The sequence below is a fragment of the Shinella sp. BE166 genome (genome assembly GCF_051201095.1).
Classification (GTDB): domain Bacteria; phylum Pseudomonadota; class Alphaproteobacteria; order Rhizobiales; family Rhizobiaceae; genus Shinella; species Shinella lacus.
The window spans coordinates 1-57494 of record NZ_JBPEHL010000023.1; the positions used below are offsets into that span (position 1 = coordinate 1).

46 protein-coding genes and 6 pseudogenes (1 of these 52 running past the window's edge) are annotated in these 57494 nt (G+C 61.2%); 20 read left to right on the top strand and 32 right to left on the bottom strand.

Annotation, left to right across the window (positions count from 1 at the left end):
• From J2Y63_RS31770 to J2Y63_RS31780, 3 genes are all read left to right on the top strand, one after another.
• On the top strand, positions 1-435 hold a 435-nt coding region (locus J2Y63_RS31770; protein WP_435269293.1), incomplete at its 5' end, for a YcxB family protein.
• Positions 436-591: 156 nt separating this feature from the next.
• The gene (locus J2Y63_RS31775) at positions 592-996 is read left to right on the top strand and encodes a VOC family protein (RefSeq protein WP_020808255.1); all 405 of its coding nucleotides are present in this window, start codon (positions 592-594) and stop codon (positions 994-996) included.
• A gap of 122 nt (positions 997-1118) precedes the next feature.
• Positions 1119-1532, top strand: a complete 414-nt coding sequence (locus J2Y63_RS31780) for an OsmC family protein (RefSeq protein WP_020808256.1) — start codon at positions 1119-1121, stop codon at positions 1530-1532.
• A gap of 989 nt (positions 1533-2521) precedes the next feature.
• Here J2Y63_RS31780 and J2Y63_RS31785 read toward each other — a convergent pair.
• The 5 genes from J2Y63_RS31785 to J2Y63_RS31805 form a co-directional block, all read right to left on the bottom strand.
• On the bottom strand, positions 2522-2968 hold the full coding sequence (locus J2Y63_RS31785; protein WP_020808257.1) for a carboxymuconolactone decarboxylase family protein: 447 nt from the start codon (positions 2966-2968) through the stop codon (positions 2522-2524).
• Positions 2969-3059: 91 nt separating this feature from the next.
• Positions 3060-3497 (bottom strand): cupin domain-containing protein, encoded by a 438-nt coding sequence (locus J2Y63_RS31790; protein ID WP_435269294.1) that lies wholly within the window; start codon positions 3495-3497, stop codon positions 3060-3062.
• Between the two features lie 12 nt (positions 3498-3509).
• A complete protein-coding gene (locus J2Y63_RS31795; RefSeq protein ID WP_435269295.1) occupies positions 3510-4262 on the bottom strand; it encodes an SDR family oxidoreductase in 753 nt (250 codons plus the stop codon).
• Between the two features lie 12 nt (positions 4263-4274).
• Positions 4275-4787: an RrF2 family transcriptional regulator gene (locus J2Y63_RS31800; RefSeq protein ID WP_020808259.1), complete on the bottom strand. Its 513-nt coding sequence runs from the start codon at positions 4785-4787 to the stop codon at positions 4275-4277.
• Between the two features lie 177 nt (positions 4788-4964).
• Complete coding sequence (locus J2Y63_RS31805) at positions 4965-6185, bottom strand: HlyD family secretion protein (protein WP_435269296.1); 1221 nt, start codon at positions 6183-6185, stop codon at positions 4965-4967.
• 123 nt (positions 6186-6308) lie between these two features.
• On the opposite strand from J2Y63_RS31805, the gene J2Y63_RS31810 reads away from it, so the two are divergent.
• Positions 6309-7208 carry a LysR family transcriptional regulator gene (locus J2Y63_RS31810; RefSeq protein WP_158452057.1) on the top strand — a complete coding sequence of 300 codons (900 nt, stop codon included), beginning with the start codon at positions 6309-6311 and terminating at the stop codon, positions 7206-7208.
• Here the strand turns inward: J2Y63_RS31810 and J2Y63_RS31815 are convergent.
• From J2Y63_RS31815 to J2Y63_RS31870, 12 genes and pseudogenes are all read right to left on the bottom strand, one after another.
• Positions 7205-8806 (bottom strand): MFS transporter, encoded by a 1602-nt coding sequence (locus J2Y63_RS31815; protein WP_435269297.1) that lies wholly within the window; start codon positions 8804-8806, stop codon positions 7205-7207. The genes J2Y63_RS31810 and J2Y63_RS31815 overlap by 4 nt on opposite strands.
• Positions 8807-9237: 431 nt before the next feature.
• On the bottom strand, positions 9238-10749 hold the full coding sequence (locus J2Y63_RS31820) for an FAD-dependent oxidoreductase (RefSeq protein WP_435269298.1): 1512 nt from the start codon (positions 10747-10749) through the stop codon (positions 9238-9240).
• Between the two features lie 16 nt (positions 10750-10765).
• A complete protein-coding gene (locus J2Y63_RS31825; protein ID WP_435269299.1) occupies positions 10766-11788 on the bottom strand; it encodes a Gfo/Idh/MocA family protein in 1023 nt (340 codons plus the stop codon).
• Positions 11785-12884 (bottom strand): annotated as a pseudogene (locus tag J2Y63_RS31830) (ABC transporter ATP-binding protein). The gene J2Y63_RS31825 and the pseudogene J2Y63_RS31830 overlap by 4 nt, the downstream one beginning before the upstream one ends.
• A 2-nt stretch (positions 12885-12886) precedes the next feature.
• Positions 12887-13768 (bottom strand): carbohydrate ABC transporter permease, encoded by an 882-nt coding sequence (locus J2Y63_RS31835; RefSeq protein ID WP_435269300.1) that lies wholly within the window; start codon positions 13766-13768, stop codon positions 12887-12889.
• Positions 13761-14699 (bottom strand): carbohydrate ABC transporter permease, encoded by a 939-nt coding sequence (locus J2Y63_RS31840; protein WP_435269340.1) that lies wholly within the window; start codon positions 14697-14699, stop codon positions 13761-13763. Before J2Y63_RS31840 ends, J2Y63_RS31835 begins: the two co-directional genes overlap by 8 nt.
• A 17-nt stretch (positions 14700-14716) precedes the next feature.
• Positions 14717-15967, bottom strand: a complete 1251-nt coding sequence (locus J2Y63_RS31845; RefSeq protein WP_435269301.1) for an ABC transporter substrate-binding protein — start codon at positions 15965-15967, stop codon at positions 14717-14719.
• A gap of 109 nt (positions 15968-16076) precedes the next feature.
• Positions 16077-17282 (bottom strand): anhydro-N-acetylmuramic acid kinase, encoded by a 1206-nt coding sequence (locus J2Y63_RS31850; protein WP_435269302.1) that lies wholly within the window; start codon positions 17280-17282, stop codon positions 16077-16079.
• 54 nt (positions 17283-17336) lie between these two features.
• Complete coding sequence (locus tag J2Y63_RS31855; protein ID WP_435269341.1) at positions 17337-18095, bottom strand: LacI family DNA-binding transcriptional regulator; 759 nt, start codon at positions 18093-18095, stop codon at positions 17337-17339.
• Positions 18096-18245: 150 nt separating this feature from the next.
• Positions 18246-18434: pseudogene (locus J2Y63_RS31860) on the bottom strand (LacI family DNA-binding transcriptional regulator); the annotation flags it as partial.
• Between the two features lie 72 nt (positions 18435-18506).
• Entirely contained in the window at positions 18507-19340 is an 834-nt protein-coding gene (locus J2Y63_RS31865) for a transglutaminase-like domain-containing protein (protein ID WP_435269303.1), read from the bottom strand.
• A gap of 76 nt (positions 19341-19416) precedes the next feature.
• Positions 19417-20313, bottom strand: coding sequence for a transglutaminase family protein (locus tag J2Y63_RS31870; protein WP_435269304.1), 897 nt, complete (start codon positions 20311-20313; stop codon positions 19417-19419).
• 461 nt (positions 20314-20774) lie between these two features.
• Here J2Y63_RS31870 and J2Y63_RS31875 point away from each other — a divergent pair.
• Positions 20775-21365: pseudogene (locus J2Y63_RS31875) on the top strand (SDR family oxidoreductase); the annotation flags it as partial.
• A gap of 64 nt (positions 21366-21429) precedes the next feature.
• Here the strand turns inward: J2Y63_RS31875 and J2Y63_RS31880 are convergent.
• From J2Y63_RS31880 to J2Y63_RS31910, 7 genes are all read right to left on the bottom strand, one after another.
• Positions 21430-22467, bottom strand: coding sequence for an ABC transporter substrate-binding protein (locus tag J2Y63_RS31880; protein WP_435269305.1), 1038 nt, complete (start codon positions 22465-22467; stop codon positions 21430-21432).
• Positions 22464-23309, bottom strand: coding sequence for an ABC transporter permease (locus J2Y63_RS31885; protein ID WP_435269306.1), 846 nt, complete (start codon positions 23307-23309; stop codon positions 22464-22466). The genes J2Y63_RS31880 and J2Y63_RS31885 overlap by 4 nt, the downstream gene beginning before the upstream one ends.
• Positions 23306-24139 carry an ABC transporter ATP-binding protein gene (locus J2Y63_RS31890; RefSeq protein ID WP_435269307.1) on the bottom strand — a complete coding sequence of 278 codons (834 nt, stop codon included), beginning with the start codon at positions 24137-24139 and terminating at the stop codon, positions 23306-23308. The genes J2Y63_RS31885 and J2Y63_RS31890 overlap by 4 nt, the downstream gene beginning before the upstream one ends.
• 11 nt (positions 24140-24150) lie before the next feature.
• Complete coding sequence (locus tag J2Y63_RS31895; RefSeq protein ID WP_435269308.1) at positions 24151-25152, bottom strand: ABC transporter substrate-binding protein; 1002 nt, start codon at positions 25150-25152, stop codon at positions 24151-24153.
• 29 nt (positions 25153-25181) lie between these two features.
• Positions 25182-26336 carry an LLM class flavin-dependent oxidoreductase gene (locus J2Y63_RS31900; protein WP_435269309.1) on the bottom strand — a complete coding sequence of 385 codons (1155 nt, stop codon included), beginning with the start codon at positions 26334-26336 and terminating at the stop codon, positions 25182-25184.
• A gap of 9 nt (positions 26337-26345) precedes the next feature.
• Positions 26346-27035: a class II aldolase/adducin family protein gene (locus tag J2Y63_RS31905; protein ID WP_435269310.1), complete on the bottom strand. Its 690-nt coding sequence runs from the start codon at positions 27033-27035 to the stop codon at positions 26346-26348.
• Positions 27036-27558: 523 nt separating this feature from the next.
• Positions 27559-28524 carry a LysR family transcriptional regulator gene (locus tag J2Y63_RS31910; protein ID WP_435269311.1) on the bottom strand — a complete coding sequence of 322 codons (966 nt, stop codon included), beginning with the start codon at positions 28522-28524 and terminating at the stop codon, positions 27559-27561.
• A gap of 68 nt (positions 28525-28592) precedes the next feature.
• Between J2Y63_RS31910 and J2Y63_RS31915 the strand changes: the two genes are divergently transcribed.
• The 5 genes from J2Y63_RS31915 to J2Y63_RS31935 all read left to right on the top strand — a co-directional run bounded on the left by J2Y63_RS31915 (position 28593) and on the right by J2Y63_RS31935 (position 34360).
• Complete coding sequence (locus J2Y63_RS31915) at positions 28593-29579, top strand: MBL fold metallo-hydrolase (RefSeq protein ID WP_435269312.1); 987 nt, start codon at positions 28593-28595, stop codon at positions 29577-29579.
• Positions 29580-30084: 505 nt separating this feature from the next.
• On the top strand, positions 30085-30885 hold the full coding sequence (locus tag J2Y63_RS31920) for an alpha/beta hydrolase (protein WP_435269313.1): 801 nt from the start codon (positions 30085-30087) through the stop codon (positions 30883-30885).
• Between the two features lie 11 nt (positions 30886-30896).
• Positions 30897-31262: a hypothetical protein gene (locus J2Y63_RS31925; RefSeq protein WP_435269314.1), complete on the top strand. Its 366-nt coding sequence runs from the start codon at positions 30897-30899 to the stop codon at positions 31260-31262.
• 43 nt (positions 31263-31305) lie between these two features.
• On the top strand, positions 31306-33945 hold the full coding sequence (ligD, locus tag J2Y63_RS31930; RefSeq protein WP_435269315.1) for a DNA ligase D: 2640 nt from the start codon (positions 31306-31308) through the stop codon (positions 33943-33945).
• Between the two features lie 37 nt (positions 33946-33982).
• A complete protein-coding gene (locus J2Y63_RS31935; protein ID WP_435269316.1) occupies positions 33983-34360 on the top strand; it encodes a DUF4112 domain-containing protein in 378 nt (125 codons plus the stop codon).
• 6 nt (positions 34361-34366) lie between these two features.
• On the opposite strand, the gene ligD (J2Y63_RS31940) is transcribed toward J2Y63_RS31935, so the two are convergent.
• The 3 genes from ligD (J2Y63_RS31940) to J2Y63_RS31950 are packed head-to-tail and all read right to left on the bottom strand — an operon-like array spanning position 34367 to position 37203.
• The gene (gene ligD / locus J2Y63_RS31940; protein ID WP_435269317.1) at positions 34367-35422 is read right to left on the bottom strand and encodes a non-homologous end-joining DNA ligase; all 1056 of its coding nucleotides are present in this window, start codon (positions 35420-35422) and stop codon (positions 34367-34369) included.
• Positions 35423-35473: 51 nt separating this feature from the next.
• On the bottom strand, positions 35474-36286 hold the full coding sequence (locus tag J2Y63_RS31945) for a Ku protein (protein WP_435269318.1): 813 nt from the start codon (positions 36284-36286) through the stop codon (positions 35474-35476).
• Between the two features lie 11 nt (positions 36287-36297).
• Positions 36298-37203: a Ku protein gene (locus J2Y63_RS31950; RefSeq protein WP_435269319.1), complete on the bottom strand. Its 906-nt coding sequence runs from the start codon at positions 37201-37203 to the stop codon at positions 36298-36300.
• Positions 37204-37498: 295 nt separating this feature from the next.
• Between J2Y63_RS31950 and J2Y63_RS31955 the strand changes: the two genes are divergently transcribed.
• Positions 37499-38380 carry a hypothetical protein gene (locus J2Y63_RS31955; protein ID WP_435269320.1) on the top strand — a complete coding sequence of 294 codons (882 nt, stop codon included), beginning with the start codon at positions 37499-37501 and terminating at the stop codon, positions 38378-38380.
• 2 nt (positions 38381-38382) lie between these two features.
• Here J2Y63_RS31955 and xth read toward each other — a convergent pair whose 3' ends face one another.
• Together xth and J2Y63_RS31965 are read right to left on the bottom strand one after the other, a co-directional pair.
• On the bottom strand, positions 38383-39135 hold the full coding sequence (gene xth / locus J2Y63_RS31960) for an exodeoxyribonuclease III (RefSeq protein WP_435269342.1): 753 nt from the start codon (positions 39133-39135) through the stop codon (positions 38383-38385).
• Positions 39029-39534: pseudogene (locus J2Y63_RS31965) on the bottom strand (DUF1810 domain-containing protein). The gene xth and the pseudogene J2Y63_RS31965 overlap by 107 nt, the downstream one beginning before the upstream one ends.
• A 143-nt stretch (positions 39535-39677) precedes the next feature.
• Here J2Y63_RS31965 and J2Y63_RS31970 point away from each other — a divergent pair.
• Complete coding sequence (locus J2Y63_RS31970; protein WP_435269321.1) at positions 39678-39929, top strand: hypothetical protein; 252 nt, start codon at positions 39678-39680, stop codon at positions 39927-39929.
• A 366-nt stretch (positions 39930-40295) separates the two neighbouring features.
• Here J2Y63_RS31970 and J2Y63_RS31975 read toward each other — a convergent pair.
• Together J2Y63_RS31975 and J2Y63_RS31980 are read right to left on the bottom strand one after the other, a co-directional pair.
• Positions 40296-40394: pseudogene (locus tag J2Y63_RS31975) on the bottom strand (SOS response-associated peptidase); the annotation flags it as partial.
• A 258-nt stretch (positions 40395-40652) separates the two neighbouring features.
• The gene (locus J2Y63_RS31980; protein ID WP_435269322.1) at positions 40653-41543 is read right to left on the bottom strand and encodes a LysR family transcriptional regulator; all 891 of its coding nucleotides are present in this window, start codon (positions 41541-41543) and stop codon (positions 40653-40655) included.
• A gap of 129 nt (positions 41544-41672) precedes the next feature.
• On the opposite strand from J2Y63_RS31980, the gene J2Y63_RS31985 reads away from it, so the two are divergent.
• The 5 genes and pseudogenes from J2Y63_RS31985 to J2Y63_RS32005 all read left to right on the top strand — a co-directional run bounded on the left by J2Y63_RS31985 (position 41673) and on the right by J2Y63_RS32005 (position 45885).
• A complete protein-coding gene (locus J2Y63_RS31985) occupies positions 41673-42572 on the top strand; it encodes a polysaccharide deacetylase family protein (protein ID WP_435269323.1) in 900 nt (299 codons plus the stop codon).
• 8 nt (positions 42573-42580) lie between these two features.
• A pseudogene (locus tag J2Y63_RS31990) lies at positions 42581-43206 on the top strand (arginase family protein); the annotation flags it as partial.
• Between the two features lie 130 nt (positions 43207-43336).
• Positions 43337-43753: a DUF2231 domain-containing protein gene (locus tag J2Y63_RS31995; RefSeq protein WP_435269324.1), complete on the top strand. Its 417-nt coding sequence runs from the start codon at positions 43337-43339 to the stop codon at positions 43751-43753.
• A complete protein-coding gene (locus J2Y63_RS32000; RefSeq protein ID WP_435269325.1) occupies positions 43746-45221 on the top strand; it encodes a PQQ-dependent sugar dehydrogenase in 1476 nt (491 codons plus the stop codon). Before J2Y63_RS31995 ends, J2Y63_RS32000 begins: the two co-directional genes overlap by 8 nt.
• A gap of 64 nt (positions 45222-45285) precedes the next feature.
• The gene (locus J2Y63_RS32005; RefSeq protein ID WP_435269326.1) at positions 45286-45885 is read left to right on the top strand and encodes a DedA family protein; all 600 of its coding nucleotides are present in this window, start codon (positions 45286-45288) and stop codon (positions 45883-45885) included.
• A gap of 329 nt (positions 45886-46214) precedes the next feature.
• On the opposite strand, the gene J2Y63_RS32010 is transcribed toward J2Y63_RS32005, so the two are convergent.
• The gene (locus tag J2Y63_RS32010) at positions 46215-51713 is read right to left on the bottom strand and encodes a translocation/assembly module TamB domain-containing protein (protein ID WP_435269327.1); all 5499 of its coding nucleotides are present in this window, start codon (positions 51711-51713) and stop codon (positions 46215-46217) included.
• A gap of 988 nt (positions 51714-52701) precedes the next feature.
• Between J2Y63_RS32010 and J2Y63_RS32015 the strand changes: the two genes are divergently transcribed.
• The 3 genes from J2Y63_RS32015 to J2Y63_RS32025 all read left to right on the top strand — a co-directional run.
• Positions 52702-53142, top strand: a complete 441-nt coding sequence (locus J2Y63_RS32015) for a hypothetical protein (RefSeq protein ID WP_435269328.1) — start codon at positions 52702-52704, stop codon at positions 53140-53142.
• Between the two features lie 629 nt (positions 53143-53771).
• Positions 53772-57209: a response regulator gene (locus tag J2Y63_RS32020; RefSeq protein ID WP_435269329.1), complete on the top strand. Its 3438-nt coding sequence runs from the start codon at positions 53772-53774 to the stop codon at positions 57207-57209.
• Positions 57206-57494 carry the 5' end (the start) of a CheR family methyltransferase gene (locus J2Y63_RS32025; RefSeq protein WP_435269330.1) on the top strand. 551 nt of this gene lie beyond the right edge of the window, so 289 of the gene's 840 nt are visible here — the first part of the coding sequence; its start codon is at positions 57206-57208; its stop codon lies beyond the right edge, outside the window. The genes J2Y63_RS32020 and J2Y63_RS32025 overlap by 4 nt, the downstream gene beginning before the upstream one ends.

Sequence of the window (57494 nt, forward strand, 5' to 3'; positions counted from 1 at the left end):
ACGCTTAAAATCTTCGCTGAAATTCGATTTGCTCATGATGCTCTTCCTGCCTCAAAATTAGGAAAGAAGGCGTCTACAAATCTAGGGGCTATTCAAAGCAGTTTCTGGCTTTGGCTTCCGACATGCCTCCTCGTTGTGGCTTTACTCTCGCTCGCCACGCACTGGCTGGCATGGGGAGCATCGTTTCTGTACTACGGGCAAATCGCGTCCGCCGACGCAACCATCACCATAAGTTTAAGCGACGAAGCCGTTCGCGTGAGGTCGAGCGTGGCCGACTCGATCGTTCCATGGGCGACCGTAAAACGCATTATCCGGGAAGAACACTACTTGATGCTGCCGATATCGAAGCGGGAGGCCTTCATTCTGCCGAGACGCAGCTTCAAAACTCAAAATAGTTTTGAGGACGCCTTTCGTTATGCGAGGGAAAAAATATAAATAAAGGCGGGACCGGTTGGAGCCGGCTGACAGTGCCCGGTCGCTTTTTCCTTCAATTGCGGGCTCAGCAACTACTATCTGCGCAATAGCCCCTCCGATGGCATACACGTCAGGCTTCTGGTAGTGTAGGACGTTGCAGTATCGTTAGGGGCAGCCATGTCTTTGCTTGCGTTGCATCATGTATCGATCATCACCGCCGACCTTGGTAAATCATTGCCGTTTTATCGCGACGCGTTCGGCCTCACCGAGATCGCGCGGCCGAGTTTTTCCGTAAACGGTGCCTGGCTGGCGTGTGGCGACCTACAAGTGCATCTTGTCGAATATCCGGATGGCACGTTCCGGCAGCACCCTGCTGTCGACCGTAACGACTGGCATTTCGCTTTCCGCACGGACGATTTCGACGGCGCCGTCGATCGACTGATGCGACTTGGTTTCCGCGAAGACCTGCCTCAGAGCGATCCACATTGTCTGCTGATCTTTCGTACCGGACTTGCCGGCTTTCCGCAGCTCTACCTCCGTGACCCCGACTTGAATGTCATCGAGATCAACGGAGCGCCGTAGTTACAGAGAATATCAGTAATGAGCACGGTGCTCCGGTCTATCCGCAAAACATTCGTGCTTGCCGTTGACATGTGGAGCATTTTTCAGAAGCTGGCGACGAACCTCGCACCAACGGAGATGAGATGGTCCAGTCGATCGTGGAATTGCGGAACATGCCGGGTACTGAAGCGGCAATCGGTTGGGCTGGTGGTCACACTGTGGTGGTGGATAGACCGGATGGCAAAGCTGGTGGCATGGGTCTCGGCTTCAATGGCGGCCAACTGTTGGCTCTGGCCATCGGCGGTTGCTACTGCAACGACCTCCGATATGTCGCGCACGATGTCGGTGTTGCTATTGGAGAGATCGAGGTAACGGTGAAACTGGAGTTAGACGGTGCGCCTTTGATAGCTACCAACGCCGTCTTGTCGGTTAGATGCGCGACGTTGGATGGCTCCGACGCCCAGATGTTGATCGATCGGGCCTGGGCGGTCTGCACGGTAGCCAATTCGATGAGGCGCGGCGTGCCTACCAAATTGGAGGTGGCTGCCGGCCCATAAGGTGTCCGGCTATGTGTCTGGTCGATAGCCAGCATGTTGCGCGCAGATTATCGTCGCATATAGGCAATCGCTATGTCTGCCATGCACACCGGCTTCACTGAGGTTAATTCTGCCTCGAACCCTATGGATCAGACGACGCAAAATGCTGCCATGGTCGAACAATCAAATGCTGCGTTCAACGCGCTGGCCTTAAGAAGCCGGGAGCCTGCAGAGCTTGATTGCGCAGTTCAGTCGGCACGTCTCAGCGGTCGGCACTGCGCCAGGTGGGTCGCCCAATGGTGCCTCCGTTCTCTTATACCTCTGCCGCGGGCGCCCCCCACTGCTAAAGACCGCGGCATATGGCTCGCTCGATCGGAGCAGCTTCCCTTGGTTGGGTTCACATCTGCTCGGTGCCAACTGTGCAGCTACCATCATCTTGGCTTCAATTCCGGCGCTCGATGCCATTCTGCTTCAATGTGTGCCGGAACGCCAACGCGGCTTCCGCGTGCCGGTTTTATCAAGCAGACCCTCGGCGCGCTCGCCACATACGAGCCCGAAGTGATCGTCGATGCGATCAAGCTCCTACGTGACAATCGGGCGCGAACGTCGCCTAGTCCTGATGCCGGTCGGCACAGCGGGACGGATAACGTCGAACGCCCTTAATCGCGCAGAGATAGCAATTGGATTTCAGAAACACACCGACGGCCTCTGGCCCGACGAATATCTGCGCAAGACGATAGAGCAGGGCGCGTCAACGTCAGTGTTGCTCGGCGCGCCGCCGCTGGTGGAGGACGTCTCGGCTGGTACCTCGACGACTGCCAGAAGTCTCTGGTCGTTGCCGAGTGCTGACCGGGACCATTCAAGGGCGTTGCTATGCCTGCCGATCGGGTAATGCCGTCCGTCATTGGAGATGGCAGCGCGGACAGACGTGATGCCGCCACAATCGGAACAGCCGGTCGGACTTCGACGGCCCGGCAGGGAGTCGCCTATGCGTTGCGCTGCCAGAGCGATCAGGCCTTGGCTGCAACTGGAAGCCTGAATGGCGCCCCGAGGCGATTGAACGCGTTCATCGCAGCGATCGTGATCGTCAGATCGACGAGATCCTTCGGTTCGAATGCATCGGCGGCGGCGGCATAGGCCTCATCGGAGGCATGGGTCTGGCTGACATTCGTGACTTCTTCAGCCCAAGCCAGTGCTGCTCGTTCTTGCTCGCTGAACAGGTGAGGCACCTCGTCCCAGACCGGAACAAGCGTGATCTTATCGACGGACATCGTCTTGCGCAGATCGCGACTATGCATGTCGATGCAATGGGCGCAGCCGTTGATCTGCGACACGCGCAGGAAGACGAGATGGATCAGCTCTTCAGGCAGGTTCGTTTTCTTGGTGACGTAGTGATGGACGCCGAAGAGCGCCTTGGCACCCTCGGGGGCGACTTCGGACCAGTTCATGCGGGACATATTGTTTTCCTTTCTCGTGGACACGGTTCTCCGTTCGCCGGAGAAACCGTCGTTGCTTGTGCTAGGTGAGGGGGTAGTCTGGTAGGTAGCGCTACGGCTTGCGCGGCGTCGTCAGGGCGGTGTCATCAGTATCGACGACGAAGACCGCGAGCAGTTTCGCCGGCTCGGTCTTGCTGGCGTTGGCGCTGACGTCGTGGCGGTCGCCCGGCAGCTCTGTGAAGTTCTGGCCGGCAGTGAAGGTCTTCGTCTCGCCATCGTTCACGGCGCTTAGGATCGCTCCTTCGAGAACCGTCGCATAGATCAAGGCGGATTTTGCATGCGTATGAGCGGAACTGTAGCCACCGGGGCCGTACTCGACGAGGACGCCCTTCACGCTCTTGCCGGGAACGTCCGGGAGGGGATGCTCGTAAACCACCCTCACCTTCGCGCCCTTCGTGTCATATGCAAGTCCAGGCTTGGCGACGTCATGAGCGGACGCTGTGGTCAGAGAGACCGCAAGTGCTGTAGCGGCATAAAGGATGGTCTTCATGTTCTTTCCTTCCTATGTTCTGAGCCACTCGGCGAACGTCATCATGCCCGTGAGGTAGTCTCCGCCGGGAACCAGTGAGCCGGTGACAACGGGAGCGCCGAAGTAGTCTACGGCCGCGTCGGCCTCGACCGGACGAGCGTCGCCCTTGGCATCGAGATAGGCCCGGATGAAGGATTCGAACGGTCCCCGTTCAGGCCCGGCAAGATCGACGGGTCCGTTCTTCGGCTCGCCGAGCGCGGCTTCCACCAAAGCAGCGGCAACGTCGCCGGCCGCGATCGGCTGGAAGTCGATATCCGGCACTTTCACCGCGCCGTCAGCCGAGTAGGCACCCACCAGCGTCTCCGTGAATTCGTGAAACTGCGTCGCACGCACGATGGTGTAGGCTTGGCCCGATGCCGCGACGGCCTCTTCCTGGGCGAGTTTGCCGGCCATGTATGGGTTAGCGGCGAGGCGGTCCGCGTTGACGATCGAGAGGACGACGTGATGACGCACCCCCGCTGCCTGTTCGGCGCTCGTCAGATTGCGGCTCGACGTGTCGAAGAAGTCGGTGATGACGGCCTTGTCGAAGGACATCATGTTCGACACGTCGATGACGGCGTCAGCGCCCGCGAGGGCTTCGGCCAGTCCTTCGCCCGTGTAGGCGTTGATGCCGTTGCGGGAGCTTGCGACGATGGCTTCGTGACCGGCGTCCTGCAGCAATTTCACTGCCTTCGAGCCGATCAGGCCCGTGCCGCCGATGACGGCGACCTTCTTTAACGTACTCATTTCTGCTTTCTCCTATGACGCGGCGCGATTGCCCGTCTTGCGTTCGTGGAGCTCGAGGAAGGCGCATCCGCGGGCGGCGATACCGCCGTCGTCGTCTGCGCCGACGTCCGCCAGAAGGTCCGCGACGGACACCTTGGCGAGTTCTGCGCGATAGGCCTTCTCAGCCCTCAGCATGGCGGCGTTGATCTGGCAGGGCTTAGTGAAGTAGCGCGCCGGAAGGGGATTTGGCCCGCGCTGGCGGATCTCGGCGCAGCGGAAGGCCGGGGCCGGTCCCTCGACCGCCAGGACGATGTCGAGGACACTAATATCCTTCGGCGCCTTGGCCAGCCGATATCCACCCTTCGGACCCGGCGTCGTTGCGACGATCCCGGCGCCAGACATCGCCTGCAGGTGCTTAAGGAGGTAGCTCGTTGAAACGCCGTGGAGTTCGGCCAGTGCTGCAGCCGACAGGACGCCGTCTTCGGACAGTCCCGCCAGGAATGCCGCGCAGTGGATGGCCTGCTCTACGCCTTCGCTTAGTTTCATGATGTCTCTCCTAATCGTGGATAGATATTATCCAGGATTGTAACATTGTCAATCCGGAATCTGGTCAACTATCGGAAACTCGGAATCGGAGATCAGAAACCGGATGTTCCTTGGCGAGTGCCCGCTCCGCCGTTGGGGAGCTGTCAGGGCGCAGAACACTGAAGACTTCCCTTGGGACTAAGCCCGCGCTCTCTTCGCAGACCAACGCCGTCCATCGCAACTCCAGCTGCGATCGCAATCGCGAGTTTCATGCGGAATGCGATATGGAAGGCTCTTTTCGAGCTTCACCACGATGAAGCGCAGCGACCCTATGAATCCAATATCGTCGATGACGATCTTTACGGGGATGCGCTGGACGATCTTGGTAAAATTGCCCGTGGCGTTGTCCGGCGGAAGCAGCGAGAAATCCAGGCCGCTTGCGGGCGAGATGCTGTCTACGTGGCCCTTGATCACTACTCCTGGCAGACCGTCGACTTCGATCTGGGCTGGTTGGCCGGGACGGACCTCTGCAAGCTGCGTTTCCTTGTAATTCGCGACCACGTAGACGGCGTCCAGTGGCACGATCGCCATAAGCTGGGTTCCGGCAGAGACAAGCTGGCCGATACGAATTGACTTTGCCCCGACCGTGCCGTTTACGGCCGAAACTATCTGCGTGTAGGACAGGTTCAACTCGGCTTGCCTGAGGCCCGCAGCGGCCCTTTCGCGCTGTGCGACAGCCTGGTCGCGCTGGGTCTGGAGCACCGGAACCTTGTTGCGTGCGGCGACGAGACCGGCCTCATCGCGCGCGACTGCGGCCGAAGCCTGCTCCCGGATGGACTGGCTTTGTTCCACGCGGGATTGGCTGCCTGCTCCACTGGTGATGAGCAGTGCCGCACGGGCAGCTTCCGAATGCGCGTATTTGAACGATGCTTTCGACGCATCCAGGGCGGACGTGGCTTGAGCGATGAGAGACACCTGAAGCGCGATCTGGGCATCGATATTGGCGATCGCGGCGTCGCCCGCCTTGACGTCGGCCTTGGCCTGCGACAATGCCGCCTGGAAATCCCGGTCGTCTATGCGCGCAAGAATCTGACCCTGCTTCACTGTCTCATTATCTTGGACGAGAACTTCCCTGATATAGCCAGAAACCTTCGGGGCGATGGCGGTAAAGTCGGCTTTGACGTAGGCATTGTCGGTGGTCTCGGTAAAGCGGCCAACCGTCCAATATTGGTGTCCATACTCAGCTGAGTAGGCAAAACCGGCAAGCAGAACGAGCGAGAGCACGCCGCGCTTGATGGCACGCTTGCCCTTCCCGTCGTTCGCGACCGATGTGGCAGCCGACGGTTCATCCTGGATTTTGGCGGAAGGTGTTCCGACGATTTTCAACACTGGATTGCGGGCTGGCTCAGCCGTGTCCATTTCTTCGTTCCTGTCCAACGGGGCATTGTGTCTGTGAAAGGAGAATGCGCCTTAGCAGCTAATATGATAATCTCGGAAATTGTGTGAGGACCGTAAAGTCTGGTTAGATAATCGGAGAGAAGCATGGATCGGCTAACGAGCCTGGCGGTCTTTGGACAAGTCGTTGAATGTGGTGGATTTTCTGCCGCCGGGAGGCGCATGAACATGTCGACGACAATGGTGGCTAATCACGTGCAGTCTCTGGAAGATCGTCTCGGTGTTCGGTTGCTCAATCGGACGACGCGAAAGGTCAGCCTCACCGAAACCGGAAAATTCTATTTTGAACGCTCCTCGCAAATCCTTGCCGATCTTGAGGAGGCAGATCTCTTCGCCAGCGCGTTGGTATCCACGCCCAGGGGAACACTTAAACTGTATACGAACACGGCGATTGCGCCGTTTCTCGTGCCGCTCATCAGCGAGTACATGCGGGAATACCCTTCAGTTATGATCGAGCTGGATATCGGCGAGCGAATGATCGATATGATTGAAGAGGGTTATGATCTCGTCATCCGCACGACGCTGAAGGATTCCAGACTGATCGCGCGCAAGCTGACACCATGGCGGCACTTTGTCGTCTGCTCGCCTGACTATCTCAGATCACATCCGGCGCCGGAACGTCCGAGTGATCTGGCAAGCCACAACTGCCTTCAATATTCATATTACGCTTTCGGGCCATCTTGGCATTTTGAGAGCCTTGCGGGCGTTGAGGAAAGCGTGAAAGTCCAGGGGACCCTCGTTTCGAATAGTCCGCAGACGCTGAGGGAACTGGCACTCGCCGGACACGGCATGTTCCTCGCGCCGAGCTTTTTGGTTTTCGACGATCTGAAGGCCGGACGCCTCGTGTCAAACATGCCCGACTACCGGGGTGTCGAATTTTCCATCGATGCCCTGTTTCCGGAACGAAGCCAGCTTCCGACAAAAGTCCGGTTGTTCATCGATCTTCTGGTCGAACGTTTCGTCGAGCATCGGAAATGGATGGCCTAAACCATCGCGGTTTGCACGCGTGCTTGAAGGCGTTTTGCGATCACCTTTCCGATAAGTATCTTCGAAACAATCAGGATAGGTGCTGCTACCAGGAAAAACATGGCCACAGCGACGAAGGCCGAGTTGAAGGCAATCGTTGTCGATTGCACTGCGACGGACTTGCCGATGAGCAGTGCAGACGCTTTGCTCGCCCCATGTTCCAGACCATGGGTCGAGAGATACCGTGTGACACCGGACAGACGGTCGATAACTTCCGGGCGGCCGGGTGTGATGTAGGCCGCGAGGACGGCGCGGTTCTGGGCGGTCTGGTTTTCCAGGAATGTCTGAAGAAACGCAATACCCACGAGACCACCGGTTTGCCTGCCGACGTTGAAAAGGGCGACAGCAACAACGACTGCGGAGTTTTTCAATCCGAACATCGTGATCAGCGTGATCGACAGAAACAGGAAGCCGAGCGCACATCCCCGAACCAGGACACCCAGCAACATATCCGGGATACCGCTTCCACTGGTCGAGCCGGACAGCATCCACATCGACAGCATAAGACCGAGGATGCCGAGCGGAATGGTGAGCGGCGGTGGCACACCACGTCGAATGGCAAAGGCGGTGGCGAAGAGTGTGGTGATGAAGGCGGCCGTGCTCGGAAGGAGGAGCGCTCCGGCCTCCGTCGGCGTCATTCGAAGAACCGAAATGGCGAAGGAGGGGATCAAATAGCTGCTGCCAAGCAGGGCGAAGCCTGCTGCGAAGCTGGCCAGAAAGCCGAAGCTGAAACCACCGTTCATGAACACCGAGAAGTCGAGCAGATGGTGATCCTGGTCTCCAAGGAACTGGCAGGCGAGGACGCCGGCAAGCGCAACGACACCGACCATAGCGAGCAGGAGAATGGTGGGTTCTTCGAACCAGTCCCAACGATTGCCCTGGTTCAACACGAAGGTCAGTGAAGATGCGGCGATCACAAACAAAGCAAGCGACGGCCAGTTCATTCCAATTCGCTTGGGCGCCTCATCCTCAGCCGGAGGACCCAAGATCAGGAAAGCGAGAGCCATCATACCGATCGGGACGATGCCCAAGAATATCCATGTCCAGGAATGACTGTCCAGCAGCCAGCCGTGGACGTAAGGAACGAGCGTGGCGGGGGCGACCACGGCGGCGACCGCAAAGACACTCTGGATGAGCGGTTGTTGCGGCCAAGGGAATGATTTCAGGAGCAATGACTGGGCACTCACCAGGAGAACACCGCCGGAGAAGCCCTGGAGAAGGCGCAGTGCAAAAAGGGTGTTCAGATCATCGGTGAGGGCCGCAAGCCCCGACGCGGCCGTCATCGTGACCGTTGCCGCAACGAGCGATGAGCCGAGCGTGAAGCGTCCCGAAAGCCATGCGGTCATCACGAACCCGATGAGTTTTGCGGCCGTATAGCCGAAATCCATTCGGGCAAACTCGTCTGATGTTGCTGCAACGTCCCCCATCATATCGAGACGCGCGACCGAAAGGGCTGTTCCCGCGATTGCCTCGGTCAAGGCAGCCAAGGACGCTCCCGCAATCAGGAAGGGACCTGCGGCATTTGCTTGGTGGCGCGTGATGTTAAGAGCAGTGGTCATGATATTTCCCATGGCGCGAGACGATCAGATTGCGCATGTTGCTTTAAACAGAAGCAGGAGAAAAATGCCGCAACTCGGCACACTTGATAAGCTGGTCAATCGTGGAAGGATTTTACAGTCCGGGTGTAAGGTCAGATCCCGTAACCCATCGGTCGCGCGTTCGGTGCGGTGGAAACTGGACCAGGTTTGCGCTTGCCGTCAGTGGTCAAGAGGTAGTCGCGCGAGCAGATAGCGGACGTGGGTCGGCTCAGGCGGCGTTATCCGCCTTTTTTCACATTTGTTCAGTGAGCGAATAGTTTGCTGGCAGGTCATTTCGAGCTACCTCGAAAATAATCATTAGCGCGGATTGGATAATTAATACGAATACGGTGACGGAGCGACTGGTCTCAGGTTCGAAACGCATCAAGAGCGAATTGTTTTCGCACCATCGCCTACAGAATATTCTCGCCAAAATCTTCTCGAATTGACCGCGCCGCTCTTAGTGCAAGAGCTGCAACTGTCAGAGAAGGGTTGACGGCTGCCGATGTGACGAGGCAGCTGGCGTCGGTGACATAGAGATTGGGGTGATCGAAAGACCGACAATCCGCATTGAGCGGGGCATTGACCGGGTCGTTGCCGATCCTGACGGTGCCGCATTGATGCGATGTTGTATTGCGGTCGAATGGGCGCGACAGCGTGAGCGAGAAGCCGGCCGCTTTTAGCCGCTCCGTCATCTTCCGCCGCAGCAGGCCGTGCGCCTTCATGTTCGAGCGCTTCCAGTGGAGCACCAGCCGATCGCCGTCGAGCGTCACGCGGCTTTCGGGATCGGGAATATCCTCGCTCATCAGCAGAAGGTCGGCGGAATGGCGGCTCCAGAGATCGAGGAGCCATTCCGGCGCCCATCGCGCCATGCCTTTCATGACGGTCGCGCTGACCCGGCCGAAGAGCTGAACATGTCCGAGCGGCGCATCACCCGCATCGCTTCGCAGGTAGAAATCGTTGATTCCGAAGGTCTTCTGGTAGACGCTGTCGTTCCAGAAGCGCCGGTCGTAGGCGAGCAGGGCCGTCAGATTGTGGTTCATGAAGTGGCGACCGACGGCGCCCGACCGGTTGGCAAGGCCGCTCTCACCAGAGGCGAGCAGAATCTTCGCCGACCGGACGGCGCCCGCCGCCAGCACGATCGTCCCGGCAGACACGCGCTTGACCTCGCCGTCCTGCCTGTACTCGACAGCGACGATTGTATGGCCGTCACGACCCGGGATGAGGCGGAGGACCTCGGCTCCGCTTTCGATCCGCACGTTGGGATACTTGAGCGCCGGAATGAGCGCACACGTTTCGGCGTCCATCTTTCCCGACCGCGCGTCGGGGAACGCGTCCCAGGGCGTCTGGCCTTCGGCGAGCCAGGCTTCGATGTCGATGCCAAGCGGCAGGGAAGCGGGGTTGAGGCCGACGGATTTCAGACGGGCGCGCAGTTCCGCGATCGCGGGCTCGTCCGGCACGGCGGCATGGGAATAGCGCCCGGAGTGACGAGGCTCCGTCGAATCGGCGCCCAGTTCGCCACGGACATTGAACAGTTCTTCCGCCCGCTGATACCAGGGCTCGAGTTCGTCGTAGCGGAAAGGCCAAGGCGGAGCGGTGCCTTCCAGATGCTCGACCCCATCGAAATCCTCGGCGCGATAGCGCATGAGGACGGCGCCGTAGAATTTCGTATTGCCGCCATGATAGTAGTAGTTTCCCGGTCCGAACGGTTCGCCCTTGCCATCGTACCAGCGTTCATCCGTACGGAAAAATCCCTGCTGGAAGATCGCGCGGGCATCGCGGTTGTTGGCGTGGCGCGGAAGTTGGTGCCCCTGTTCCAGGATCAGGATGTTCGCGCCGGTCGCGGCAAGACCATAGGCGACGCAGGCGCCGCCCATGCCCGACCCGATGATGACGATGTCGGGGGTCGTCTTAGTGTTGATCATCGGGCTTTCTCGCGCATCAGATGTAAACGGCGACTCGCTGCCCGCTGCGGCCGGACTCGACGGCAGCAAGGCCCGTTGCGAGCGACCAGAGCCCATCCACGCCGCTTGCGGACGGTTCGCCTATGCCCGCTACGGCACGCCCGAACGCACGCAGGCTGCGTTCGTAGAGATTGGTCCGGTCGATCGAAAGGGTCTCTTCGCCTTCCGCGGTTCGGAGCACCACCTCGCCGATGGGGTCCTGCGTCATGCAGTCGGTGCCGATCAGCGAGCCTTCCGTGCCGTGGATCTCGAGGCTGGTCGATGCAAACTTCGTGGTGAAGGCGTCATGCGTCTGGGCGACGAGGCCGCTGTCGAACTCGATCAGGCTCATTGCGCCGTCCTCGATGGCGCCGCTGGCGAGCGTTCCCGTCTGCGTCATGCACAGAACCGACTTCGGGTTTTCTCCAAGGATGTGACGAAGCGAGTCGACGTCATGGGTGGTGATGTCGAGGATGACGCCGGCGCCCTTCTCGGGATTGGTCAGCCGCCAGCCCTGCAGGAATTCCGGCAGGTAGCGTGCATGGGCGACCTTGGCGAAAAGCGGACGCCCGATCCTGCCGGAGGTGATCGCCTCGCGCATGGCGCGGTGCGCGCCGGAATTACGCAGGTGATGGTTAGTGGCGAAGACGAGGCCCGCCGTCGCCGCCGCCTCCACCATCTCCCGGGCACCGGCGAAATCGACGGCGAGCGGCTTTTCGCAGAGCACATGCTTGCCCGCTTTGATGGCGGCGAGCGCCTGCGGCACGTGCAACTCGTTCGTGGTCGAGATGTAGACCGCGTCGATATCGCCGCCAAGCAGGGTATCGAGATTCGTCGTGCCAAGCGGGATGTCGCTTGCCTTGGCGAAATCGGCCGCCCGCTCCGGCGACGACGACAGGATCGACGCGATGGTGCCCCCGGTGTTGCGGAAGGCCGGGATCATCCAGTCCCGCGCGATGAATGTCGCGCCGATCAGTCCCCATCGAATGTTGCGCATGTTGGCGGTCTCCGTCTTGGTCATGTGATATTGGCTTCGGTTTCGGCGTCGAAGATCATCGCCTGGTTCATGTCGAAGAGAAATTCCGCGGATGCCAGCGGCTTGCGGTCGTCCTCGCGGCCAAGGCGTGCCGTCAGCTCGCGCTCCTGCCAGCGCAGGATGGCAAGGGTATCCGGCCCGGTCGGCTCCAGCACCTCGACATCGGCATGGACGCTGGCAAAGCCGGGTTCGCCGGCACGCGCTGCCGTGTGCGTCTCGATTGCTTCCGGGCGCAGGCCGAACAGGATATCGCGCGGTTCCTTCACCGTTGCCGCGATATGGTCAGGAAGCTTGAGAGAAACCGGTGAGGGGCCGGCGATTTCGACGGTCCGCTTTTGAGGTTCAAACCTGCCGGGCACGAGATTGATCGCGGGCGAACCGATGAAGGTGGCGACGAAGGTATTTGCCGGCCGGTTGTAGACCTCCTTCGGCGTGCCGATCTGCTGGATGACGCCACCCTTCATGACGACGATGCGGGTGGCGAGCGTCATGGCCTCGATCTGGTCGTGCGTGACATAGACGATCGTGGCGCCGAGGCGCTGGTGCATCTTCTTCAGCTCGGTGCGCATCTCGACGCGCAGTTTCGCGTCGAGGTTCGACAACGGCTCGTCGAAGAGGAAGATTTTCGGGCTACGCACCAGCGCCCGGCCCATGGCGACGCGCTGGCGCTGGCCGCCGGAAAGATGCGCCGGCTTCCGGTCGAGATAGGCGGTCAGTTGAAGCTGTTCTGCGACGCGCTCGATCATCGCGTCGTGCGTCGCCCGGGGAACCTTCTGCATTTCCAGCGCGAAGCCCATGTTCCGGCGCACCGTCATGTTCGGATAGAGCGCGTAGGACTGGAAGACCATGGCGATGTCCCGGTCCTTCGGGCGCTCCAGCGTAATGTCGTGGTCGTCGATCAGCAGGCGGCCGTTCGTGATGTCGGAAATGCCGGCAATGGCGCTGAGCAGCGTCGACTTTCCGCAGCCCGACGGGCCGATCAGGACGAGGAACCCCCGCTTTCGACCTTGATGTCGATGTTCCTCAACACCGGCAGCGAGCCGTAGCTCTTGTTTACATTCTCGATATGAAGCGAGGACATGTTCAACCTTTCACCGCGCCGGCCATCAGGCCGCGCACGAAGTGCCGGCCGGCCAGCACGTAGACGAGAAGTGTGGGCACGGCGGCAATGAGGGCCGCCGCCATGTGTACGTTGTATTCGCGAACGCCCGTGGAGCTGTTGACGAGATTGTTGAGCGCGACCGTCAGCGGTTGCGTCCCGCTTGCCGAGAAGGTGGCGCCAAACAGAAACTCGTTCCAGATATTGGTGAACTGCCAGATCACCGTAACGACGAGGACCGGGATGGAGTTGGGCATGATGATCTTCGACCAGATCTGGAAGAAGCCGGCGCCATCCACTGTCGCTGACTTTACGAGTTCCTGCGGGAAGGCCATGAAGCTGTTGCGGAAGAAGAGCGTCGTGAAGGCAAGGCCATAGACCGTGTTGACCAGGATGAGGCCCGGCGTGGACGATGCGAGCTGCAGGACGCCCAATGTACGGGCCATCGGCAGGAGCACGATCTGGAACGGGATGAAGCAGCCGAAGAGAATGAGCGCAAAGGCGATGTTGGCACCCTTGAACTTCCACAGCGCCAGCGCGTAGCCGGTCAGCGCCCCGGCGGCCGTCGAGATGATGACGGCGGGAACCACCATCTTCACCGAGTTCCAGAAATAGGGCGCCATGCCGCCACAGCTCATGCCGATGCAGGCTTCCGACCAGGCCTTGATCCAGGGCGCGACGGTCGGCGCGGACGGGAGCGAGAGCAGGTTGCCGGCGCGGACCTCGTCCAGCGTCTTGAACGAGGTGATGACCATGATGAAGAGGGGGAGCAGGTAGATCGCCGCGAAGAGCCCGAGCATCAGGAAGAGGATCATGCGGGCGATCGGGACACCGCCCTTTCGACGGTGGAGAGCGAGGTCAGCCATCGCGCTTGTCTCCTCTCAGTTCGGAATAGAGGTAGGGCACCATGATGGCGGCCAATGTCGCGAGCATCATCATGGCGCTGGCAGCGCCGACGCCGATCTGGTTGCGCGAAAACGTGCTCGAATACATGAAGGTCGAGGGCAGTTCGGTCGAGTATCCCGGTCCGCCATTGGTCAGCGCGATCACGAGGTCGAAGCTCTTGATGGCGAGATGCGTCAGGAGAACGATCACCGTGATGAAGGCCGGCCGGACGATCGGGATGATGATCTTGAGATAGATCGTCGGCAGGCTCGCGCCATCGAGGCGGGCGGCGTTGATGATCTCGTCGCTGACCCCGCGCAGCGCCGCGAGGAAGGTCGCCATGACGAAGCCAGACGCCTGCCAGACGGCCGCGATGACCAGGCAATAGATCGCCATGTCCGGTCGCACGATCCAGTCGAACCTAAAACTCGTCCAGCCGAGATCTTGCATCAGTTTGGGGATGCCGAGACCCGGATCGAGGATCCATTTCCAGGCCGTGCCCGTGACGATGAAGGAGATCGCCATGGGATAGAGATAGATCGTGCGCAACAGCCCCTCGATGCGAATGCGCTGATCGAGCAGGATCGCGAGGAGCAGGCCGATCGCCGTGGAAAGCAAGATGAAGAGCGGGCCGAAGATTGCGATGTTCTCGACAGCGACATGCCAGCGCGGCGTCGACCAGAGACGAATGTAGTTGTCCAACCCCACGAAGGTGTAATTGGGCATCATGCGTGAGGCGCTGACGGAGAAATAGGCCGTCCAGAGGATGTAGCCGTAGATGAAGAACAGCGAGATCGCGAAGGTCGGCGCGACGACGAGCTGCGGCAGCAGCCGTTCAAGGCGGAACGGCCGCTTTCCAGATCGTCCCGTGTTGGCTGGATTCGGCGGCAACGCCGCCGAATCCCTTGCCATATGGTTGCCGGTCGCCGTCATTGTGCGTTCGCAACCGCATCGACGAGTGCGGCGGCAGCGTCCGTCGAGCTCTGGTCAGAGTTGAAGAAGTTCGTCACGACGTCGAGATAGGCGCCGACCACGGCCGGCGGGGCGGCGTGGTTGAACGTCATGCTCGGCATGAAGCCGCCCTTTTCGAGCGCGACCTTGCGATCGTCGATCGACTTCTGACCGCAGGCATCGATGCCGGGCACCACGGCATCCGTCCGCGCCGGGATGTTGCCCTTGATCAGGCTGTAGGCGGCCTCGACCTTCGGATCCATGATGACGGAGGCGAACGTGTCCTGCGCTTGCGTATCGGACTTCGAGCCGTCGAACATGACGAACTGGTTGGTGAGGAAGACGACGCCTTCCTGCGTGCCCGGATAGGAGATGCAGGTGATGTCCTTGCCCGGCGTCAAGCCGGCGCTTGCGAACTCGCCCTTCGCCCAGTCGCCGATGATCTGCATGCCCGCCTTCTCCTGCGTGACCATCGTGGATGCAAGGTTCCAGTCACGATTGGTGAAGTCCGTGTCGGTAAGCCCGCGCAGCGCCCTCAACTGGTCGAAGGCCTTCACCATGGTGTCGCTGCCGAGCGCTTCGGGATCGAGCTCGACAAAGGCCTTGCGATAGAAATCCGGCCCGCCGACGGCCAGCACCGCGCTGTCGAAGACGACGCCCTGCTGCCAGGCCTGGCCGCCGATAGCCAGCGGCACGACGCCGGCATCCTTGAACTTCTGGCCAAGCGCGATCAGCTGCTCGAAGGTCTCGGGCGGCTTGCCGCCGACCTTCTCCATGAGCTTCGTGTTGATCCAGACCCAGTTGGCCCGGTGCATGTCGAGCGGTGCCGCGACGTAGCTGCCGTCATATTTCGAGAAGGCCTGGAGCTCCTTGGGGATCACGGCGTCCCAGTTCTCCTTCTTGGCGATGTCGTCGAGCGACCGGAGCGAGCCGGCTTCGGCCCAGTCCCTGATGGCAAGGCCCAGCAGCTGGACGGAGCCCGGCGGATCGCCGGCCTGCACGCGGGCGCGCAGCGCGGTCATGGCGGCATCCCCGCCGCCGCCGGCCACAGGCGCATCGCGCCATTCGACGCCCCTATCCTCGACCGCCTTCTTGACGACGGCGAGGGCCGCTGCCTCGCTGCTCGACGTGTACCAATGGGTCACCTCGACGGATGCGGCAAACGCTACGGATGCAATCATGGTCGAGCCCGCAAAGAGGGCTGCGACGGAAATGGTCCTGAAATTCATGTTCTCCACCCTTTATCCTGCGCTGAGCGCTTGTTTTGCCGGACGGATCGTCCGGCCCTCCGACGGCGGCGCAATAAACGTTTAGCTTACGCCGCCGATTCCTGTATCCTCAGAGGACTTTCGCCAGCCGCGGCGGCTGAACGGTCTTCCCGAGGATCGTGAAGTTCGATGCACCGCCGGCGGCGGGAATGTTGTTTGCGAGGCTGTTGATATTTGCGTAGGCGAGCGTCGCGAACTTGATGGCTTCCTTGAACTGCGGCGGAATCCCGTAGTCGTCGGAGGTCACCAGTTCCAGGCGGTTTAGGTGACCCGCGAGGCGCTTCATCAGGAAGCCGTTGCGCACGCCGCCACCGCTTGCGATCACCTTCGTCACCTCGTCGACGCCGACGACATGCTCGCGGATCGACCGGGTAATCGAGATGGCGGTGAACTCGGTGAAGGTCGCCAGGATATCCTGCGCCGACAGCGATGCGTTCTCGGCTAAAACCTCATCGGCATACTCCGCGCCGAAGTCGCGACGCCACGCGCTGCGCGGCACCGGCCGCTTGAAGAAGTCGTGAGAGAGCAGCCGGTCGAGGAGGGCTTGGTCGATCGTGCCCTTCGCTGCCTCTTCGCCGTCGGCATCGTAGGATGTGTCGAGAAGGACCTTGGTCGCGTGATCGAGCATGACATTGCCGGGGCCGGTGTCGAAGGCCATCATCTTCGATCGGTCAGCCTGGGCGAACTGGCAATTGGCGATGCCGCCGATATTGAGCGTCAGGACCGGTCCAATATCGCGGAAGGCGACGAAATCGAGATATTGCATGAGCGGCGCACCAGCGCCGCCGAGCGCATGGTCGGACGGACGGAACTGGGTCACTGTCGTCACGTCGCAGGTGGCCGCGACGATTGCCGGCTCCCCGATCTGCAGGCCGCAGGGGAAGGGACCGTCCTGCCAACGGCCGAGCACGTCCTCGCCATCGGCGAAATTCTTCAGCTCGGCGAACTGCGCAGGCTCCTGATAGATGGTTTGCCCGTCATAGCCGATGACGGCGATGTCCTCGGGCTTCCATCCCTGCTCGCGCATCAGCGAGCGGGCGCATTCGGCATAGACGGCGCCCGTCGTGTAGTTGAGGCGGCACAGCTCGAAGATACTAAGCTTGTTGTCGAAGGCGCGAAGCACATCCTTCGCGACGGCTTCCGGCCAATCGTAGCTGCGGCCGGCGATGAATTGCGGCCGCGACGGATTGCCGTCCTTGGCGAGATCGATCTCGACTGCGACGACATCCACGCCGTCGAAGGACGATCCGCTGTTCAATCCGATTGCAATTACCATAAACGTTTAGCTCCTGTTGCATGCTGTTGGCAGTGAGGTAGTTCGGGTCTCGATCTATCGGATGCTTGTCTTGTGCGCCAAGCCGCAGCCGCAGGACTGGCGGATGCGTAGCGATGGCTTTAGGACGAAAGACTCGCCCCGCTTTTGGTCTTTATCTTTCAAGGCGCGCATCAGGAAAGTACCCGCGGCGCGGCCGATCATCGTGATGTCCTGATCGACGACGGTGACGGGCGGATTGAGCATTTCCGCCCATTCGAAATCGTCGAAGGCCACAACGGCGATGTCGCGGGGGACGGAGACGCTGAGCAGCCTGAGCGCTTCGAAGATGCCGTGAAGCAGAACGGTGTTGGAGGCGTAAAACACCTCCGGCCACTCCGTCCTCGGCCGCTCCATGAGGTAGGTCGTGACGGCCTCGCGCGCCGTCACGCTGGCATTTGCGCCTTCGAGCACGTCGACCGTACAGCCCGTTTCCCGCGCCGCCGCTTGAAAGCCGTCCTGGCGGGGAAGGCGGGTACTCCAAGTCGCCGTGTGCCCCACGAAAGCCCAGCGTTTGTAGCCATGGCCCGCAAGATGCATGCCTATGTCGAAACTTCCGGCATAACTGTCAGTCGTAACGGATGAGTACTGTTCGAAGCCGGCAGGCGAGGGGCAGTCGACGAAGATCAACGGCACATCCCAGGCCGAAAGCGCCCGCATGTTTGCTTCGCTGAGATTGTAGGTCACGACAACTGCGGCGACACGCTGGGACATGATGGACGCGACGAACCGATCCTCCCGCGCCTGCGAATACGAACCGTTCAGGATCGCGTCCATCGTCACGCAATCGTACCCGTCTTGTTCTATAGCTGACTCGAGGCTACTGACGAGAACGGCGTAATAGTGGTTTGCGATATTGGCCGTCAGCACGGCAACGACTGTGCTCTGCGGGCTCTTCAGGCTTCGGGCATGCTGATTGGGAACGTAACCGATTTGCGCGGCGACTTTCTGTACTCGCTGCCGAGTCGCTTCAGAGACGCCCGTACCGCCGCTTAGTGCCTTCGACACAGTATAGGTCGAGACCTGCGCGGCTGCACTTACATCATGTAACGTAGGCCTCTGTGACACGTGCGAGCCTGCTTTTCCAAAACGTTTAGGTTGGTGGTGCCATAACACGGCGTGCTAGTCAAGGCGGGGTGCGAAAAGCGATTTCATTGGTGAAGCACGCGAGAGATCGAGGCAGGAAGTTCAAATCCGTTCAAGAGCTCGGGCCCCGTGAGCGATTTCTTCCGTGAAGACTTCGAAACGGGAGAGAATTGCCGGCCCGAAGGCGGTCGTCAACGCCACATCGGTAGCGTCCCGTCCGGTTGCCATCAAGATGCGCCCGGTGCGCGGTATATTGTGGCGTGCATCGACAGTATGCCAGTGCCCGCCCAGATAGACTTCGAACCAGGCGCTGAAATCCATCGGGTTGGGGTCTGTCGGTACGCTGATATCGCCGAGATAGCCCGTGCAATAGCGGGCCGGAATGTTCATACACCGGCAAAGCGTGATGGCGAGGTGGGCGAAGTCGCGGCATACGCCTGTCCGGTCGCTGTAGCCACCCGAGGCTGTTCTAAGGGGATCGGCTTTCTGGTAGTCGAACGCGATGTGGTTGTGAACAAAATCGAGGATGGCGTGGACACGTGGCCAGCCGAGAGGCGTCGATGAGAAGGTCTTCCAGGCGAAGTCCGCCAGATGGTCCGTGTCGCAATAGCGGCTGCCGAGCAGGTATACCAGCACGTCATCCGGCAGGTCCTTGATGTCATGCTGGAAGGCATTTTCGGGCACCGGATCGGGCTGGCCACTGTCATAGATCTCGAACAGCGTGGAGATCGTGGTCAGCCCCGGCGGTGCCACGATCCGGCTGCATGCATTGCCGAAGCCGTCAATGTAGTCCCATGTCTCGATCGGCTGGTCGAAACTCAGCACCTGTTCCGTGAGGAGATCCGCGCGGCGTGAGGGGTGAATGTTGAGGACTAGCAGCATCGGCGTTGCCTGCTTGCACTCGTAGCCGAGGTGAAACCCAGCGCGTATCTTCATCATTGCGTCCTTAAAAAGAGGAAGTCTTGCCAAATGGTGGTTGGGCAGCAACGTCAGGACACGGCGGGTGTTCCGCTCACCCAAGGAGCCTGGCGCCGCGATCGTCGGTCGTGACGTTCACTTGTACGGACATGCTATCGAAATCGGATGCGCGGCCGTCGTAGCTGCCCCACAGCGGTACGGCCTGTTTCGGATCGCGGCCCACACCGACGCGGATAAGGTCGCGGTTGCCGACGATGCCGTTTGTGGGATCGAACTCCACCCAGCCGGCGCCGGGCAAATAGACCTGGCACCAGGCATGGGTCGATCCGCCGCCGACTGTCGTCGAGCCATCGCGGTCCGGAACGTAGATATAGCCGGTGACGAAGCGAGCGGCGAGCCCCAGTGCTCTGGCGGCCTCCATCATCATCAGCGCGAAATCCCGGCAGGTGCCGCGCCGAAGCGTCAGGGTCTCAAGCGGCGCCTGCGTTCCGTGTTCCGAACGCCGGGCATAGATGAAGCCCTCATGGATGGCGTAGCACATGGTCATCAGCAGGTGACCGGTCTCGGTGGGCTGCCCGACCCGCACGAATTGTCGTGCCCATTTGGCGACCGCACCGTCGGGATCGGGATAATGACGCCTGATCGTTCCTTCCAGATCCGGCACTTCTTCAGGATCGTATGCAAACGGGTAGGTCAAAGCCTCCTCGTCTATCTGCAGATCCATTGCGGCCTGCGGTGTATGCTCGAGGCGAATGACGGTTTCGAACCGCAGGTCGTGAGACGCCTTCGCAAAACCGATGAGCGCGACGCAATTCCCGAAAACGTCGTGGATCCATCGGACATAGTCCGGCTCCGGATCGACCTTCAGGCGCGAACTCAAAAGCGTCTGGTCGAAGCTGTCCCTTGGCCTGAACAGCAGTCTGTGCTCTCCGAACGCCACGCGTCTCTTATAGCGGTAGGACGTGATGTGCCGGACGGAGAATATGGTCATGAAACACCATTGCGGCTCGAGCTTTTGCGAAAGTTGATGCCGTTTCGCATCACACCAAGCCGTACCAGACTTTCGCGGTCGAAGCTCCGATATCATGCCGGGTAACGCACCGTGCCAGAAAGATGTCGCAATTCTTCGTAACGGACCGCTCGTTGAGCGATATTGCTTAAGAGAAGCCGGCCAGAACGTTTTCGCGCCACGTTTGAACGCTTCTAACAGCCCTCAACCATTGCTCATTCAACCGAGATGGATTTCGACGTTGTGTCGCTCCGTTTCCGCCGAGGGGCGCAATCTGTTCGTCTCAATAGATGGCGGCGTCGGCGGGCTCATCGCCCATCTGCGCACGGTGACGATATCGTCAGTGACCTTCGCAGGGCAGTTAAAGGAGAGCCCTGTGTCGATTGCTATGTCCCTTGTGTGTAGCCACGTTGATTGCAGCGATGGTCAGCTGCGCAGCATCCGCGGCCTTTCACGCCATTTCGGCGGACCTGTCGTCCACCGCACCCGTCGCGGGCATCGTCGACGAGGCAATCCGCACCTTCGGCGCCATCGATATCCTGGTCAACAATGCCGGAATCGTGCGCCGCGCGGACTCGGTCGATTTCACCGAGGAGGACTGGGACGCGGTGATCGACGTCAACCTCAAGACCCTGTTCTTCCTGACGCAGGCCGCCGGGCGCCACATGCTGGCCCGCGGCCGCGGCAAGGTCGTCAACATCGCCTCGATGCTCTCCTTCCAGGGTGGCATCCGCATTCCGGCCTATACCGCGTCAAAGAGCGGCGTCGCCGGCCTCACGCGACTGCTCGCCTGCGAATGGGCGGCGAGCAACGTCAATGTCAACGCGATCGCACCAGGCTATTTCGCCACCAACAACACGGCAGCGCTGCGCGACGACGCCGAGCGCAGCAAGGCGATCCTGGACCGCATTCCTGCGGGCCGCTGGGGAAAGCCAACAGATATCGGCGGCGCGGCCGTGTTCCTGTCCTCTGCGGCATCCGACTACGTCCACGGCGCCATCCTGCCCGTCGACGGTGGTTGGCTTGCGCGCTGAAATCATCCCCGGCCGGCGTCCAAGATGCTTAGCTCGATAGTCCTGGCTCGTGTTTCAACCCGCACTATTGAAGCAGAGAAACATCTTCCTTCAACGCTGCAGCCCCGGCCTTGAGAATTTCGGGCGCGATCCAATCGTCGATATTGACTTTGGAGTCTATGAAGCCGTGCCTGGCGAGGCGATCGATCTGAATGTCGAGAAGATCAAGGCGTTCGTGATCGAGGCTCGGTGTCATCGCGGCCTGGAGATTGGAGCCGTAGGTTGCCTCTGCGAATTCTCGCGTCGCGCCGGTTTCCTTGCAGACGATCGAGATGACGCGGTCGTGGTTTTCGCCAACCCACGCGCCCGCCCGCAACGTTGCGGAAACGAAGGCGATGACCAGCTCCGGGCGCTTCTCCAAAAGATCCGCATGGACGGTGATGGGGCGTGGCGTCCCGTTGTTGACGCGGTCACGGATCGGCAGTGCATCGATATCGACGAGGGTTGTAAGGCCGAGCCGATGCGCCGCTTCTCGCGCTGCGGCACCTTTGACATAGGCTGCGTCGGCCTCTCCCGAGGCAACCTGTTCCAGCGACGGCCAGTCCTTGATCTTGAGATCGCGGCGCAGCCGGCCCGGCGGCACGGTCTGCGCAAGCGGCGTCTCGATGATGGAAACGTCGCCGAAAGTCAGACCCACATGTCTCAGCGCCGCCTCGAACCCTCCGAGCGCCATGGCGCGTGCGTGACTGGCGTTCCGGCGCGCGGCAAAGGCGGGGATGGCGATCCTCGCACCGCGCAGGTCTTGTTTTTCCCGCAGTCGTTCGGGGTGGGCAACGATGGCCTGGCCCTCATCGATGAAGGTGAGCCCGAGCAAACGTGTCGGCGCGCCCTCCGCCCGGGCGACGATCGCGGGCACGCTGCCGCCCTCGCGGATGAGCGTCGGCAGGGAATGATCATAATGGGAAAGGGCGATTTCGAGGGGGGCGTCTTGCAGAATGCCGAGCTCGGTGTCGAAGTCTGAAAGGCGTTCGGTCAGCCATCCGAGGTCGAGCGCAATGCCGCTCGCCGTCGGGACCTGGCACCGCGTATACCAGACCTTGTTGGGGCACGTGTTCGCGTTCATGAGCGGCCCCCTGCCGCGTCGTTCGCGACGTGCCAATGAAGCAGGCGGTTCTCGATGGCGAGGAAGCCGTAGTTGAGCGCATATCCAACGACGGCCACTGTGATGGCCCCGGCATACATTCGTGAAATGTCGAGCGTCTGCTGCGCGTTGAGAATATAATACCCGACGCCGGAATTCCCTGCGATCATTCCCGCCGCGATTGCAATGACAAAGGATCCGGCCAGCGCGAGCCTGAGCCCGATGAAAATCTGCGGCGCGGCCGCGGGAAGAACAATTTCATAGATCGTGCGCCACCAGGAAAGCTTGAAGGTGCTCGCCGTGTCGCGCAGCGCTGCCGACACCCCTCTTGCCCCGGAATAGGTGGCGATCAGGATCGGGATCGTTGCGGAGACGAGGATAGCGATGACGTTCATTTCCCGGCCGAGACCCGCGTAAAGAATAATCACTGGAATGAAAACGATGGTGGGAACGGGACGCAGCAGCTCTATGATCGGCTCCACCAGCGCATAGATGATCTTGACCCGCGCCATGGTGACCCCGATCGCGACGCCGAGCACGGCGGAAAGCACATAGCCGTAGACCATCGACGTCATCGTATCGGCGAGCTGGAAGCGCAACTGGCCTTCTGTCATCTCCAACCACCAGGCCGCACCGATCCGTGATGGGGCGGGCAGTCCGGGGGAGGGATTGTAATGGGCGACGATCTCCCAGATGCCGACGAGCACGAGGAGGGCCAGCCAGCCGAGGGCGCGGTTGTCGAACGCGATCGTGCGCTTGCGCGCGCGCGTCGGCTTCTTGGCCGCGTCGACGGCGGAGAAGGTTATGCTTGTGGGCACCGTCATGCGGCCTCCGCGGATTTCAGGGACGGCGCCGAAAGCACGCTTTCAAGAAGCTTGCGCCTGTATTCCAAATAGCGGGGATGTTCCCGCGTCTCGATTTGCCGGCGCGGCCGGGGAAGCGCAATCGGGATCTGCGCGGCCAAGCCCTTGCCGTTGGGGCTGAGAACGAGGATCCGGTCCGCCATGTAGATTGCCTCGTCGATATCATGGGTGACGAGGATTGCCGTGAAGCCGAATTTCCGCCAGAGATCTAGCATGAGATCCTGGAGCGTTGCGCGGCTCAACGCATCGACGGATCCGAAGGCTTCGTCGAGCAGGATGATTTCCGGCCGCGAGGCAATGGCACGAGCGATCGCCACGCGCTGCTGCATGCCGCCGGACAGCTCGCGCGGGTAGCGGTCGATCGCGTGCGACAGACCGACATCCGCGATGATCTCCTCGACAGACACCTTGAACTTGCGGGACGACTGGACGGCATGGCGTTCGCCGAAAAGCACGTTGTCCCGCACGGTAAGCCAGGGCAGCAGCGATTGCGAATAGTCCTGCGCGACGAAACGAACCTGTGGTGGCGGCTCTGAGACGATGCGATTGCCGACGCGCACCGTCCCCGCGCTGGCTTTCGTCAGCCCGCCGATCGCGCGAAGCAGCGTCGACTTGCCGGATCCGGAGCGTCCGACCAGTGCGAGGAACTCCCCGCCCTCGATCGTCGTCGAGATGTCGGCAAGCGCATCGACCGCGCCATGCTTGCCCGCATAGCGCACGGAGAGCTCGCTCACCTCGATCGTCGGCGGGGCAATCAGGATCGGTTCGACAGTGGTATTGCCCGTTGTCATGAGGGAGCCTCTTAAAGGGTCGGAACAGTGGCCGTCTTGTAGAGGAGCGGCTCCACGTCGATGACCTGCTTGATGACGCCCTTGTCGTGGGCGATCTTCAGCCACTCCTGGAGTGCTGCGAGGTCGACGGCGCCCGACTGGGCGGCGTTGTTGTCATCCATGCGTTTAATGACGCCGGGAACTTCCTTTTCGAGCGCGAAGAGATCGACCTTGTCGTATTTCAGCGAGATCTTCGCCTTGTCCTCGGCGCTATAGGCATTGTAGCGCTTGGCGCCTTCGCGTGCGGAGCGGACGAATTTCTCGGCGAGGTCCGGATTGGCCGCGATCCACTGGCTGGTTGCGAAGAAGCCGGCGGTGCTGGTCTTTTCCGGGACCTGCTCCCAAGGCCGGCCTTCCAGCGTCTTGACGCCATATTGCTGTTCCCACTGCGCGACATTGGGGTCGGACGCGATGGACGCGTCGATCTGGCCGGACGAGAGCGCTGCCCCGACCGTCTCGCGCTGATTGATGATCACATATTCGACAGCCTCCGGATCCACGCCGAAACGCTCGAGATAGAGCCGTACCCGGAGGCGCGACTGCGCGTGCGCCGCCGTCCCGATCTTCTTGCCGACAAGATCGGCCGGCTTCTCGATCCCGCTCTTGGGGCCGGCGATAATGTAGTCCGAATTGCCTCGGCCATTCGCGGCTTGGAGAAAGGTAAGGTCAAAGCCGTTTTCGCGCGCCCCTACCCAGGCGAAAAGGTCGGCATAGCCGACCTCCAGCGAGCCGCCGACGGTTGCCGCCAGGATATTCGGGCCGCCGGCAAGGGTGACGATCTCTACTTCGATGCCGTCTTTCTTGAAGAGGCCTTCCTCGATCGCCGTCTTGATGCCGGGAATCGCGCCAAAGGGAGCGCCGATGCGCAACTTCTGGGATTCAGCGGCAAAGGCCGGGACGGAGGCGGTGATGGTGCCGAAAGCAAGCGCGACGGCGGCCAGCATCGCGCGACGGTTCATGAGGGCTTTGAACATGGTCTCTTCTCGATCTTTCTCGAAAGGGGTCAGCCGGCGGCTGCGGCGTCGATGCGCGGTTGGGATGGGGTGGGAGCAGTCTGCCATGCATAGGGCGCGCTCGGGGCATGCGGCTGTTGCCAGCTGTTATCCAGCGGGAGCAAGGGCATGACCTGATCGGCGAAACGATGGGCTTCTTCCAGGAAGGGATTTCCGGAAAGAATGAAGGATTCGACGCCGAGGTTCTTGTATTCGATGAGGCGTGCGGCGACGGATTCCGGCCCGCCGACCACGGCAATGCCCGGTCCGTTGCGCAGCAATCCGAAACCCGACCAGAGATTGGGATAGATCTCAAGATCCCGCGCGCTCTTGGGGCGTGTCCCGCCATGGAAGGCTGCCTGGCGGACCTGGCCAATGGCGTCCTGCTTGCTGTTGCTCGCCTGGACTTTGGCAATCGCGTCGTCGGACGCGCTGTCCAGCATGTGCTGGGCCGCCTGCCAAGCCTCCTCGTCGGTGTCGCGAAGGATGATGTTCAGCCGGATGCCGAAGCCGAGCTTCCGACCGTATTTCGCGGCGCGGGCGTTGACATCCTTAATGGTGGCGGCCGTTTCCGGCGGGGGCTCGCCCCAGGTCAGGTATTTGTCAACATGCTTTGCCGCAACGTCCATCGCGATATCGGAGGAGCCGCCGAACCAGAGGGGAGGATAGGGCTTTTGCAGCGACGGAAATTCCGCCTTGGCGCCCTTGACCTTGATGAACTCGCCGTCGAAATCCACCGTCTCGCCCGACATAGTGCGCCGGTAGACATCGAGGAATTCGTCGCAACGGCGATAGCGCTCGTCATGGGCGAGGTGGATACCGGCAGGAGCAAGGCTCGTGTGGCCGTTGACGATGTTGAGAAGGAGCCGGCCGCCGATATTCTGGTCGAGCGTGGTCGTCAGCTTGACGAGCTGGCTCGGCGTGAAGATGGACGGGTGGATGGCCAGCAGGAACCGCATCCGGCGGGTGTGGGCCGCAAGGCTCGCCGCAGTGATGAACGGGTCAAGGCCGCCATTCGGCTGGGTGGCGAAGAGTGCACCGGAATAGCCCCGCGCATCGATCGATGTGGTGAGCGCGCGCAGATAGTCGAGATCGACCGGACGCGTCCATTTCGGATCCCACGGATAACGACCGTCGCGGCCGACGACATACCAAAGAATGTCCATTTGTATACCTTACTTTGCCTGGATCGGCTGAGAGCCGCCGAGAGCCTGGGCACGGATGAAGATGCCCGCCGCTTCATCGATGGTGACAGCGAGCTGTGCCGCCTTTTCCGGCGTTTCGTCGAACACCAGCAGGCCATGATTTGCGAGAAGCACCGAGCGGGTCTCGGGGTGGTCTGCCAGGAAGCCATCCAGCGCCGAGACGAGGCCACCCGAATTCCTGTCGCCATAGGGGCTGACGGGAATGGGCACCGTCTGTCCGCGGGTCAGGAGGGGCTCGTAATGCAGCGGTATCAGTTTGTGCGCGACGGCAAAAGCGGTGGCATTGAGCGAATGCGTATGGATGACGGAGCCGACGCCCGGCCGCTTGTAGGCATGGGTATGCATGGCAATGACCGATCGCACGCCCTTGCCGAGCTTTCCTCGAACGAATTCGCCGCCGAGCGTGACAATCCCGAAATCCTCTTCGGTAATGTCCTTGGGCAGGCCTCTTGCCGTCACCAGCACATGGTCCGGCGTTTCCGTCAGCCGAACGCTGGCATTGGCCGAACGGCCGTTCGTAAGAACACCACTGAGATGAAGAAAATGAATAGCGTCGAGAAGCTGCTGGCGTAGCGCCCGGTCTTCCGGACCAAGCTCCAGGCTGCTGCCCTCGATGGACGATACTTTGTTGCCAAATTCGATCGCACTGACAGCGCTCATGATAAACTCCTTAAAATACACTAAAACGGTAGATTTGAGGAATATCTGACGCAAGGGGATTCCTTGCTATAACGCGCGGCGATTATGGAATTTTATCCTACTAATCAACTTTAGTTGGGTAGCAACGATTAGGCGATACGGTTTCGCGTGGAAATTGTATTTCAAGGCGACCGATCCCCGGTGCTTCTTTGAAATGTTTGATGCGACCAGCCCATCCGGGCGTGATTATTCCAGAGCCTTGCCATCGGTCTCGAGGAGCGGGCTGAGAGCGAGGCGCTCACGACGATTGGTGGAATAGTCCGACGGGCAGTTTCCGCTTTACGCCTATCATCCGTCATGCCACATGCCACCAGCCAAGGTGCGGGCTTTTCTGGACTTTGTTCAACGGATCGCGGCGATGTAGCGCGGGGCATTTTTGCCGCGCGCGCCTGGCTGTCGGGCGGCAGAAATTGTTTGCCGCCTAGCCAGGCGCACTCAGGTTGCCATGATCGACAAGGCGAGACGCGCCTGGACAACGGATACGCTAGTGGGCCCTTAGCACGCGTAGACGGGGCCCGATCCAGTCGAGGAAGCGCCGCACCTTCAGCGGCATGGGATCACCTGGTCGATGGATAGCGTTCACCGGCAGCGGTTCCGGTGCGAACTCCGTCAGCAATTCCTGCAGTGCGCCGGAGCACAACTCATCAGAGATCTGGTAAGACAGCAGGCGGACGATGCCGATACCGGAGAGTGCAGCCTGAATGGCAGCCTCCGTCGTGTTGACCGCGAGTTTGGAGCGCGGCTCTACGGCAAAGGCCGCGCCGTCCCGGCGGTAGCGCCATTCCGGCGCGGTCGCGAAGCCCTGGAAGCTTATGCCGTCATGTTGGGCGAGGTCTTCCGGCTGACGAGGCACTCCTCGGCGGGCGAGATAGTCAGGGCTCGCGCAGATTACACGGCGGACGGAGCCCAGCCGCATTGCGATAAGTGCGCTGTCCTCCAAGTGCCCGATCCGTATGGCGACATCGATGTGCTCATCCGCCAGACTTAGCTGCCGATCGACCAGGGTCAGGCGCAGGTTGATGTCGGGTTGCTCCTTCAGGAATTCCAGCGCAATTGGCAGCAGATGGCGCTCGCCGAAGGCAATCGGTGCGGTGACGTGCAGTCCGCCACGCAGCGCGCCATAATCGCCGGTGGCTTGCCGCTCCGCCGCGTCCAGTTCCGCAAGAATACGACGTGAAGCGGCGACGAAGGCGCGCCCCTCCTCCGTCAAGGCGAGGCCGCGGCGGGTGCGCAGGACCAAGCGCACACCAAGGTGCTTTTCGAGATCGGCAACCTTGCGGCTGACCGTGGCGAGCGGTGCATGCAGTCGCCGCGCCCCGGCCGAGAGGCTGCCGGCATCGACCACCGCCAGCAGCACCGACATCGCTTCAAACCGATCCATCGAATCCTTCCGGAAATTGAGAGGAAAGTTCCCGAAATGGCAGAATACCTCCTTGATTGTGGATATCATAGCTTTCGTCTCGTCCAAGGGGACGCCGGCTAGGCTCCCGTATTGTCAACAATCCGGAGGAAGACCTCATGCCTCAATTTTCACGTCGCGCCTTTGCCAGCGCCCTTCCCCTAGGCCTCATCGGGGGGAGCCTCCTCGGGGGAGGCCTGATTGATGGCGCGACTGCTCTTGCCGCGACGCAGCAAACCGCTAAGGCGCCGGTCAGCGTCACGCCGCTAGCGCAAATCCGCATCGGTCGCTTCACGGTGACGGCGTTGACGGATGGGTATGCCGATATGCCCTACGACTATTTTCCGGGACGCGCCGCGGCCGATGTTGAACAGGCTGCAATCGCGCAGTTCACCGCCCGGCCGAGTGGCGTGCGGTTCCTCTTCAACCAGTATCTCGTTGAGGATGGCGAGCGCCGTATCCTGATTGATGCGGGTGCAGCGGGTTCGATCGGGAAGACGGGCGAACTGCCGCAGGCGCTCGGCGCGCTCGGCTTGCAGCGCGACCAGATCGACGCGGTGATCGTGACGCATATGCATCAGGACCACATGGGCGGCCTGATCGTCGGGGGCAAGAACAACTACCCGAACGCGGAACTCTATATCGATCGTCGTGATATCGCCCATTGGACCGACCCGGCCAAGCGCAGCGGCGCGCCCGATTATCTGCAGCCCAGCTTTCATATGGCGGGGGACGTCGTGCGCCTCTACCCGAAACTCCAGGCGATTGACGGCGAGCGTGAAGTTGTGCGGGGCATCTCCATTGTCGACCTCACCGGACATACACCTGGCCATATCGGCGTGCGTGTCGAAGATGGCGGGCAGAGCCTCATCATGGTCTCGGATATGATCTTTCCGGTCGTGCATCCGGGCGCGACCGATGTGTTCTTCCTGTTCGAGCAGGACCCTGCGGCGGCCAAAGCGATGCGCGACCGCTTTTTTCCTCGCGCCGCTTCGGAAGGCGCGCTTATCGCCGCCACGCACATGCCCTTCCCAGGGCTCGGCCGTGTCGTGGCCGACCGCGGGCAGATGCGCTGGCAGGTAGCGGACTGGGCCTTGCAGAACTGAGGTCCGCTGCGGCGGGCCTCGCTCCAGCAGTCGTGAGGGTTGAACATATCTCAGTGTCGCCACGACGGCCTCCGTTGCGGCCACGCCGCATATCCCGCCCGGCAAGATCGTTGGCCTGTCTCATGACGGGAGCAATCGTCTAGCAGACTGCAAAGCGAAACGCCGGGCAAAATCGCCCAACCGGCCACGCCTCGTTAACTAGTATGGCAGAAGGGGATCACCACCAGTGGATTCAGGCGGGCGAACCCTTCCTGAAGTTAATTGGGAAAACACATATACCCGCGATGAGCCAACTTCTCTACCCCGACGTATTGAAGACAGCGCAGGAATTGAAGTCCCAGGGCAGGGCATTTCGGGTATTCGCCGATGGCGATGCCTTGATCGAATGGCGCCCTCCTCGGAGCTTATTCGTCACCTCTCATTCCGGCAAGCATCGTTTGCCCCGGCATACGGAACAACCATCGTGCGGACGGGTTCTTCATCTCGACCAACAAAGGATATCCGGATGAAGACGATTGTATTCGTGCATGGCATGTTCCAGAACCCGAAGAGCTGGGAAAACTGGGTCCGGTTCTTCAGCGAGCGGGGCTATGATTGTAGAGCGCCTGCCTGGCCCCTTCACGAAGGCGATCCGAAGACGCTGCGGCACAGCCCGCCGGCTGGTCTCGGCGAACTCAGCCTCGACGAGATCTACAACAGCATCGAAGCGGACGTCGCCATGCTCGACCAGCCTATCGTTATCGGCCATTCGGTCGGCGGTCTGATTGCCCAAAAGCTGCTGGCCCGCGGCGTGGTGTCCGGTGCTGTCGGAATTGCGTCGGTTGCGCCAAACGCCATGCTCGACTTTGACTGGGGCTTCATCAAGAACAGCGCGATCATCACTAATCCGCTGAAGGGCGACGAACCGGTCTATATGGACGCCAAAACCTTCCATGGCGCCTTCGCCAACACGCTGTCGGAGGACCAGGCAACGGCGGCCTTCGAGCAGACCGCGACCCATGACAGCCGCAACGTTCTGCGCGATTGCATGGGGAAATCTGGTCGGGTCGATCTCGACCGGTCGCACGCCCCGCTTCTGTTGATCGCGGCTGAGGAGGACGAGATCATACCGGCCGACCTCTGCGAGAAGAATTTTAACGCGTACGAAGATGCTGACAGCGTCACCGATTTCAGGAGGTTCGTGGGGCGAAGCCACTTCATCTGCGGCGAACCAGGCTGGGAAGAGGTCGCGACCTTCGTCGCCCAGTGGCTCGAGCAGAACGGGCGCGAGATCTCACCGGCACCACAAGCATCGACCCTGCGTTAGGAGACATACCGATGACGGATATCCGGACAAAGGGATTCGAAAGCCCGGCTCAATTGCGGGAGCATCTCGCCGAGCTTGAAGAGGAGAGCCCGGCTGAGGATCCGCGCGCAGTGGACGTGCCTTCCGCCGACCAGCAAATCGCAGCCCTTCGCCGGGAGGTCGCCGATCTTCGTGCCCGGCTGGCCACCATCCGCGAGCAGACGAACGGGATGGATGCCCCACCGTCCAGAGGCGAGATCCACCCCTGGCTCCGGGTCGCGGCGACGGTTGCAACGACATACCTTCTCGGCCGGCTCGTGCAACGGCTGCGCCTCGGCGCTCCGGGCGCGGCCGCCGTGCCGATGATCGCGTCGCAGCTCGACCGAAGAATGTGGTGATTGGGCGAGGCCGAGCGTCGAGGCGAAACGGATTGAGGTCGACATGGCGGGTGACAAGCTCTCAACCTACAAGAAGAAGCGGGATTTCAAGCAGACCCAGGAACCGAGCGGCTCGACCGCCGTCAAGTCTTCGAACCGGCTGCGCTTTATCATCCAGAAACACGACGCCACGCGCCTTCATTACGATCTTCGCCTCGAACTCGACGGCGTGTTCAAATCCTGGGCTGTGACCAAGGGGCCGTCGCTCGATCCGCATGACAAGCGGCTGGCCGTCGAAGTCGAGGATCACCCGCTCGACTATGGCGACTTCGAAGGCACAATCCCGAAGGGGCAATATGGCGGTGGCACGGTCATGCTCTGGGATCGTGGCTATTGGGAACCCGAAGGCAGCAAGTCGCCGGAGGAAGCCCTAAAGAAGGGCGATTTCAAATTCAAGCTGCATGGCAAGCGACTGCATGGCAGCTTCGTACTGGTGCGGATGCGCAATGATCGGGACGGCGGCAAACGGACAAACTGGTTGCTGATCAAGCACCACGACGACCATTCCGTCGCGGAGAACGGCGCAGCCATCCTGAACGAGAACATGACGTCGGTCGCGTCCGGCCGGACAATGGAGCAGATAGCCGCCGGCAAGGGGCGGAAGCCGGTAGCATTCATGACGGCAAGCGGCGACGTCGAGGCCGATGCTGTGTGGGACAGCAAGCACGGCCTTGCGGTTGACAAGCGAAAGAAGAAGGCGCGCAAGGGTGTAGCGACATCGACGGCAGCCGATCTGCCCGACTTTATTCCCCCGCAGCTCTGCGAGACGGTTGAACGCCCACCAGCTGGCGACAAGTGGCTGCACGAGATCAAGTTCGACGGATATCGAATTCAGACGCGGGTCGCCGAGGGTGAGGTGACGCTCAAAACCCGCAAGGGCCTGGCCTGGACCGCGAAGTATCCTGAGATCGCGGAAGCCGCCGCGGCGCTTCCCGGTTGCATCATAGACGGGGAGATTTGCGCGCTCGACGACAACGGCGCGCCGGACTTTGCCGCATTGCAGGCAGCGCTGTCGGAGCGCAACACCGGCAATCTCGTCTATTTTGCATTCGACCTCCTGTTCGATGGCGGAGAAGACCTTCGCGAAAAGCACCTGGTCGACCGGAAAGCTCGGCTGCAGGAGCTGCTTGTGGACGCACCCAAGGATCCGCATCTGCGTTTCGTCGAGCATTTCGAGACGGGCGGCGATGCGGTTCTACGCTCCGCCTGCAAGCTCTCGCTCGAAGGCATCGTCTCGAAGCAGGCGAATGCGCCCTATCGATCCGGGCGGACCGAAACCTGGGCGAAATCGAAATGCCGAGCGGGGCATGAGGTTGTCATCGGCGCCTATGCCAAGACGAACGGAAAGTTCCGCTCCCTCCTCGTCGGCGTAAACCGAGGCGACCACTTCGTCTATGTTGGCAGAGTCGGCACGGGCTATGGCGTGAAGAAGGTCGAAACGCTTCTACCCAAGCTGAAGGCGCTCGAAACTTCGAAGTCGCCCTTCACCGGTATCGGCGCACCGAAAAAAGAGAAGGAGGTGTTTTGGCTGAAGCCCGAGCTTGTCGCCGAGATCGAATTCGCCGGCTGGACCGCTGATGGTCTCGTCCGCCAGGCCGCCTTCAAGGGACTTCGGGAAGACAAGCCGGCAGCAGAGGTCGAAGCCGAGAAGCCGGCCCCACCAGCGAAGACGGAAACGCCGGAGCCCGCGCCGGAAACCAACAGAAAACCCGCGCGCCGCAAGGGCGCCAAAGCGGAGGTCATGGGCGTTTTCATCTCCAGTCCGGACAAGCCGCTTTGGCCGGATGCGGGTGACAATAAGCCGGTTACCAAGGAGGATCTGGCCCGGTATCATGAGGCGGTTGGTTCCTGGCTCATCGAGCATGTGAAGGGCCGACCGTGCTCGATCCTCCGCGCGCCGGATGGGATCGGCGGTGAACAATTCTTCCAGCGCCACGCCATGCCGGGTACCTCGAACCTTCTGGAACTGGTCAAGGTCTTCGGCGACAAGAAGCCATACCTGCAAGTTGACCGGATCGAAGGCCTCATCGCCATCGCGCAGATCGGCGGCATCGAGCTGCATCCGTGGAACTGCGAACCGGGAAAACCCGAAGTGCCGGGCCGGCTGATGTTCGACCTCGACCCCGGCCCGGACGTGCCGTTCGCGTCGGTGGTGGCGGCCGCGCGCGAGATGCGCGACAGGCTGGACGACCTCGGCCTCATCAGTTTCTGCAAGACGACCGGCGGCAAGGGGCTGCACGTCGTCACGCCGCTCGCGATCAATACACGCAAGCCGCTTTCGTGGGCTGAGGCCAAGGGTTTCGCCCACGACGTTTGCGAGGAAATGGCGCGCAACAATCCCGACGCCTACCTCATCAAGATGACCAAGAGCCTGCGGGGAGGACGGATCTTTCTGGACTATCTGCGCAATGATCGCATGGCGACGGCGGTGGCTCCCCTGTCGCCACGGGCTCGGCCCGGCGCGACCGTGTCGATGCCGCTGACCTGGACGCAAGTCAAATCCGATCTCGATCCGAACCGGTTCACCGTGCGGACCGTACCGGCGCTGCTGGCAAAGACGAACGCCTGGGCAGACTATTGCGACGGAGAGCGCTCGCTGGAACAGGCGATCAAGCGGCTCGCCAAGCACAAGGCTGCGGCATAACCTTTGAACGGACGAGCGTCGGGACCAAATAGGAAGCATGAAAAAGCACACTCTCCCCGTGGAAAACCTAGCGCGTCTGCGGCGTATCCGCGGACTGGTGCGACTGATGGATACTGCTCTACGCATTCCCGGAACGGGGATTTCGCTGGGTGCGGACTCGGTCCTCGGCCTCGTCCCTGGCGTCGGTGATTTCGCGGCGGCGGCCGTCAGTCTCGTCATCGTCAACGAGGCTCGCCGTCTCGGCGTGCCGAATGACAAGCTCATCAAGATGCTGGTCAATGTCGGCTTCGATACGGTCGCGGGAAGCGTGCCGGTTCTGGGCGACGTCTTCGACGTCTATTTCAAATCCAACCGCCGCAATCTGGAGCTGGTGTTGGATCATTTCGGTCTCGACCACGCAGATCTCGATCGATAAGGACGATCACTTGCCGGCCAAAGTATCCATATCGAACACCGCGGCATTGTCCTGGACTTCCCGCAGGCCCTTGTAGGAGGCGTGACGCAGGTTGCCTTCGTCGGTCCAGCCGCGGAACTCGATCTCGGCGATCAGGGTGGGCAGGGCGAAGACGTAGTTCTTCCCCTTGAGCGGCACGACCGGTTTCTTCGTCTTCAGCTCGTCCAGCGTCTTGCGCAGGTATTCGGCATCCGCCGTCTTGAACCCGGTCCCGACCGACCCGACCGAGACCCAACCGTCTCCCTTGCGGGCAGCGAGAAGAAGGCTACCGATCCCGCCACGCGCTGCAGAGGATTGCTCGTAGCCGACGATCATGAAGCTCTCACTCTGGACGCATTTGATCTTGATCCAATCGCCTGCTCGTCCCCACCGGTATGGCCGGTCGCGGTGCTTGGCGATAATGCCTTCAAGGCCCATCGAGCAGGCATTCGCGAGCAGTTCGGCGCCGTCGCCGCGCGCCTCCTCCGAAAGCTGTACCGCGCCGACTGCGCCCTCGAGGAAATCCGAAAGCAGATGCCGTCGAACCAAAAGCTCCGTCTTCGTCAGATCGTGGCCATCGTAGTAGAGGAGATCGAAAGCAAAAAAGACGGCCTCCGTTGAGGCACGCTTGCCGCCGCGACCGCCGAGCGAGCGCTGCAGCGCCCCGAAATCCGCGTAGCCCTCCTTGTTGAGAACCACTGCCTCACCGTCGAGAATGGCGGTCCCGAAGCCCAGCTTTTTGGCCGCTTGGGCAATCTTGGGAAACCTATGTGTCCAGTCATGGCCGCCGCGGGTGATGATTCGCACTGCGTTGGGCTCGATGTGGATGGCCAGGCGATACCCGTCCCATTTGATCTCGTAGAGCCATTCCGGCCCCTCCGGCGGTGTTGGCCGAAGAAGGGCGAGACAGGGCTCGACGCGATGGGGCATCGGATCGAAAGGAAGGCTTGGCTGCTCAGCATCGCGTTTGCGAACCGGGCGAGACTGCAGTGTCTCGCCGGACTTATCGTACAACGGTATGGCAGACCGGCGCTTTTGTTTCATCGATATCCATCACATGCGAGAGTTCGAACATAGGTGACGTTTTTGAAGATTTCAGGATGCACGCTTGCCTTTTCCACCGGCGGCCAGGCTCTTGCGCAACGCGTCCATGATGTCGATGACATTGCTTTCGGTGGCCGCGCCGTCATCGTTGGCCTTGCCCTTCTTCGAGGGTTTCAGCGCCTTCTTCTTTTTCGCGATAATGCCCAGCAGAGCTTCCTGCACAGGGTCAGAAACCATATCTGCCGACCATGTCTTGGTGTGCTGATTGATGAATTTCTGAACGAGGGGAATGAGGTCGGGGTCCGATTTGTTGTCGATGTCCTCGAAGTAGGACTCTTCCGGCCGGACCTCGTCGCCGAAGCGCAGCGTCCAGAGCACAATACCCTCGCCGCGCGGTTCGAGCACGACCGCCCGTTCGCGTCGACCGATGACCAGGCGCGACACCCCAAACACCTCGTCGGACGCCATGGCGTCGCGGATAACCGCGAAGGCCTCATGGCCGACCGGATCGTCCGGCACGAGATAATGCGGTTTTTCGAGATAGATCCACTCGATGCTGTCACGCGGGACGAACTTGTCGATATCTATGGTCTTCACCGTATCTAGCGCGACGGCGTCCAGTTCCTCGTCGGTGAGCAGGACATAGTCGTTCTCGCCGCGGGCATAACCCTTGACCTCGTCCTCATCCTTCACCGGCTTGCGCGTGACGGTATCGACATATTGCGAGACGACACGATTTCCAGTCTCCCTGTTCAAGGTGTGGAAGCGGACCTTGTCGCTCTCCGAGGTCGCCGGTGACATGGAGACCGGGCAGGTGACGAGGGAGAGCTTCAGATAGCCTTTCCAATAGGGACGCGGCGCCATGATCGTTCTCCTCAACCGGCTTTACGCTGTGCTGCCGTCGAGCGGCGCGCCTTCGATGCCGTCGCACGCGCCGCGGGCTTGCGCCCGGCGCCCTTGTTGGCATTGGCAGCAGCGGGCTTCGGCTTGTCATTGCTGGCCTTCAGCATCTTGGCACTTTCGCGTAGCGCGGCCAGCAGATCGCCCGGTTTGGAGACCTTGACCTCCTTGCGCTTCGGCAGGGCCTTGCCTTCGATTTTTGCCTTCACCAGCTCAGCGACCGCCGTCTCGTAGCGATCGTCGAACGCGGCGGGATCGAAGGTTCCTTTCTTGGTGGCGATAATGTGCTTGGCGAGATCCAGCATCTCGCCCTTGATCCGCAGCTTCGGTATTTCGTCGAAGGCCTTCTCGGAGGAGCGGACCTCGTAGTCATACTGCATTGTCGTGGCGATCAGGCCCTTGCCATGGGTGCGGATCAGCACGGTGCGCATGCGCCGGAACAGGACGGTGCGGGCGACTGCGACGACCTTCGACTTCTCCATGGCGTCCCGCAGCGCGGTGAAGGCGTCCGACGAAACCCGATCGGTAGGCACGAGATAATACGGTTTGTCGAAATAGACGTCGTCGACATCGGAGCAGGCGATGAATGCCTCGATGGTCAGCGTTTTGTTGCTGTCGGGAATGGTCGCCGTCACCTCCTCCGGATCGATCATGATGTACTGGCCGTTCTCGATCTCGAAGCCCTTTGTCTGGTCCTCGCGCTCGACCTCCTTGCCGGTGTCGCTGTCGACAAAGACGCGGTTGACGCGATTGCCGGTTTTTTTATTGATCGTATGGAAGGAGATCCGCTCGGAGGTGCTTGCGGCCGTGTAAAGGCCGACGCCGCAGCTCACCTCGCCAAACTTGATGAAACCCTTCCACTGAGCACGATGACCGGCCATCTTGAACACTCCCACCTAGACGCAACCAAAACGAGTCAAGCGAATCAGGAAGGAATTTGTTCCGAGTCGAAAAGAATCGGAAATCAATAACTTAGGTGCTCCTCGCCTCCCTTTTTGCGAGTCTCGAATATGCCATTGATTCGCTGCATCTTTTACGGTGCGGGTGCGTTCTTCCGAGACCGCAACCTGGCGGGATGCAGAAGGCGGAGACTGAAACCGGCCCGGCAACGCGACCGCGGTGATCGGCGCACAAAACGCTGAGGTATCGGTCGCCTCGGCCGCGAGCAGTGACGTTATGACGGAGAATGTTGAAATTTCCGATGGGGCCGAGGATGGCGGCGAGCGTGCGTCTGTCTCCTTCCCATTCGACCGCATGACAGTGCAGCGGTTTCGCGAGACCTTTCCGCGCGCCCGCTGGAGCGACCGGCGAAAGGCGTGGATCGTTCCCGGCAAGACGGCGCGCCGACGCATCGATCGCTGGATGGCCAAGGAAGAATCCCGTGCCGATCCCTACGCAGAGGCGAAGGGCAGGGATGCTTTTGCTTTCGAGCCGATCCTCAGCCCCTATCTCGGCGTCGAAAAGGGCGGGCTCCGCATCTCGACGCCCTATTCCCGCAAACTGGTCGAGGAAATCCGGCAGGTGCCCTTCGCCCGCTGGGACGGCCACCACAAGGTCTGGCGGGTGCCTTTCTCCTCCTATGACGATCTTGTCGACCACTGGCAGGCCATCGAGATGGAAGCACAGCGGTGTGAGCCCGACGAAAGGCGCAAACGCGCTGCGGCGCGCAAGGGGACCGAGGAGGAAAAGACGACCCGTCGGCGGGCGGCCGAGCGCAAGCGTCGTCGCATCCCGCTCCCCGCCCATGACCTGCCCCCGTCGGACCGGCCGATCGCGACGACACCGTACGGGATTATCGTCGTGGCTGACATCACCGGCGAACTGGTCGAGCACGACGAGATCGCTGACCTCTATCCCGGCATCGCCCACGATCACATCTGGGGCATATGGCGAACGCCGTCGCTGGACGAATTGGTGCAGACCTGGCCCTCGCGAACTGAACCCGGCGACGACGAGCGCCAGCGCGGCTGGTGGCTGCCGACCCTCGAAGAGCTGCGCGTGGCAAGGCGAGCCGCGAGGGCGCGCGAGCGCCGGGCGACGCACCAGGCGCCGGCCTGACCTCAATCCGTGGGCGGTTCGATCTCGATCATAACCGGTGCGTGATCGCTGGTGTGGTCCCAGCTTCGGGGACCGCGGCGAACGCTGGCGGACCTCAGCCAAGGGGCCACGGTGGGGCTGAGCAGAAGATGGTCGATGCGCAGGCCCGCATCGCGCTCGAAGGAATTGCGCCAATATTTCCAGAACGTGTAGATGCGTTCATTCGGATGGAGGTGGCGGACGGCATCGGTCCAGCCTTGCGCGAGGAGATCGGCGTAGGCCTTTCTGACTTCCGGGCGAAACAGCGCATCGTCACGCCAACGCTCCGGCGCATAGACGTCGAGGTCCGAGGGCATAACGTTGTAGTCGCCTACCAGCAGGGCGGGTATGCCGAGTTCGATCAGCTCGGCGGCATAGGCCTGGAGGCGCTGGAACCAGCGCAGTTTATCTTCGAACTTCGCGCCGGGGGCCGGGTTGCCGTTCGGAAGATAGAGGCAGCCGACCAGCATACCGTCGATGGCGGCTTCGATATAGCGGCTATGGGCGTCGTCTGGATCGCCCGGCAGGCCCCTGCGCGTGAGGAGGGGCACCACACCTTTCGCGAGGATCGCGACACCATTCCAGCTTTTCTGGCCGTGCCAGACTGCCCCATAACCGGCACGCTCCAGGTCAGCGCGCGGGAACCGCTCGTTTGGCGATTTCAGTTCCTGAAGACAGACGATGTCGGGCGCATCCCCCTCCAGCCACCGCAGGAGGACGGGAAGGCGGCCGTTGATGCCGTTGACGTTGTAGGTGGCGATCTTCACGAGGTTCCTCTCGAAGGAGCAATCTTGCCGAGACGAAACCGTTGCGGAATTTCAAATGTTCCGGCGCTGCGTCGGGCGAGCCAAAGATATCATGGGCCGATCGTTCGTGATGGGCGAGAACGGCATCAGTCGTCTGGGCCCGCCGGCCGGCCAGAAGCGGGTGGTCGAGATAGCCCCGAGCTTCATCCAGCGAGGCTATCCCGTAGAACTGCGCCGTCGGTACGGCCGAGGGCACCCAGTTGCGGAAAGATGAACCACATCCAGTGGCTCTCTTTGCGCCCGCCGCGCAGCTCGACAAGGGCTGCGGGAAAGACGAGCTCTTGTGCATCGACAAAACCGCTTGAGCTGAAAAGGATCGTCCATCGTCATCGACAGCTCCACCTGCAGGGATCGCCCGAGCAGATAGCGCGATGCGGGCGTGCGGCAAGAAGGATCGGCTGGCGCCGGAACCGACCATTGCAAAGATTTTGGGCGCTCCTATCTTTTGCTCAGGATCGTTGGAGACGCCCGCGATGACAGAAATTCCGATAGACATTCTCTTTGACGACGCGGCAGAAATCCTGCTGCCGCCTCAATGCGGCAACGCGGCCCGACAGGCTGCGGCCTGCGTCTGCTGCGGTCGCGCCGGCCAGGCGATGGACGATGACGGCTGCGGCATCTGCGATGCGTGCCTCGATGCGCCGCTTCAGGCAACCGGCAATACCGACGGTCTTGATTTCTCGGATACCTTTCCCCATCTGTTGCCCACTGCCCGTCATCGATGATCTGCCTGCAGCGACGATATCCGTCGCGCGTTCGCAGTCGTCCGGGTTCAGAAGGGCGCTCCCCCGAGCGCCCTTCTTCATTTCGGGAAGAAGACGGCGGAAGGTGTGGGCACGCGGATCGCCGCGCGCTCCAGGTTCTAGCCTCGTCCCGGACCAACCGCCAGCGGCGGGCAACGACGTCCGTGCCTCGGGCGGTGCGATAGGCCGGGACGGAAAGGTGAATGTCGTCTCCGTCCGGATGCCATTCCCCGATCATCGCGATGCCGTCGCCGAACTCGACCACACACATGCCCTCGGCGGCTTCCGCATCTTCAACGCGGACCTCGCCGCCGGGAAAGGCATGGCTATGCGGGAAGGAGAAGCGCATCAGCCGACCTGCTCCACGGAAAGGGAGCCGGCCGGGAGCGACTTGATCAGCGACTTGGCTGAAACCGGAGGGTCAAGCCAGTACGCCCAGGCTTCACGCTGTGTGCGCGACAGTGGTCGACGCCGCGGCGCGCGGACTGCGACCGACGGTCGTGGTCGACGTGGTCGGAGATCGCCTTGCCATATCGCATACCGTGGCGCTTCTGGATATCTGGATGAAATACGGCGATCTGTGCACCGCGGCCGCAGTGAGGGAATACGCGGCTGCGAAAGCCGGGCGGCACTGATTTACCCAGGCCCGAGGCTTGTCTTTGGCATGTCTTTTTTGAAGACGGTGTAGATGGCAGATACGCTGCCTCAACGAGGCGCGTGCGGGAAAAGGTGTTCGGCCAGGAAGTCGACCAGGGCGCGCAGTTTTGGCGCGAGATATCGGCTGGAGGGCCATAGCATCCGAAACGTCCCTTCGTGGCTTAGGTACTCCTCCAGAACCGAGACCAGTGCGCCGTCGCTGAGCTTGTTGCGGATGGCGAAATCCGGAAGGCAGGCGATGCCGTGACCATGTTCAGCCATGTAGATCAGCGGTTCGATGGTGTTCACTACGGCCTTGACCGGCAGGCCGATGTCCCTATATCGGTCCTTCAGCGGCCAAGGCTCCAGTTTGCCGCTCGTCGCAAATCGATGATGCAGACAAGCATGAGACAGTAGCTCGCCCGGGCGACGCGGCACGCCACGATGTTCCAGATAGGCCGGAGATGCAACGAGCTGGAACCGAAAGGTGCCCAGGACGCGGGTCATCAGGCGGGAGTCGCGGATTTCGCCGGCACGCACGACCCCGTCGAATCCTTCCTCGATCACATCCACAAGCCGGTCCGTGAAATCCAGGTCGAGCTCGATTTCAGGGTAGGCACGCATAAACGCAGAGAGCGTGGGCATCATCAGCATCCCTGCCAGTGGCAAGCTCACCCGCAGCTTGCCACGCGGCTTGCCTTGCGTATGCGCCAACTCCGCCTTGGCAGCTTCCATCTCGGATACGACCCGCCTACAGCGTTCTAGAAACAACATCCCCTCGGCGGTCAGGGTCATGGTTCGCGTCGAGCGATGAAACAACCGAACACCCAAATCGTCCTCAAGACGGGCGATGGTCTTTCCGATCGCGGATGAGGACAGGCCGAGCTGCCGTCCGGCCTGGGTGAAGCTCAGGGTTTCTGCGGTCTGGAGAAATGCGCTGATCGAACTGAGGCTGTCCATCGGATCTTCATTTCGGAAATTAAGTCCGAAGTATTATGAATTCCAGCCTCATTATCAATAGTCCCTCGCTTGATAGTCTGATGTTCGGACGGCATCCGACCGCGCCGTTTTCATCCCGAGGAGATTTACATGCTATCGAACGTCGTGCCGCAAGAGCACAACCGCTTCCCCTTTTCGCCGATCGTCGATCGTCCGCCATTGCGGTGGCCGAACGGTGCGCGGGTGGCGGTATGGGTCATTCCTAACATCGAGCATTTCATGTTCGACAGGCCGGGCCCAGCCGTCGTTCCAGCAACGACTGGTTTCGTGCCTGATGTCCTCAATTATTCCTGGCGCGATTTCGGCGCGCGTGTCGGGATCTGGCGCCTCATGGACGTGATGGACAAACACGGCATTCGCGGAACCGTCGCCTTGAACTCCGACGTGTGCCGGCACTACCCGCAGATCGTCGAGGCCGGGAATGCTCTCAAGTGGGAGTGGATGGGGCACGGTCCGAACAACAATACGATGATCAACAGCCAGCCGGAGGATGAAGAGCGTGAACTGATCGGTCGTGTTCTGAAGACGATTACGGACGCCACCGGCACCGCGCCGACGGGCTGGCTCAGCCCTGCGCTGACCGAGTCGGGCAACAGCCTCGACATCCTCGCGGAGTTCGGGATCAACTACGTGGCAAACTGGGTCAACGACGAGCAGCCCTATCCCATGAAGGTCAGGTCGGGAGAGATGTTGTCGTTGCCGTATTCCGCCGAGATCAACGATTATATTTCTTTTATCGAACGCAGCCAGAGCGGTGAGGCGTTCGCGCAGAGCATCTGCGATCAGTTCGACGTCCTCTACGAGGACGGGGCAACAACCGGGCGGGTTATGGCGATCTGCCTGCATCCCTTCCTGATCGGGCATCCGCACCGGAGCAAGCATTTCGACAAGGCTCTCGCCCATATCGCTTCGCGTCAGGAGGTGTGGTTTGCGACGGGCTGCGAGATTGCAGACTGGTATCGCCAGCAGCAGGCGGCCGTAGCGGGCTGATCGACGTCTTTCCGGTCGTGCCAGGCGGTGAGTGCACGATCTTGCTGGGCTGATGCTCGCGTTTCGGCGGCGCGGCCGCTATGGCTTGCTCTTCATCGATGGCAACCCAGACTTTCTTCCAGCCCGAGGCGGAGCCCAATCGGGAGGGCGCCTCGATGGATCTTGCTCTGGTTACCGGCTGTGGCCCGTCACACCTCACTAACATTGAAGGTCTCGGTCCTCTTGTCCGCTCCGACGACGCTGTAGCGTTGCGTATCGCGATCACAAGGACCAGGAGGAGTATGGAAGCCAGCGCCTTCCCAGTCAGCTCAAGGCGATTGACCTTCCAGCCGTGCGCGATGGGGATCGAGGCCGTTGCGCGCGAAGCGGTCGAGCACCTGACACGAGAAGAACTCAAGGGCTTCTTCATCCATCTCGATGCCGATTGCCTGGATGACGCCATCATGCCAGCTGTCGATTTCCGCATGCCCGGCGGGTTGTCGTGGGATGAGTTAGGGGTCCTACTTCGAGTTGCTTCGGGGAGCGGCAAGGCAGTCGGCATTGAGATCACATCTATAATCCCCGCCTTGATAAGGACAGTAGCGCGGCGCGCGGCCTGGCCGACGTACTAGTCGTTGCGCTCGGAACAGCAGCGTACCGAAAAGCGATATCTGCTTACGGCGCTTTGGACCCTTCCGAACGACGGAGTTTGGGCGGCAACCGAGGAACATTCTCGGCGTTGGCGCGTATTGCGACAAGTCCACGAAAAACGGCAGGTCGTTGCAATGACACCCTACACCATGCCCGCCACCCATCCGTTCGCCTATGCGGGCTACCGCTTTTTCTCCTCGTTCCCGATCGCCTGCTACTTCCTCACCGTCCTAACGGACCTGGCCTATTGGCAAACGACGAACCTTCTCTGGCTTCACTTCTCCGAATGGCTGCTTCTTGCCGGCCTCGTTTTCGGCTTTGTCGCCATCGTCATCGCGCTGGTCGCGCTCGCTGCCCGCTGGTACGGCCCGACCGGGCTAGGCCTCATCGGGCAGGTGATTGCGTTTGTGCTCGCCGTCCTCAACAGTTTCATCCACACGGCAGACGGCTGGACGGCAGTCATTCCATACGGACTCGCGGTTTCCATTGCCACGGTAACGGTGTTAGCCGTCACGGCTCTCGCCGGTAGCAGGGGAGCTGCACATGTCTAAGGTTCGCATTTCAATCGCAGCCCTCCTCGCTGTTGCTGTCCTGGTTGGATGTAGCGGTGGTGAAGGCGAGTTCGATACAGCACAACAGATTGGGCGCGACCCTGTTCTGCCGGAACCCTCACAGGATCTCTGGCCGGATCTCAACGTCGCCCCGGTCGTCGGCTGGCAGGACGGGCAGACCCCGAAAGTTCCGGATGGCTTGGCGGTTACCGTCTATGCGAAGGATTTGGCCAATCCGCGCACCGTACACACCCTTCCGAACGGCGACATCCTTGTGGTCCAGTCGGAGGCGCCCGCGGGCAAGCCGCTCGAACGACCGAAGGACATCATCCGCGGCTGGATCATGGCCATGGCCGCAGGTAATGTGGGTGGTGGTGGCGAAACAAACCGCATCACCCTTCTGCGCGACACCGATCGGAACGGCACGGTTGACGAGCGCGTCGACCTACTTAGCGGACTGAACTCGCCTTTCGGCGTCGCCTGGTATGAGAACACGCTCTATGTCGCCGCTGCCGACGCAATACTCTCCTATCCTTACGAACTCGGCGGCGGCGCGATCTCCGCGCATCCCCGGGTTCTTACGCCACTACCCGGCGGGCCGATCAATCACCACTGGACGAAGGATCTGGCTCTCAGTCCCGACGGCCGCTTCCTGTATGCGTCGGTCGGATCCAACTCCAATGCGGGTGAACGGGGCATCGAGGCTGAGAAGGGGCGTGCCGCAATCTGGCAGGTCGATCGCGAGACGGGTGCAGCAAAGGTGTTTGCATCGGGCATTCGTAATCCCAACGGGCTCAATTTCCACCCCCAGACGGGCATGCTCTGGACTGTGGTGAACGAGCGCGACGAACTCGGTCCAAATCTCGTTCCCGACTACCTGACGTCCGTGAAGGAGAACGGCTTCTACGGCTGGCCCTGGAGCTATTATGGCCAGCATGTTGATCCGCGTGTGCGTCCGCAACGTCCCGATCTCGTGGAGAAAGCGATTGCGCCTGACTATGCCCTGTCCAGCCACGTCGCGGCGCTAGGACTTGCGTTCACCAATGATTCCGCCATGCCGGAGGCGTTTCGCAACGGTGCTTTTGTCGGCAACCGCGGAAGCTGGAATCGGAACGCGTTCAACGGCTACAAGGTCATTTATGTCCCGTTCGTCAATGGACAACCTTCCGGTAAGGCACAGGATGTTGTTACCGGTTTTCTTGAAAACGACCAAGTCCATGGCCGTCCCGTCGGGCTCGGGATCGATGGCACGGGAGCCTTGTTGATCGCGGACGATGCTGGAAACACCGTCTGGCGGGTCGCCGCAGCAGATGGATCGGTGACTGCGCAGCCGATATCGACGGACCGGGTAACGACGTCGGGCACGACGTTGAACGAGGGTGAAAGCTTGCCCCGGGATACGGTGACAGAAGGCCAGCCGTCTCAAACGGATATTGCGCCGGCGGTCTCATCCGAGGATGGTCAGTAGTTGCTCTGAAGGCAAGTCCTGAGTTCGGTCCTGCCCGGAAAACGTGAAGAGTGACGAGCGAGATATGGAAGCGTTCGTGCACGCTATGATGCAGCGGTTCGGTCCATTCGGGATTGCTCTCTTGATGGTCCTGGAGAATATCTTCCCGCCGATACCGTCAGAGCTGATTATGCCGCTGGCGGGCTATTTGGCAACGCGCGGTGACATGTCCATCGTCGCCGTGATCGCGGCAGGCACGGTTGGATCTCTCATTGGGACGCTACCTTGGTACTTCCTCGGCCGTCGCCTCGGCCACGAAGGTGTCTGCAGGCTAGCAGAGCGGCGCGGGAGGTGGCTAACGATGTCGCCCGAAGATGTCGATGTGGCCGCAGAACGCTTCAAATCCCACGGCAGAATGTCGGTGCTTGTCGGCAGGCTAATCCCGACCGTCCGGACTTTGATCTCTGTCCCCGCCGGCGTTGAGAAGATGCCCCTTTTCGAGTTTCTGATCTTCTCATTGATCGGAACGTTGATCTGGACGACCGCTCTGGCGATGGCGGGCTACATTCTTGGACAGGCCTACGATCAGGTGGCCGACTACGTCGATCCTGTATCGACCGCTGTTCTTATCATTCTGGTGTGCTGGTACGCCTACCGCGTCGTGACGTTCACGAAACAGAGGTGATAGGCGTGCCGCTCGTGGAAGCGGCGTGGTCGCACCCCAAGGCGACAATCGAACCGTACGGCATCTGCTCGAGCAGCATCTACTCTCCCGGCGAGCCTTCTCCTTAGGCATTGGTGACCGCGACGTTGTCGGATCTTCGGCCAGAGCCCACCACATTTGAGCGGCGCTGTTCACGACGTGGACCTCCGACCGAAAACGCGACATCGTTCTTATAATACCTTGAAGGCCGCGGAAGCGATAAAGCGGTCACCGTTCTTCTCGCAATTGAAGTAATAGGCCGCCAGCGCGCTTCCGTCTGGGCGCATGACGGTGCGCGCGAAAGGTCACCTTCAATATTCCCTTTCATAGAAAATGCCCGCCGCGCCGCCTCCACTGCCGGCTTCGCCACGCAACTTGACGTCACGACCGACTTCGAGATTGATCACCGCTTTGCCGCCGCCAGATTCTGGATCCTGCTTTAGCTCGATGTAAGTACGGTCATTAAGGTATTTGCCGACCGAAAGCTGTGCTCGCCCTTCGGAATCGGTCGTGATGTCGAGATCGTCGACCCCGAGCTGGCTGCGCAAGCCCTCCAGCAGGGATCCGGACCGCCCCCCAGAGAGCTGACTGACGGCAGCGGCGAGTTGGGCTATCTGCACAGCGGAAAGTTTCGACATCGATCTATTGAAGATGAGTTGCGCGAGGATTTCGTCCTGCGGCAGCGCCGGCGAGGAGGCGAAGTTGACGGTCGGATTGCTGGCCAGGCCCGCGATGGTGACGCTGATCTCTGTCGATCCGGCTGTCGTATTCGCCATGAGATCAAGGGCAGGAACCAGGCCGCCGCCGAAGCCAATGGTGCCGCGCGAAAACTCCAGTCGCCGGGCGAGGATTTCCAGCCGCCCGCGCCGCAGCGTAAAGGCGCCCGATACGGCAGGATTTGCAGACGTTCCCCGGATCGTCAGGTTACCCCCGAGTTCCGCATTGATGCCGCGCCCGCGCGCGAAGATCCTGCTAGGCGCGTCGATGGTAAGGTCCAGACCGATGCCACTGCCAGCGCTATCGCCGCCTGCGTCCTTGTGGACCTGCCGATTCATCGCCGTCACGTCGCGCGGCGCGTTCCTATGCTGGATGTCGATTTCCGACAGGGAGGCGGGTAGTTTTTCGGGAATGGTGATGCCCGCCTTGCTGACGCGCAGCGTGCCGCCCACCACCGGGGCGCTTAGCAGCGGACCGGTCACCGTCAGGTCGCCGGCGACATCTGCGGTGACGAGCGTTCCGTCCACATAAGTGATATCGCCGAGCTGGATGGCAAGATTGGCCGGGTAGTTGGAGCCCGGCGCGACGCCGACCGTGCCGCTCGCCGAAATGCGCCCGCCGCTTGCCAACGTGCCGGTCATCTGCTGGACGGTCGCTTGGTTGCCGTCGAGCGAGACGCGCGCGGCGATATCGTTGACAGCCAGATTGCGGCGGACGTCGACCAGGCGCGCGCCGGACGTCGACACCGTGCCGGCGATAACCGGCGCGGTTGCCTCTCCCGAAAGAGACAGCTCGATGGAGGCGTTGCCGGTCAGGATGAAACCCTCGTCAGCGAGCCGCGCGGCCAGCAGCGAGAACGGCAGCGTGCCGGAAAACCGCATGGAGAGCGGTATCCGGCCGGCAGTTCCAACGGTGCCCCCGCCGCTGAAAGACAGGCCGCCCGCACCTGAAAGCGTTGTGTCGAGCCGAAAGGTGCCGTTGGCATATTCGCCGTTCGCGCGGATGGACAGGACGCCGGCGCCGGCCGCACGGCTCTGGGCGACGGAGGCGCCCTGCCAGTCGAGCGAATAGCCTACCACGGGTGCTCCGGCACTTCCCCCGACGGTGACGGTGCCGTTGATCGTGCCGTCGGCGCCCAGTCCGGCGGCGAACGTGTTGACGAGGTTTGCCGGCAAGGCGTTTAGCCGCGCGGTCAGATCGAGCCTTTCACCGGCCGTGCCACTGATGGCGATGCTGCCGTTTCCCGTGCCGATGACGACATCGCGCAAGGCGGCGCTGCCCTCGCCGAGGGTGATGGTGACGGGTCTGTCAAGGCGGAGCGGAATACCGCGCGGTGCAGCCTCGAGGCGCGTGAGCGCCACGGAGATACGGCCGCCCTGCTGCTCGATCTCGCCGTTGGCCGACAACGGCGCGCCGTCGTAGAGGCCGGTAACGTCGATGCCGGTCTTCGCCCCCTCGCGCGTGAAGGCCAGCCGCAAAGCTTCCAGCCGGTTTTCGCCGACGGTCAGCCGGCTGGCGCGGACCTCGCCCGCGATGGCCGCCATCGTCAGATCGGCGATCGAAAGATCGACGACGGGACCGACGATGCGCAGCGCATCGCGGCTGATGCCCGAGCCGCTTGCCTTAAGCGTCAGGCCTGTGCTGCCGTCGACATTGCGGATGACGACGCTGCCGGCGAGATCGCCGACCGCGCGCTCGCCCGCCGTGGCGGCCAGAAGGGCCAGGTCAGGGAAATCGAAGGTGAATGTCCCCTCCGGCGTGAAGTCTGGAGACAGCGTCAACCCGCCCTTCAGCGTGTTGTTGCCGATATTGGCTTCGAGCATGGGAATGGCGATCCTGCCGTTCTGCGAGACGACGCTGGAGCGGATGTTGATCGCCTGCCCGTCGAGCGCGCCCGTCACCGTCAGCTCGCCCGAGGGCGCGTCGGCCACGGCCTTGCCGGCCAGCGTGACGACGAGATCGCTCAGCGTGCGACCGGCAAGCGTGGCGCCGCTCGACGTCAGCCGCGCCTGAACGTCCAGGCCGTCGACGGGACCGCTCGCGGAGACGTCGAACGCGGCCGTGCCCTCCGCATCGGTCAAGAGCTTGTCGAGGGCGAGGATGGTGCCGTTCACCGTCGCCGCCAGGGTATTTCCGGCGAGCGTCGCCGTTCCCGAGGCCTCGAGCGTGCCGGAAGCGAGCGCGAAATTGGAAAGCGCAAGCGTGCCGTCCTGCCGCTTCTCCGCCTTGCCGGACAGCGTCACCTTCGTATCGAAGCGCGAGCCGAGCGCATCGCCGAGGGCCGTCGGCGGCGCCGCGATGCGGAAATCGACATCGGCCGCGCCGGTCGGGGGCAGGAAGAAGCCGCTCGCCGCGACGTCGAGGCCATTGCCCGTGAGTGCGACGTCCGTGAATGCGATCCGATCGGGCTGAACCGCCAGCCGGCCCTGAAGCGACAGCGGCCCCGGCATCAGGCGGGCGAGCTCGGCATTGACGAAATGCGTCTCGCCGAGCTCGGCGCGCAACGCGACCGGTCCGATGCGCTCGACGAGATCGAAGGCGTCGCTCGTGACGGCAAGCGTGGCGTCGCCGATGCTACCCTTCGGAAAGGAGGCGTCTTCCAGCCGGGCGGACAGATCGATACGGGCGGCTCCGATCGCGCCGGACATCGTAAGCTCTGCCGAGGCGAGCGACAGGTGCGCTTCGCCGCCGTCGACGGGCAGGCGCAGTTCAGCAGGCCCCTCTTCGGTCAGGAGCACAGCCGTGAGGTCACTTTCGCCGGTGGAATTGAAGACGCCGGAGAGCGCAACGCGCATACCGGCGATATCGACGACCAGCCGGTTGAAACTGGCCGCGCCGTCCCGCACGGTGATGGAGGAGGCATCCGGGAGATCGAGCGGATAACCCGCCACGAGCGCCCGCACGGATGTCAGCGCGACCATGGTCGCGCCCTCGTGCCGCGCGACGCTGCCTTCAAGCACGAGCGGGGCATCCTCGTATCGGCCCGAAACATCGAAATCGGTACTGCTGCCCTGATGATTGAAGGAGACGGCGGGGTTTTCGAGCGTGTTTTCGCCGGCGGCGACGGCGGCGGCGCGGATCGTCCCTGTGACACCGGGCGCGCGGATATCCGCCACCGACAGGTCAATCGCCGGATTTCGCACGCGCAGGGTTTCACGGGTGATCATGGAGCCCGTGGCTTCGAGAGTCATCGCCGTGCGACCACCGTCGGCTGCGAAGACGGCCGTGCCGGAAAGGTCTCCCACAACGGTCTCTCCGGCCAGGGCCGCCAAAAGCGAGAGGTCGGGTAAGGTGAATGTGATCGTTCCCTCGGGCATGAGATCGGGAGACAGCCTCAGCCCGCCCTTCAGCGTGTTGGCGCCGATATCGGCTTCGAGCATAGGGAGAAGGATCCTGCCATTCTGCAAGAAGACGCGGGAGCGGACGTTGACCATCTGCCCGTCGAGCACGCCCGTCACGGCCAGGTCGCCGGCAGGACCATCGGCGTTCGTCCGGCCGTCGAGCGCGACGACGAGATCGCTCAGCGTGCGGCCGGCGACCGTCGCGCCGCCGGATGTCAGCCGCGCGGTCAGGCCGAGGCCGTCAAGCGGACCGGTGGCCCGCGCCTCGAATGCCGCTTCGCCGGCGGCGTCTGGGACCAGCCGGCCGATCTCGGGCAGGCGGCCGGTGAGCGTCGCATCGAGATTGCCGTCGACGAGGGACACGCCGCCGGCGGCCTCCAGCGTGCCGGAGCGCAGTTGCAGATCCGAGAGCCTGACGGCATCGGCGCCCGTCGCCGACAGGTTTCCTTCAAGCGCGATGGTCGTATCGAACCGGCTGGCCAAGTTGTCCGGCAGCACGGCGGGAAGCGCTACGAGCTGGAAGCGTGTTTCGGCAAGCTGCGTGCGCAGGTCATAGCTGCCGGAAAACGTGCCGTCGATGCCGGCGCTATCAAGCGTCAGGAGATCGACACCGATCCGGTCCGGTGTCACGTCGAGGGTGGCGGCGGCCTTCGCCGGTCCCCTGACCAGCCGATCAATATCGGGGTTCGCAAAGGCGGTAGCCCCGGCTTCCACCGTCACATCAATGGCACCGCTGAGGGCAGACAGGTCGAAAGCCGTGCTCGCTGCCGAAAGACGTAAGGTTTCCACCCGTCCCTGCGGCAATTCGGCGGCGGCGAGCACGGCGTCGAGGTCGAGCGCGGCGGCAGCGGCCGGGCCGTTGATCGTGACCTCGGCGCTTTCGATCAGGAGGCGCGCCGTGCCGGCAGCCAGCGGCCAGCGGAAGTCGATCGGCCCCCGCCTGCCCGAAAGTCTGGCCGTGAGGTCGTTCTTGCCGCGGGCGCTGACCGTGCCGCTGGCCGAAAGGGCGAGCGTGCCGGTGGAAATCTCGCCCTTCTCGATGCGCAGCATGTCGGATCCGTCGAAGGCCGCGATTACGTCAATGCCGGTGGTGCCGGCGAAGAGCGGCCGCAGTTCCGGCGGCATCAGCACATCGAAGGTGCCTCCGCCAGTAAGCGACACGGTATGCAGCCCTGCGGTCGAAAAGGTATGGCGGCCGTCCAGCGCCAGGATTTCGCCACCGGCGACGGCAGCCGTCAGCCGGCCCGCCCAGTTGGAGAGCGGTCCGTCGCCGGTGAGCCTGACGGCAACGGCCAGCTCGTCGGGAAGCCGCAGCAGCTTCGCGATCAGCCCGCCCGCCGGCTCGGAGATCTCGGCCTGAAGCCGCAGGCGGTTGCCCGGCGGATCGAAGACGAGATCGGCAACGGCCTTCGCTTCCGGGCGGTCCATCTCGGCGAGCGCCAGCTTCAGCGCCACGCTTTCCGACACCGTCTGGCCGCTGCCGGCGAGCGAAAAGCGATGCTCGCGGCCGGCGACGGCCGCGCCGAGACGGATGTCCGCAACGTCAATGGCCTCCATCCTCACCTCGACGGGCAATGTGAATGGCTCCTGAGCCCCGGCCGGATCCTCCGGCACGGCTTCGGGCAGGCGCGACAGCGAAACCGAGGCGGCGGCGACGCGCTCGGCATCGAAACGAGAGGACAGGAGCGCAAGCGGCGACCAGTCGACAGCGAAGTCGCGGATCTCGGCATAGACGCCATGTGTGTCAGCCAACCTGATCGTTCCGACCCTCAGACGCCCGGTCAGGAGACCGGAGGGATCGACGATAGTGACGTTCCGCTTCGAGGTCGAAATGAAATCCTCGACAAATCTTGCCGTTACCCGCGCGCCGGTATCCGTAAAGCCGACGAAGCCAACCAAGGTAAGAAACGCAAGTACAAGAACGGCAAGACAGCTCAAGATACTGCGGACGAATGCCTGAAGAAAACGAGAAATCTTGTTCATGGCCTATCCGTTGCGCAAAATAAATGCCGCCGAAGCGTGAGTGCATGTTCAAATTAGATTTTGCTTTGCTGCAGGTTTCGCGCGCGACGTTCGGTGGGCTAGCCTGCTTCAAAGAGTTCTATCAGCCGGCCTGTAGAGGATTTTTTTCCGGCAGGGCTCTACTTCAGCGTGTCATTGAATGCGATAGCTATAAGCATCGTTTTAAACGCTTAAGACACGACGTCCGATAACTCCCGCATGCGATCCAAGTTCCCACGAAGACGACTCTTTTCGGCAACCCGCGAGCACATGAAGTTTCGCACTGTGAGAGGAGTAACTGCAGTAGACCGTCGCGACTCTTTTGATGTCAACGCGTAGACCGTGCGTGTCCTGGCGGCCGGCGGCCGGCGGCTGACATGGCTGCTCAAACCTTGCCGTCGCCGTCCTCACCCTTGACGACATGACCGAAAATGCCCGCTGGTAAAACGGTGGGCATACGCGCAAAACACCGGGAGTTGATACGGCTCGGCCAAAGGTTGGGAGGAAGCCTCCAAATATTGCAAACGTCAAACAGGGAACGTAGCCGAAACACGTCAAGAATTCCTGCACTCGCGGGTCCTATTCATGTGGCGCTCTCGCCGGCTTACTTGTGAACCTGATAAACAATTTACGTTCAGAACCTTCATCTCAAACCTTCCTGGATCGAAATAGGAGGTCTGTAGCGGAACCTACGGTCGATCTAGAGGTTAGTGAACAGCTCAACCTAGGGAGAATGAAAATGAAGAAGTCTGTTTCGATTACGCTCGCATCCTTTCTCGTCGTCGCCCCCATCGGCGGCTTTGCCTATTCGCAGGACACGTCCGGGGGCGACACCGGACGTGATACCGTGACGGAAAATGGCAAGACCGTCACGACCGACGGCTCTGATCCGACCGGACAGACCACTGAATCAAGTTCGAGTGGAGTAAATAACGCTGCAACAATGAGCAATGTCGAAGTTATCCAGCTTTCGACGCTCGAAGCCGACAAGAGTGCGAGCAGCGAAGCGGAGACGTTGAAGCTAAAGGCCAACGATCCCATCACCATGAAAAAGGTTCAGGATGAACTCGCGACGGACCAAGGACTGGTAGAGGCGCTTGCAGCGAAAAACGTCCAGATCCAGAACGTTATCGACGTCCAGACCTCTGCGACCGGCGGCAAGATTGTCTATGTAAAATAGCGCACAGACCTCGGTCCAAAACATCAATTCGCCCCGCGAAAACGTTCGTGGGGCGTTTTTTTGGTGCTCAACCCAATCCGACGCCAATGAGAACGCAGCGGTGCGGTGTTGATGGCTGGTGGCTCTTGATCGGAAAACAGCCTACAGTTGCGCGCGTGGTTATACACATTGATTGCGTGCCCTTCGCACGTCTGCACTTTCCACAGCAGACTGAGTTCCTGTGGAGCGGACGTCCGTGATTTCCGTTTCAGAGGGATTTCTTCCTATTTATGAGACGTCGGGGGAAGCACAACAGCAGGGGCTGCTGTGCGTCTACCCAGCCCGAACGCTTGAGTGGGATGGGCTAGTGGCAACGAAAATGAACGTCAAGCCTTCCTTAAATAAGAGGCTTGGTCCAAATAGGTTCATACGCATCACGCCTGGAAAGTTGGTCCACCGCCAAATATCGCCTATCGCTTCCACGACACATGTTTCTATACACAGAGGTATGTCTTTTATTATTGCGCTTCAGGGTGAGATCGGATGCAGGTGATAGGGAATGATCGGATGCGCCCTCGCGACAGGAACGCGGTGTTGGCCGCTCCACCCACGGTGATCAAACCTCCTCTCGACTTCCGGACTAGCACGCGATGAACCGAACGACCATGCCCAAACTGTCGAAGCGCGCTCTCGGCCTAGACCCAGGCGTTGCCCTTGGCCTCTCTGGAGCCGTCGTCTTTTTTCTTATTAGCGGATTTGTCGCCTACCTCAATTTGCAGTCGCTGAGGGAGGGTAACGACCGGATCATCCAGACACACATCGCCATCGTAAGCCTCGATGAACTGCTGTCACAGGTTCAGGACGCAGAGACTGGCCAGCGAGGCTACCTGCTCACCAACAACGAAAGCTATCTCAACCCGTATAACACGGCTCTTCGCGCGATTCCCACCAAACTCGACGAAATCGCCGAGAGGACATCGGAAAATCCCGGGCAATCTCAGAGATTGACGACGCTGCGGACCCATGTCGATGGCAAGCTGTTGGAGTTGGCGAAGACGATCGATCTTCGGCGCACCCAGGGTCTTGAACCGGCACTGGCAATCGTTAATTCGGATCAGGGCAAGGTCGAAATGGACGCGATCCGCGCGCAGATCGCTGCAATGGCTCAAGCGGAATCCGAAGTACGTGCGCGCCGGCTCGCCGACATGGCTGAAGCGCAGCGAAGAGCGTTCCTCAGCACAGTCCTGTCCGGCGTTCTCGGCATAGGGCTTACAGCGACCATCGCGTTCCTTGTCAGGCAGGCCACTCTCGCCCGCCGGCGTGACGATTGGCTGCAATCGGGAGAGGTTGGGCTGGCCTCCGTCATGATTGGCGACCAATCACTTGAACAGCTTGGCAAGAGCATTCTGGATTTTCTGGCACGTTATGTGGGTGCGGCCGCAGGCGCTGTTTTCACAGGGGATCGTCATGGCTATCAGCGGGCTGCTGTCTACGGAGTGCCTGAGGGCGCGAACATTCCTTTGCGCTTCAGGCTGAGAGAAGGCCTGCTCGGGCAGGCTGCCGAGGAAGGCAGATCGATTTTGATCGATCAGGTACCGGACGGCTACCTCTCGTTTGGATCAGCGTTGGGCCAGCACAAACCGACCCACCTCGCCATTCTACCTGGCACTGTCGATGGCAATGTGAATTCCGTGATCGAACTTGGCTTCCTGCGGCCGATCGACGAACATGTCGTAACGCTAATTGAGCGTGCGTCGGCCGCCATCGCCGTTGCAGTGCGATCGGCGATTTATCGCGACGAGCTTCAGAATCTCCTCGAAGAGACCCAGAGGCAGTCCGAGGAACTACAGACGCAAAGCGAGGAACTAAGGGTTTCAAACGAGGAGCTGGAAGAGCAAAGCCGCGCGCTCAAGGAGTCCCAGGTGCGTCTCGAACAGCAACAGGTCGAGCTTGAGCAGACCAACGCCCAGCTTGAGGAGCAGGCACAGCAACTGGAAACGCAGCGCGACGATCTAGAGCAAACAAACGCTTCTGTTCAGCTCAAGGCACGTGAACTGGAGCAAGCGAGCCAATACAAGTCAGACTTCCTCGCCAACATGTCTCACGAACTACGCACGCCACTGAACTCGTCACTCATCCTCGCGAAGCTCCTGGCAGACAATCCAGATGACAACCTAACGGATGAACAGGTAAAGTTCGCAAAAACCATTCAATCATCTGGAAATGATCTTCTGAATCTTATCAACGATATCTTGGATCTCTCAAAGATTGAGGCTGGCCACGTCGAAATCCGGCCGGAAGTCGTCCGGATTGACCGGCTGGCGCAAAATATTCGCCAGATCTTTCAACCCTTGGCGGCAGACAAGAAGCTCGATTTCGCCATTGCGATTGCACAGGATTGCCCGACAGCCATCGAGACGGATCCGCAGCGCCTGGAGCAGGTTCTGAAAAACCTGCTTTCCAATGCCATCAAGTTCACGGATTCTGGCCAGGTGAAGCTGTCGGTCGGTTTGGATGATAACGGCACCTTCGCGTTCGCGGTGACGGACACCGGGATTGGGATAGCGAAAGACCAACAGCGTAGCGTTTTTGAGGCGTTCCACCAAGCCGATGGGACGATCAGCCGCAAGTACGGGGGGACCGGGCTCGGCCTCTCGATCTCGCGGGAACTCGTCCGGCTTCTGGGGGGAAAGATTACGCTTGCAAGCGAGCCAGGACGAGGAAGCACGTTCACCGTCTCCGTTCCGGAAAGTTACGACCCGTCCAAGGTCGCCGCTCGCGACGAGCGAACTCCAACAATACCGGCGCCCCCGTCGAGCGAGGCGGCTCAGGTTCGATCGAGGCCCCTCACGCGGCCTACTCGCAAAATCGACGATGACCGGGATGCTCTGACCGATGCAAAACGACTTCTCTTGGTCATTGAGGATGACGACACGTTTGCGGAGATCGTTCGCGACCTTTCGCGCGAGATGGGATTCCAGTCGATCGTGGCCGGGACCGCTGAGGAGGCCATGCGTCTAGCGAAGGAGTTCATGCCGAGCGCGATTGTTCTTGATGTCGGTTTGCCGGATCAATCGGGTCTGGCCGTTCTGGACCGGCTGAAACACGATGTCGAGACCCGGCACATCCCCATCCATGTCGTCTCTGGATCCGACCATACCGAGACCGCCTACTCCCTCGGCGCGGCAGGCTACGCGGTCAAGCCTGTCACCCGGGAGGAGTTGGTCGATGTTCTGCGGAAACTCGAAGCGCGGCTTTCTCAGCGCGTTCATCGTGTCCTGATCGTCGAGGACGATGCAGTGCAGCGCGATGCCGTTGCAAAGCTGCTCGGCACGCAGGATGTCACGACGGTCACTGCCAGCACCGCTGCCGAATGCCTCGACCTTTTGCGCGAAGAGACTTTCGACTGCATGGTGCTCGATTTGTCCTTGCCCGATGCATCCGGCTACTCGCTGCTCGAGACCCTCAGCAAAGAAAGTGCCTATGCCTTCCCGCCGGTCATCGTCTATACCGGCCGGGAGCTCTCTGCGGATGATGAACAGAGGCTAAGCCGTTACTCCAAATCGATCATCATCAAGGGAGCCAAATCACCAGAGCGCCTTTTGGACGAAGTGAGCCTCTTCCTGCACCAGGTGATTTCCGAGCTTCCCGACGAGCAACAAAAGATGATCCGCAAGGCACGGCATCGCGATGCACTCTTGGAAGGGCGCCATATCCTCGTGGTCGAGGATGATATCCGCAACGTATACGCGCTCGCCAACATTCTCGAGTCGCGGGGCGCGGTCGTAGTGATTGCCCGCAACGGCCGAGAAGCACTGGATGCGTTGGAGAAGGCTTCCACGGATTCGGCTGCGAAAATAGACCTCGTGCTTATGGACGTTATGATGCCTGTCATGGATGGGCTCACCGCCACGCGGGAGATCAGGCGCAATACGGCGTGGAAAAAGCTACCGATCATCACACTGACCGCGAAAGCTATGCCAGACGATCAGCAGCGTTGCATTGACGCTGGCGCCAACGACTATATGGCCAAGCCCCTCGACGTCGAGAAGCTTCTTTCCCTCGTGCGGGTCTGGATGCCGAAATGAGCGAGGCAGCGCCGTTGGAGAAGGTCGAGGACATTGAGATCCGGCTGCTGCTGGAGGCAATTTACCTCAAATATCACTATGACTTTCGTAATTATGCGATGGCTTCCATCAAACGACGGCTCAAGCAGGCTCGGGAGCAACTGGGATTTGCCACATTCTCCGCTTTGCAGGAGAATCTCTTGCATGATCCAGAAATGCTGCCGCGGCTTCTACGGTTCTTGACTGTGCAAGTTAGTGAGATGTTTCGCGACCCGAGCTACTTCAGCGCCATCCGCGAGAAGGTCG

What these genes read in the sequence shown, in the direction of transcription:
- J2Y63_RS31855 (WP_435269341.1), bottom strand. Translation starts at nt 18,095, where the DNA reads ATGGACGCGATCCTGAACGGTTCGTATTCGCAGGCGCGGGAGGATCGG.
- J2Y63_RS32015 (WP_435269328.1), top strand. Translation starts at nt 52,702, where the DNA reads ATGAAGAAGTCTGTTTCGATTACGCTCGCATCCTTTCTCGTCGTCGCC.
- J2Y63_RS31905 (WP_435269310.1), bottom strand. Translation starts at nt 27,035, where the DNA reads ATGAGCGCTGTCAGTGCGATCGAATTTGGCAACAAAGTATCGTCCATC.
- J2Y63_RS31780 (WP_020808256.1), top strand. Translation starts at nt 1,119, where the DNA reads ATGGTCCAGTCGATCGTGGAATTGCGGAACATGCCGGGTACTGAAGCG.
- J2Y63_RS31995 (WP_435269324.1), top strand. Translation starts at nt 43,337, where the DNA reads ATGACACCCTACACCATGCCCGCCACCCATCCGTTCGCCTATGCGGGC.
- J2Y63_RS31985 (WP_435269323.1), top strand. Translation starts at nt 41,673, where the DNA reads ATGCTATCGAACGTCGTGCCGCAAGAGCACAACCGCTTCCCCTTTTCG.
- J2Y63_RS31925 (WP_435269314.1), top strand. Translation starts at nt 30,897, where the DNA reads ATGACGGATATCCGGACAAAGGGATTCGAAAGCCCGGCTCAATTGCGG.
- J2Y63_RS32000 (WP_435269325.1), top strand. Translation starts at nt 43,746, where the DNA reads ATGTCTAAGGTTCGCATTTCAATCGCAGCCCTCCTCGCTGTTGCTGTC.
- J2Y63_RS32005 (WP_435269326.1), top strand. Translation starts at nt 45,286, where the DNA reads ATGGAAGCGTTCGTGCACGCTATGATGCAGCGGTTCGGTCCATTCGGG.
- J2Y63_RS31915 (WP_435269312.1), top strand. Translation starts at nt 28,593, where the DNA reads ATGCCTCAATTTTCACGTCGCGCCTTTGCCAGCGCCCTTCCCCTAGGC.
- J2Y63_RS31920 (WP_435269313.1), top strand. Translation starts at nt 30,085, where the DNA reads ATGAAGACGATTGTATTCGTGCATGGCATGTTCCAGAACCCGAAGAGC.
- J2Y63_RS31800 (WP_020808259.1), bottom strand. Translation starts at nt 4,787, where the DNA reads ATGAAACTAAGCGAAGGCGTAGAGCAGGCCATCCACTGCGCGGCATTC.
- J2Y63_RS31910 (WP_435269311.1), bottom strand. Translation starts at nt 28,524, where the DNA reads ATGATATCCACAATCAAGGAGGTATTCTGCCATTTCGGGAACTTTCCT.
- J2Y63_RS31790 (WP_435269294.1), bottom strand. Translation starts at nt 3,497, where the DNA reads ATGAAGACCATCCTTTATGCCGCTACAGCACTTGCGGTCTCTCTGACC.
- J2Y63_RS31795 (WP_435269295.1), bottom strand. Translation starts at nt 4,262, where the DNA reads ATGAGTACGTTAAAGAAGGTCGCCGTCATCGGCGGCACGGGCCTGATC.
- J2Y63_RS31970 (WP_435269321.1), top strand. Translation starts at nt 39,678, where the DNA reads ATGACAGAAATTCCGATAGACATTCTCTTTGACGACGCGGCAGAAATC.
- J2Y63_RS31805 (WP_435269296.1), bottom strand. Translation starts at nt 6,185, where the DNA reads ATGGACACGGCTGAGCCAGCCCGCAATCCAGTGTTGAAAATCGTCGGA.
- J2Y63_RS31820 (WP_435269298.1), bottom strand. Translation starts at nt 10,749, where the DNA reads ATGATCAACACTAAGACGACCCCCGACATCGTCATCATCGGGTCGGGC.
- J2Y63_RS31775 (WP_020808255.1), top strand. Translation starts at nt 592, where the DNA reads ATGTCTTTGCTTGCGTTGCATCATGTATCGATCATCACCGCCGACCTT.
- J2Y63_RS31980 (WP_435269322.1), bottom strand. Translation starts at nt 41,543, where the DNA reads ATGGACAGCCTCAGTTCGATCAGCGCATTTCTCCAGACCGCAGAAACC.
- J2Y63_RS31845 (WP_435269301.1), bottom strand. Translation starts at nt 15,967, where the DNA reads ATGAATTTCAGGACCATTTCCGTCGCAGCCCTCTTTGCGGGCTCGACC.
- J2Y63_RS31950 (WP_435269319.1), bottom strand. Translation starts at nt 37,203, where the DNA reads ATGGCCGGTCATCGTGCTCAGTGGAAGGGTTTCATCAAGTTTGGCGAG.
- J2Y63_RS31840 (WP_435269340.1), bottom strand. Translation starts at nt 14,699, where the DNA reads ATGGCAAGGGATTCGGCGGCGTTGCCGCCGAATCCAGCCAACACGGGA.
- ligD (WP_435269315.1), top strand. Translation starts at nt 31,306, where the DNA reads ATGGCGGGTGACAAGCTCTCAACCTACAAGAAGAAGCGGGATTTCAAG.
- J2Y63_RS31825 (WP_435269299.1), bottom strand. Translation starts at nt 11,788, where the DNA reads ATGACCAAGACGGAGACCGCCAACATGCGCAACATTCGATGGGGACTG.
- J2Y63_RS31955 (WP_435269320.1), top strand. Translation starts at nt 37,499, where the DNA reads ATGACGGAGAATGTTGAAATTTCCGATGGGGCCGAGGATGGCGGCGAG.
- J2Y63_RS31810 (WP_158452057.1), top strand. Translation starts at nt 6,309, where the DNA reads ATGGATCGGCTAACGAGCCTGGCGGTCTTTGGACAAGTCGTTGAATGT.
- J2Y63_RS31900 (WP_435269309.1), bottom strand. Translation starts at nt 26,336, where the DNA reads ATGGACATTCTTTGGTATGTCGTCGGCCGCGACGGTCGTTATCCGTGG.
- J2Y63_RS31815 (WP_435269297.1), bottom strand. Translation starts at nt 8,806, where the DNA reads ATGACCACTGCTCTTAACATCACGCGCCACCAAGCAAATGCCGCAGGT.
- J2Y63_RS31895 (WP_435269308.1), bottom strand. Translation starts at nt 25,152, where the DNA reads ATGTTCAAAGCCCTCATGAACCGTCGCGCGATGCTGGCCGCCGTCGCG.
- ligD (WP_435269317.1), bottom strand. Translation starts at nt 35,422, where the DNA reads ATGAAACAAAAGCGCCGGTCTGCCATACCGTTGTACGATAAGTCCGGC.
- J2Y63_RS31785 (WP_020808257.1), bottom strand. Translation starts at nt 2,968, where the DNA reads ATGTCCCGCATGAACTGGTCCGAAGTCGCCCCCGAGGGTGCCAAGGCG.
- J2Y63_RS31865 (WP_435269303.1), bottom strand. Translation starts at nt 19,340, where the DNA reads ATGAAGATACGCGCTGGGTTTCACCTCGGCTACGAGTGCAAGCAGGCA.
- J2Y63_RS32020 (WP_435269329.1), top strand. Translation starts at nt 53,772, where the DNA reads ATGAACCGAACGACCATGCCCAAACTGTCGAAGCGCGCTCTCGGCCTA.
- J2Y63_RS31880 (WP_435269305.1), bottom strand. Translation starts at nt 22,467, where the DNA reads ATGAACGCGAACACGTGCCCCAACAAGGTCTGGTATACGCGGTGCCAG.
- J2Y63_RS31935 (WP_435269316.1), top strand. Translation starts at nt 33,983, where the DNA reads ATGAAAAAGCACACTCTCCCCGTGGAAAACCTAGCGCGTCTGCGGCGT.
- J2Y63_RS31885 (WP_435269306.1), bottom strand. Translation starts at nt 23,309, where the DNA reads ATGACGGTGCCCACAAGCATAACCTTCTCCGCCGTCGACGCGGCCAAG.
- J2Y63_RS31890 (WP_435269307.1), bottom strand. Translation starts at nt 24,139, where the DNA reads ATGACAACGGGCAATACCACTGTCGAACCGATCCTGATTGCCCCGCCG.
- J2Y63_RS31850 (WP_435269302.1), bottom strand. Translation starts at nt 17,282, where the DNA reads ATGGTAATTGCAATCGGATTGAACAGCGGATCGTCCTTCGACGGCGTG.
- J2Y63_RS31835 (WP_435269300.1), bottom strand. Translation starts at nt 13,768, where the DNA reads ATGGCTGACCTCGCTCTCCACCGTCGAAAGGGCGGTGTCCCGATCGCC.
- J2Y63_RS31945 (WP_435269318.1), bottom strand. Translation starts at nt 36,286, where the DNA reads ATGGCGCCGCGTCCCTATTGGAAAGGCTATCTGAAGCTCTCCCTCGTC.
- J2Y63_RS31870 (WP_435269304.1), bottom strand. Translation starts at nt 20,313, where the DNA reads ATGACCATATTCTCCGTCCGGCACATCACGTCCTACCGCTATAAGAGA.